Consider the following 57,671-nt stretch of genomic DNA (forward strand, 5'->3'; position numbering starts at 1 on the left):
TCAGTGGCGGGCCGTCGCGCTGCGCTGGCGCAGCTCCGTGAGGACGGTGTCGATCAGCGGCGAGTGGTAGACGTCGGCGACGAGGGCGAGGTGCTCGTACTCGGCGGCGAGGCGGCCGTCGCCGGTGCCGTGGGTGACGACGACGGTGTCGGCGGCGTGCGGGGGGACGTGGCCCACCGCGCGGTTCTCCAGGCCGCGGCGGAGCGCGGCGGCCTCGGCGACGGCCGCGCGCTGGCGGTCGTCCGGCACCACGGCGCGGGCGCGTTCCCCGGCGATGTCGAGGGTGTCGGACTCGACGTGGCGGCGCAGGGAGCGCTGGACGTCGCGGATCTCGGCCATCCGGCGGTTGGCCCGCCACTCCAGGTCGGCGAAGGGCCACCGCCCCGGCCAGGTCCCGCGCTCCATGGTGACCTCCGGGCTCTGCTCGGTGACCTGCCGCCACAGCGGGGTGAGGCGGCGCAGTCGGCGCCAGGCCGACGCGCGCGGGCCGGCGGCCGGCAGGGCGAAACCGGCGAGGACGAGGAGCGCCGCGACCGAGGCGCTGAGCGGGGCCACGCCGTTGGAGAGCCAGGGCGCGGGGCGGCCGGCCCAGGAGAGGACGAAGCCGAGGAGTTTGGCGGCGCAGTAGACCAGGCCGAGGTGGCATCCGGCGGACATCACCCGCAGGCCGCGGGCGAGCCAGGAGACGCCGAGGGTGGCGGCGTAGCACAGGCAGAGCGCGCCGAGGGCCGCCAGGCTGGCGCCGAAGATGGCCAGGTAGAGGCCGAGGAAGACCATGACGCCGGGGGCGCCGGTGTAGGCGGTGCTGAAGTCGCGGGGGTGCTCGACGGCGTCGGGGCGGCCGACGGCGAAGCCGGTGACGGCGACCGCCCAGAGCACCGCGACGGCGGCGATCGTGGCGCGGGCCCGGGTGCGGGCGCGGCGGCGGGCCGCGTCGCCCTCGCCCGCCGCCCAGCGGGCCAGCATCACCTGGGCGCCGACGGCGAAGACCATGACGGCGGAGTAGAGGAAGACCATCGCGAGGTTGGCGACGCCCAGCAGGTGGTCGAAGGCGCGGTAGAGGCTGGGGGCGGAGAAGAGGAAGACGGTGGCGACACTGCCGGTCATCACGCAGGCCAGGCCCAGGTCGGCGTTGGCGCGGTCGCGGAGCCAGGCGGTGGTCTTGTAGCCGACGATGGTCCAGGCGACGGCGGCGAAGCAGAGGTAGAGGACGTCGAAGACATCAGGCACGGGGCTCACCGCCGCCGTCGCGGGCGGATCCGGTGACGTCGGAGCCCGTGGTGTCTTCGGCCGGGCCGTGGTCCTCGCTCCCGGGGTCCGCGGTGTCCGGGGCGGGTGTGTCCGGGCTGCGCAGGTGCTGGAGGGCCGGGCCGAGGGCGGCGGCGAGTTCGGCGGCGCGGCCGTCCGGTGGGGGCGGCGGGTCCTGGGTGGGCGGGGCGAGGCGTTCCATCAGGAGGGTGCCCAGGACCTCCGTCTCGCGTTCGGCGGGGTTGTCGTAGCCGTGGTGGCGGGCGAGGCCCGGGGTCAGGCCCATCCGGCGCAGCGCGGTCGTGGCGTCGACGGAGGGGGTCCACAGGCGCAGTGCGTCCTCGGTGAGCGCGGGGTCGCGGTCGTGGCCGAGGAGGAGGTGGCCCAGTTCGTGGAGGACGATGTGGGCCTGGTGCCAGGGCGAGGTGCGGCTCTCGTAGAAGACCCAGTAGGCGTCGTCGGTGGCCGCCGTCATGCCGGAGGCGGCGCCGTCGAGGCTCATCGGCACCAGGTGGACGGGGGCTCCCACGCGTGTGCCGACGAGGTCGCACAGGCCCCGCAGATCGACCGTGGCGGGCAGCGCCAGCTCCTTGACGAGCCGCTTGCACCGCCTGCGTATCCGCCCCACTCGCATGGTCATCCCGTCGTCGTGCGTGCGCCGCCAGGTGGCGAAGAGCCGGTCCGGCCCGTCGGCCCGGGGCAGGTCAACCGTCATCGGTGGCACCGCCTCTGCCCGGCAGGTCCATCTGGCGGCGGAACTGGTCGATGATGGTGGTCAGGCTCTCCTGGACGTCGGGCGGCAGGCCCACCGAGCGCAGGGCGATGGCGCGGACCCGCTGGTCGCGCATGGCGGCGAGGAAGCGGACCTCCTCCTCCACCCGCTCGGCCTGCGGCTGCGACAGATCGCCCAGGAGATATCCGGCCGGGACGCCGAAGAACTTCGCCAGCGCGCGCAGAACTTCGGGAGAAGGGTTGCTCCGGCGGCCGTTGCGCAGCATGGAGAGGTACTGCTCGGTCAGGCGCACCCCGCCGTACTGCTCCGGATCGCCGCTGATCTCCTCGGCGACATGGGCGTTGGTGTACGGCGCGCCGGGCGGATGCATATGGGTGAAGAGGCGGCCCAGGCGGTCGGCGAGGGTGTCGGTGTCCTGCCGCGCCGCATCGCCGCGCGCCGCCGTGCCACGTCCGGCGCCGCTCCGCGCGCCCTTCTCCGCCATGCCTCCGGCTTTCCCCTTGCCCGGTTCTCCGGTGTGCTCCCTGTCGTCCTTCGCAGCCATCCCCCAGCCCTTTCCCCCGTGTGCGGCCGTTGCCGTCGCCGGCCCGTGCGCAGCCCTGTCCACGGACCCAACGGTGAGTTAAGTCGACCGTCGGGAATCCCGGGCACATCCTGTCACGGTCCGATCACCCGATGCCAGGGGTCGCCGGGAACGGAAGGCGGAAATGCCCGTAGCCCGCGGAGGATTGCTCCGTGCGGCCGCCGGTCGGTAGGGTCCCTTCGCACGGCCCGGTCGTTCCTTAACGGGGAGTTGAGCCGCTGCTTCGCCGGGGCCATCGGGCCCCGCCTCCGCCGTACCGCGGACGGCGTGTGGGACGCCGCCGCGGCCCGGGTGGCTACCCCCGTCCGGGGGCATCCAGAAGGGGGTGCCCGCCGAACCGCGGGGGCGGTTTGATGGCGGGAAGTCGCCACGGCAGCTCTGCCGTCCGGCGTCGGCCGGCGCCCCTTCGTGAGTACCGCCCGGCCCTCCCCGCTTACGGCCCGGACCTTCCCCCCGGGTCGTCACCCCCCGCCTGACGGAGAGGACCTGCCCCCATGCCCCCTGCCCTCGTACGTCCCGCCCGGCCCGCGCCCGTCGAACGTGCCACCGCCCCGGTCCCCGCCGCACGCCGCGCCGGAGGTGCCGCGTGTCCCGCATGACCCTGAACGTGTACCGGATCGACCCCACGACGTCCGCCCGGACCGAAGTCCGTTACGTGGACGTGCCGTTGGGGGCGACGCCGCCGCACCCCGCGATCAGCGCCGCGTTCCCGCCGTGCCGGTGCGCACGCTGCCCCCGTCACCAGGAGCCCCGGCCGGGCTCCGGGCGGCGCGGCACCGCGCATCCCTGACCCCCCGACCGCCTCGCGGCAACCCTCACGGCCGCGTCCCGGGACGTCCTCCCCCGCCCGGGCCGCGCCGCTGCCGCGAGGCCCACTCCACCGGCCGCCACCCTGAAGGCGGCCGGCACCGGAGGGGCGGGCCCGGGAGTTCCCCCGACTCCGCCCTGCGGGCCCGCCCCTCCACCCCCTTCACCGAGAGCACCGGACGCCCCGCCGTCCGGTGCTCGTCGTCGTTCCGGGAGCCGTACGGACATCACCTCATCAGCCGTCCGTTAACAGCGAGTTGATGGTTCGTTACGCCGAAACTGATCTACGCCCCGGACGCTGTTCCGCGTGCAACCACTACGGCAGAGCAGCCCAGGACAGGACACCGTCCACGGTGTTCTGCGGCGACGTGCCCGGAGCCATCCGGGCCACCCGTTCCTCTCCTTCCTGGACGAGTCCGGTGCGGTCACGACGATCAGCTACGGCGAGATGGACCGCCGCGCCGAGCGGATGGCCGACCTTCTGGTCAGCCGGGGCATCGGCCCAGGAAGCCGCTTCCACGTCCATCTGACCAACCGCCCCGAGTTCTTCGACGCCTGGTTCGGCGCGGCGAAGGCGGGCGCCGTCATGGTCCCCACCAACCCCCTCTCCACCGCCGGCGAACTCTCCTACGTCCTCTCCCACGCCGAGTGCCGGCTCAGCCTGACCCAGCCCGAACTGCTCACCACCGCACAGGTCGCCGCCATCGACTCGCCCTGCTGCGAGCAGCTGCTGGTGACCGGCGCGGAGTCGCTGGACCGGGCGCTGGCCACGGCGCCGGCCCGGCCCGCGCACGTGGTGAACGATCCGTCCGCGCCGCTCGGCGTGCTCTACACCTCCGGCACCACCAGCCGCCCCAAGGGCGTCGTCGTCCCGCACGCGGCGTATCTGCACTCCGGCGAGGTCGTCGCCCGGCAGCTGCGGCTGCGGCAGGAGGACCGGCAGCTGATCGTGCTGCCGCTGTTCCACGGCAACGCGCAGTACTACTCCTCGATGTCCGCGCTGGTCACCGGCGCGTCGATCGCGCTGACCCCGCGGTTCAGCGCCTCACGCTGGTCCGAGCAGGCGGTGCGGCTGGGGGCGACGGTGGCGAGTCTGTTCGCCGCGCCGATCCGGATGATCCTGGCGCAGCAGCCGTCCGCGCACGACACCGCGCACCGGCTGCGGGCGGTGCTGTTCGCGCAGAACGTCACCGAGACCCAACTCACCGGGTTCGAGGAGCGGTTCGGGGCGCCGCTGCTCCAGCTGTACGGCATGACCGAAACCGTGGCGCCGCCGCTGATGAACCCGCTGCACGGGCGGCGCCGCAACCAGAGCATGGGCCGCCCGGTGCCCGGCGCCCGGCTGCGGGTGGTCGACGAACGGCTGCGGGACGTCGTCCGCGGCCAGAGCGGCGAACTGCTGGTCGGCGGCGTGCCGGGGCGCACGCTGATGGCCGGTTATCTGCGCGATCCGCAGGCGACGGCCAAGGCGCTGGGCGGCGGCTGGCTGCGGACCGGGGACCACGTCCGGGTGGACGCCGACGGGTTCGTGCACTTCGTGGACCGCGGCAAGGACGTCATCAAGCGGGCGGGCGAGAACGTGTCGTCGAGCGAGATCGAGCGGGTCGTCAACGCGCACCCCGCGGTCTTCGAGTCGGCGGCGGTCGGGGTCCCGGATCCGATCCGGGACGAGACGGTGAAGGTCTTCGTCGTCCTCAACGGTCAACACCCCTTCACTGAAGGTGAGTTGATCGAGTGGTGTGCGGCAAGGCTGGCGCCGTTCAAGGTTCCGGGGTGTGTGGAGGTCGTCGAAGGACTGCCGCGCACCCCGGTAGGCAAGATCCGCAAGCATCTGCTTCGCGGTCGCTGACCCGGTGCGAGCGCTGACGACGCCCGCACCGGTGGATATCCATCCATCACCCTGAGGAGTATCCATGGAATTCAAGCGCGCCGTCGGTACGCGCCGCACCACCCGCTACTACCAGGCATGGCGCCCGGTGGAGAAGGAGAAGGTCCAGAAGATCCTGCACGCCGCGCGGCTCCAGTCGCACCACGGCAATGCGCAGGAGGTCCGTAAGGCCGTCGTCATCACCAAGGGCGAGACCCCGGACGCGGTGCGCGACGGTCTGATCGACGCGGTCTACAACCAGCCGCAGGCCCACCAGGCGCCGGTCGCCATCGTGTGGTGCACCGACATGGCCGGGTGGGAGCCGCTGCGTCCCGCGCTGCTCAAGCTGATCGAGTCGGGCTCCCTGACCTCCAGCTACGGCTGGTCCGAGGAGTTCGTCGACAGCGTCGTGATGAAGACGCCGGACTTCAACGTGCTCGCCGGTGACGTCGAGTTCGCGAAGTGGCTCAGCGCCTTCGAGTGCGGTCTCGGTGTCGGCTCGGCGCTGCTCGCCGCGACGGACGAGGGCCTGGGCACCGGTCTGGTCACCGGCCGCCGGGAGCAGATCCGTGAGCTGCTGAAGATGCCCGACAGCGTCATCCCGACCCAGATCCAGCTGGTCGGCTACTCCGCCGAGAGCACCGAGGCCGGCGGCCAGCGCCCGCGCCCCGACTTCGAGGACCTGTACTTCGACGGCACCTGGGGCACCAGCTACGGCAGCGACGAGTCGGTCGTCGCCGAGCTGTCCGACGCCGGGATGATCCAGGCGCCCGCGCCGCTGCCGCACCGCAAGGCGGAGCTGCGTGCCCTGGCGGGGATGTTCGGTCTCCCCGAGTGAGAGCCGAGCTGATGTCGGAGGCTGCGGTGGTGCCCGGTTCCCGGGCGCCGTCGCGGCCTTCGGCCCACCCCGACGGCTCCGCGGGAGTCCGCCGCCTGGCCCAGGCCCGCATCCCGACCGCCCACGGCGAGCTGCGCTGCGTGGCGTACGCGGCGGCGGACGGTGTGGAGCATCTGGCGTTCGTGGCGGGCGAGGTGTCCGGGGCGGCCGATGCGCTGGTGCGGCTGCACAGCGAGTGCGCCACCGGTGACCTCATGGGGTCGCTGCGGTGCGACTGCGGTGCGCAGCTCGACGAGGCGCTGCGGCGGGTCGCGACCGAGGGCACCGGCGCGGTGGTCTATCTCCGCGGCCACGAGGGCCGCGGTATCGGCATCGCCGCCAAGCTCCGCGCCTACCAGCTCCAGGACACCGGTCTGGACACGGTGGACGCCAATGTGGCCCTGGGGCTGCCGGTCGACGGCCGGGACTACGGCGCGGGCGCGGCGATCCTCCGCGACCTGGGCATCACCGGCGTACGGCTGCTGACCAACAACCCCGACAAGGTCACCGCGCTCGCCCGGCACGGCGTGCGGGTGGCCGACCGGGTGCCGCTGCTCGCCCCGGCGCACGGGGAGAGCCTGCGCTATCTGCGCACCAAGCGGTCCCGGATGGGGCACCTCCTCGACGGCCTCGACTCCCCCGCCGGGCCCGCCCGTTCCCCCCGGCCCCGAACCACCACGACGGCGCCCGCGGCGGCGCCTGCTGAGGAAAGCCCATGACCGACACTGCCTTTCACGATCTGATCACCGTCCAGCGGTACGCGGCACACCTGTCGGACCTCGACGCGAAGGAGCGCGACGCCCGACTCGGCACCGTCGCCGAGTTCGCCGAGTTCGTCGGGCGGACGCCGGACGAGATGATCGCGGAGATCTTCAACGAGGAGACCCGCAAGTACCGCAAGCGCGGCTTCTACAGCGACCGGGTCAAGGAGTTCTCCGCGGCGCTCGACGGACCGCGCAACCGCCAGCTGTTCCGCGGCAACGTCATCCGGTCGTTCTTCATCGCCAACGGCCGCCGGATCCCCCCGGAGCAGCCGGACTGGATCTGAGCACCGGTGCGGGCCTGGTGCCAGGCCCGCACCGTCCGTCCACGGCGCCGGCCCACCTGAAGGGAGCAGAGCCTTGCTGCCCATCCCACGGCATCCCCTCGACGACCTGCTCGGCATCCGCTACGAGGAGGTGTCCCCGGGGCGGGTGCTCGCCTCGCTCACCCTGTCCCCGCGCATACACGGCGCGACGGGCACGGTGCACGGCGGCGTGCTGGCGGCGCTGACGGAGAGCGCGACAGCGGCGGGCGGGAGCCTCAACGCCGGGGAGGGCGAGGCGGCGGTCTGTGCGGACACCCAGATGCACCACGTCCGCCCGGCGGTCGACGGCACGCTGCACCTCTGTGCGGTCCCCGTCCATCGCGGCTTCACCCAGCAGCTGTGGTCCGCGGAGGTCTTCGACGACCGCAACCGGCTGGTGAGCCGCGCGACGGTGCAGTTGCTGCATGTGGCGCGGGAGCGGGCGGTCGCACCGGCGGCGGGGCGGTGACGACGCGGTCGTGCGTCTCGGCACACCCCGGCGATCCCTCTCGACGCCCGCGTGGCCGAGGCCACCGCCGGGATCACCGGCGCACCGACCGCCCCAACGGCCCGCCCTTGAACCGCAGTTGGTGAGGTTCACGGTGCGCCCCTCCAACTGGGGGTGCCTCCCACACACGCCCTTCGGCATCCTCGTCCACGATGGCCGACGACCAAGGAGAACGACGGTGATCAGTCGGCTGCGGCCGCATCGGTACGGGTGGATGCCGCCGGACACGAGCGGCCTGGAGTCCCTGACCGGCCGGGAGCGGGAGGTCCTCCTCCTGGTGACCCAGGGCCTGTCCAACGCGGAGATCGCCGAACATCTGGTGGTGTCCGCCGCGACCGTCAAGACCCACGTCGGACGGATGCTCGCCAAACTCCAGCTGCGCGACCGCGTCCAGGCGGTGATCTTCGCGTACGAGTGCGGTCTCGTGCAGGCGGAGGGCGACCGCACCGGCTGAGCCGCCGGGGGGGGGGGGGGGGGGGGGGGGGGGGGGGGGGGGGGGGGGGGGCCTCCCTCCCCCCCCCCCTCCCCCCCCCCATTTTTCACCAACCCCCCCCCCCTCCAACCTTCCTTCCCCCCAAGCCCCACCCCCCCCCCCCCCCCCTCCCCCCCCCTCCCCCCCCGCCCCCCCCCCCCCCACCCCCCCCCCCCCCCCCCCCCCCCCCCCCCGGCTCCCCCCGTACGGGCTCGGCCCGCCAGCTGCATGTCCCGGGCCGCGCGCCGGACCGCAGGATCATCCGCTGCAACTCCCGCAGCTCCCACGAGGGTTCGAGGCCCAGCTCCGAGCAGATCGTGTCGAGGAACCGGTGTCATACCGCAGGGCCCGTACGGAACATTCCGTACGGGCCCTGCGCGTGCGTGTGGCGTGCGGTGCCGCGGGGTCAGCGGTGGCCGGCCAGCTCCAGCAGCCGGGAGAGGAGTCCCTCCTCGCGCAGCCGCTGGAGAGGCAGTTCGCCCAGTATCTCCAGCACCTGCTCGTCGTTGAGCCCGGCCGCCAGGTCGACGGGGGCGTCGGCCTCCGCATCGGCAGCGGGCGCGGCCGCCGTGGCGTCCGGCCGCTGTGCGGGCACGGCCTCCGGGAGCGGGCCCGGGGCGACCGGCGGCAGCGGGCGGCGGACGGGGCCGGGCGCGAGGGCGTCGGCGATGTCCTCGGGGCGGAAGCCGGGGCGGGTCGCGAGGTGGACGCTCATCCGGGCGGCGCGGGCCCGCAGCGTCGCCGCGGTCTCCGCCGGGGAGGTGGCGGGCCCGTCATCGGCCCGCCGGCCACCGGCGGCGCCCGGCCGCACCCCGTGCACGCCCGCAGCCGGCGCGGGGCGATCGGCCCAGTCGGACAGCACCAGATGGCAGGTCCCGCCGTCGCCGTCCGCGCCGACGCCCGCCAGCACCGGCTCGCTCCCCCGGCGCGACAGCGGCTCCACGGCGCAGCCCGCCCCTTCCGGGGCGCCGGTCCACGCCGGTGCCTCATCGGTCACCCGGGCCGCGGCGCGCAGGCACAGCACCGTCTTCACGAGCGCGGCGGCGGCACCCTCGGGCCGCGCGGCGGCGTCGGCGGGCAGCGGCTCCCGCACCGGGCGGCCACCCGAACCGGCGGGGACCGCGGTGCGCACCGGGCCCGCGGGGGCGGCCAGTTCGACGAAGCGGACCGCGGCGGCGTCGACCCGGGCGTGGGCTCGGGCCCGGCGCGCCGCCTCCTCCTGGGCGGCGCCCGGCCCGGCGGTGGCGCCGCCGTCGTGGCTGACGGCGCCGCCGCGTATCAGGCAGTGCACGGTGTCGCCGTCGGCCAGCGCCCGGCGCAGCGTCTTGAGGACGAGGAGCCCGCCGTCGGCCTCCTCCGCCGCGGCGCCGGCGGACGCCCGGACGGTGACCCCGCCGGCCAGCGCCTCGTCGCATTCGCCGCCGCGCAGCGCCAGACAGGCGAGGTGGACGGCGGTCAGGGCCGAGGAGCGTGCGGTGTCGACGACCAGGCTCGGGCCGCGCAGGCCCAGGGTGGCGGAGAGCCGGCTCGCGAGGGTGGTGCGGTCGGTGCCGGACGTGCCGTGCCCGGCGGGACGCGGGCACTCGGACGCGCCGAGGAAGACGCCGGTGCCGCTGCCCGCCAGGCCCTCGGGGAGGATCCCGGCGCTCTCCAGGGCCTCCCGGGCGAGGTCGGCGGAGAGCTGCTGCCGCGGGTCGGGGGCGGCGAGGTCCCCGGCGGGCACCCCCAGCGACTCCGGCCCGAACCAGCGGGCCGCGCCGCCGGGCCCGAACCGCCTGCCGCCGGATGCGCCGGACGCCTCCGGGCCGTCGTGGAGCAGCCGCCAGAAGCTGTCGGGGCCGTCCACCCCGGGGAACCGGCAGGACAGTCCGACGACCGCTACGGCGTCGGCCTCCTCCGGCGCGGTCCGCCCCTCGCCCGTGTCCGCCTCGGAAGCGATACCCATCTCATTCCTCTCGCCCGCCGCGCGCCCGCGGCCGGATGTCGGGCAGCCGGAGCGGCCGCACCGCCCCGTTCCGCTTGTACCGCCCGCCGCTGTGTCCGTGTTCCGGGACGGCCTGCGCCCCGCTCGCCCAACTCGGTGGTCAAGGCCGCCGTCGGCCCGGTTCGGTTGCCTCCCGCACCAGGTGGGAGGGGTTCCACGCCGAAGGCGTCGCACCATCGCTCCCGGTCGCCCCAGGGCCCCTGAAGCGGCGGACAAGGTCCGTGCCCCGGTCGCCGGGCGACATTCCGATTCCGGCCCGGCGGAGACCGCCGTCGCCCGGGCCCGGCCGCCCGCTCACCGCGCGGCCCCGGTCGTCCCCCTCCATTCTCCAGCCCCCGAACCCCCTGCGCAGCGCACCCCAACCCCTAGCGACCCCTATAAATTTCAGGTGAACACGGGGTGTCCCCCGAAGAGGTGTCATGGTCCGGGGACGCGGACGGATCGGCGTCCCCGCCCGGATATCCGCCGTCCCCGGCGCCACGTCGGCGTCAGGGACGGCCCGGCGACCGGGCGGGTGCCGGAGGTCAGCCGGTGCACCGCACGGCGACGGCGGACGCCGCGTGGTGGGCGCCGTCGAAGCCGGCGCCGAAGTCGGTGCCCTGGGTGTGGAGTGTGACGGAGAGGTGCCCGTCGGTGATCTGGAAGGTGCCGCCGGGCGCCCAGCCGCCGCGCTTCCTGGTCTGGTCGACGGTGAAGTCGCCGAGCGCCTTGCCCGTCCCGGCCGCGGAGGCGAACACCGAGTAGCGGGTGGGGTGTCCGCCGACGTGCCGCACGTCGTCGTCCTGGGGGACGTAGGCCCGGACCTGGCAGCTGCCGGACTTCACCGGCCCGGTGGCGAAGGTCCACAGGGTGTAGTTGCCGTCGTCACCCTTGTCGCCCGCCATCGGCACGGAGACGAAGGAGCCGTCGCAACCGTCCTTGGCCCAGCCGCCCTTGTGCGTCGTCCAGCCCGCGTCGCCGTCGGCGTAGGTGCCGTGCTCCTTGTAGCCGGTGGACTTGCCGGTGCAGCCGGGCCCGGCCGTCGCGGTGTAGGTGGCGGCGTCACCCGCCGGGGCGCCGCCCTGCCCGCCGTCGCCGGAGCCGCCGGATGCGCCGCCGTCCTGCGGTGCGTGCTGCCCCTGCGGCTGGTCGGCCCCGGGGACGACCCCGGCGGCGCGGTTCTGCCCGTCGTACTCGGACGCGGCGGCCGGCGGCTGCTTGTCGTGCCCGCCACCGGCCGTCAGCTTCGAGATGAGGAACGGCGAGCAGAGCAGCAGGACACCGGCGATGCCGGCGGCGGCGACCATGGGCTTGGAGACCCGGCCGCCGCTCGCCACCAGCGTGCCCGGGTCCGCGTCGGAGGCCGTCGCGCCGGTGGCCGCGGCGGCCGAAGTGGCCTGGCCCGCCGTCCGTTTCGCGGTGTCCGCCGCGGCGTCCGTCCCGCCCGCTGCCGCGGTGCGCCCGGTGGCTTCGGGCACCCGGCGTGCCGCGGGTGCGGGCGCGGGCGCGGTGTCCGCGGAGAGGACGGGCACGGTCGCGCCGTCCGTGCGGGGCGGCCTGGTGGTCCCCCGGCCCGGCGGCGCGGCGGGCGCGTCGCCTGCGGCCGCTTCGACGGCCGCCGCCTCGACGTCCGCCGACGGGGCGTCGCCCCTCTTACGGGACTCTTCCGGCTCCATGGGCGCCATCGTCTCCTTCTTCTGGTGTCGTTCGGGTGGGTGTACGGGAGGCGTTACGGGGCGGCGGCAGCAGCGGGTGCCAGGTCCGGTCGGCTTCCGGCTGCTGCGACTGCTCCCCGGTGGCCAAGTGGGTACGGAGTTCCTTCAGGGCGTCGTGAGCCCGGGTCAGCTCGCCCTTCGCCGGCCCGGCGGGCCGCGCGGCCGAGGGGGCCGGTATCGGCGACCGTCACCGCGTCTCCCCCTCACCGTCCGCCGGGAAGGGGTTCTGCGACAGGTCCAGGTCGGGGCCGTCGAAGGGGTAGGTGTTGAGGAAGTCCAGGAGGCTCTGGTCCGGGCTGTGCATGTCCTGGTCCTCGGACGGGCCCGGCAACTGCGGCTCGGTTCCGTCCGCTTCCTGCATCTCCACATCGACCGGGTCCGCATCCGGACCGGAGGTGTTCGGCTCCGTCCCGGCCAGTTCCGTGTGGTGCGCACCGCTCACGAGCGGGTTCGGTCCGAACGGGTCCGCCGCCGGGCCGTTCTCCACCGCGTCCCAGAGAGCCTGGTCCTGGAAGAGATCGTCCCAGTCATCGCTCCCGGACGGCTCCGGCCCCCGCTCGGTTTCCATGACCAGGTCCGTGTTCGAGGACGGGTCCTGTTCCGGGTTTTCCGCAACGACCGGAGCGAAGTCGAGGTCCAGGCCGTCGAAGAGGTTCAGGTCGAACAGCTCGTCGCCGCCGGTCGCCGGGGGCGGCTCCTCCTGCCCTGGGCTCCGATCCAACCGCCACCAGGACCGTTGCACGTAAGCGTAGAAGCTGTCGACGGTGAAGCACCAGAAATGCGGCCGTCCGTCGCTGGAGGCACGCCCCGTGCTCCGTCGTGCCGCGAACAAGCCCGTGAACCCCTCGTCCGTCAGCGGTCGGCGGAGCGTGGCCAGCGGATGCTCAGCGATCTCGGGCCTTCGGAGGTAGTTGCGCCACTCCTGAAACGCCTTGGCCATGGCGGTCCGGTTGTGGGGGGTCGACGGTTGCTCGTGCACCCAGTCGTGGACAGCGGTGGCGAGTGGGAGGTCCCCCTCCTTGATCAGGTCCGTCAGAAGCAGCCGCACCGAGAGAGGCCAGTTCTGGTGGGCGGGCCCACCTGGAGGAACGAGGTACTGCTCGGCGATCGCCGGTCCGTGCCACGCCGCATCGGTACGCAGCCGGGCCAACGCAGCGCCGATCGCCCGGCTGTACCCGGCCCGATGTTCCGGCCGGAGATGGTTCGCCGTCCGGCCGTTCCACAGATCCCGCCGGAGCTTCTCGCCGATGCCGATGCACAGAAGGCTCTGGTCCGCCGCCCTGCCGCCGGAGGCGGCCACGACCACGGAGTCGGGATCGTGGACGTAGCTTTCGAGACGGGAGAGCCACTCGATCCACTCCGCACGGGGAGCGCGTTCGTCCGGCAGCCCGTACGGATGAGGCGCGGGCTCCTGGAATTGCGGGATCGCGCGCACAAGCCGCTCCATCCGGGCCAGCAGCCTGTCACGGACCTCAGCGCTTCCGCCTTCGCGGAACACCTTGGCGTCCTCGTTCGCCAGCAGCCGCCAGCCCTCGTCGAGCTGCGCGAAGGAGACCGCGCCCTCAATCCGTCCCGCCCAGGCGAGGAACGCCTCCACCGTGTCCGTGCCACGCACCCCGGTCGGTGCGCCGTTCCCGCTGCCGTGCTCATGCGGGTCCTGCACCTCTTGGATCTGTTGAGGCTCATGCAGCCCCTCGGGCTCGTACCGCTCCTCCTCGTGCTGCTCCTGGAGGGTGGACGCGCCGGTCCCCGTGGGCTCGGGTACCTGCGAGAGGCCGGAATCGTCGGAGGTGTCCGAGAGGACGGAGCTGTCGCTCCACGTCTCGTACGGGTCGGGATCCGGTGCCTCGTGCAGCGGTCGGTTCTCGTGAGGTGCGGGTGACGTGCCGGCCGGGTGGCCGGTGAGAGTGGCCGACCAACCCAGCTCCGTCACCAGGAAGTGGAAGACCTGCTGCGCCCAGATGGTGCGCTGCTTGATGCGCCGCTCGATCTGCTCTGCGGTGAGCCTCGGGGTCTTCTGTCCGAGCACGTCGCGCAGGTACTGCTCAAAGCCGCGGTCTTCGGACGGATCGGCCACCGGGCCGGGCCTCCTGGCCGTGAGGTGGTCGAGCCAGGCGACCATCCCGGTGCCGGCCAGCTCCAGGACTGCCGGCGTCAGGTTCGGCTGGTTCATGTAGGCGGTGATCGCCGCCGCCATCTGCGGTTCGGTCTCCCGCCGGGCGTCCACGGCGCGGTACACCCGCTCCGACCAGTGCGTCGGCGGCACATCCGGGATGTCCGGCAAGGGCTCGCGGAACAGCTGCGGCGCATCCGTGATGTCGGACCGTCCTGCCGGGAGTTCGGAAGGCGGGGGCGTGTCCTCCAGGATCATGGGATCGTCCGGATTGCTGCCGCTCCCCCGGTACCCGACGAACGCCCCGGCGCCATCGCCTCCTCCGGGCCCGCCGGCTTCGGCCGGTCCCTGCTCCGCCAGGTCCATCGGGGCATCACTCCACGGGGAGTCCCCGCCCGCCTCGGGGGTGTACGGAGTGACGTCCGCCGGCGGCGAGGGCTCGGTGGGCACCTGCGGCTGCACCGAGGGATCTTCCGTCACCAGTTCATGCCCGCCCGGGCCACGGAACGACGAGGGCTCCGACGGCCCCGGCACAGCAGGCTCCTCCGCCGGCAGAGCCCGGCCACCGGGACCACGAAGCGTCGAAGACCCCAACGGAGCGGGGAACAGCCAGGAGTTGTCGTGCAGGAATCGGGCGAAGCCTTGTGCGCTGATGAGCCTCTTCCGGTATACGGAGGAGTTGACCGGTTCGCCGAGGTCCCAGGAGAACCGGTTGCGGTACCGCAGCGCGAAGTCCCGGAAGCCGGGATCGTCCTCGGGCAGCGGCATCTCGCGCCACGAGCGGTCGCCGACGTAGGCCAGCCATCCCAAGACGCTCGTCAGCCCCCTGGTGGTCTCGGCGTCGCGCAGAGCGGCGGTGCCGAACGCGGTCATCGCCCTCGCCATCTCCGGATCGGTCCGATGGCGTTCCCGGATCTGCTGCCGGAACAGCTCGGGCAGGGTCGACCGGCCGGGCGCCGGGAGCGGTGGCCCTCCGTCGGCGAGCAGAGCGCTCGCTTCCGCGGAGGTTTCCTCGATCAATTGCTGCAGAAGGAGGGCCGGTGGACGTTCCACCACCACACCCCGCTCCACCGCCACACTCCGGTCCCCCACGACCCTCACGGACTCGAACGGGAGGCCCTGGCCGCCGGACCACCGCCACTCCTCCGGCAGCGAGGCGTAGAAGGACCGGATGACGGACAGAGCCGTCCTGGCCTGGCTGACGGAGAGAGTCTCGTTCTCCAGCTTCGTCTGCAGATGCCGGGCGTAATCGGCCACCGTGACGGGCGACGGGTTCAGCAGGCTCTGGTGACGGCGCCGCGCGAACCGCCACCATTTTTCGATCAGCTCGGCGTAAGCGTTGCGCGTGGAGGAATTCCGATACCCGCTGAGCCATGTCTGTACAGGCTGCGCCAGCGCGCTGTCCGGCGCAGGGGCCGTCTCCAGCGACCGCACCAGGCGCTGGACGTTGGGCTCCACGGTGTCCTGCCCTGACGAGGAACCGGCGCCCGCACCGGACCGCCCGCCGTTGCCCGAGCCGGATGCCGCGTACGGGTCCGTCTGGTGGGGTTGGCTCTGTTGGCCGTGCCGGCCGCGGGCCGGGGGCGTGCCGCCCACCACCTTCCCGCCGCGCTCCGTCTCGGTACCGATCCAGGACCTGGCCCCCGCCTGCTGGTCCTGCGGCAGGCGGCGCACGGAGGCGGCGCGTTCCCGGTCGGAGACGCGGCGGGCGGTCTCCCGTGCGGCCTGCGGTCCGTGCCGGAACAGGGCGTCCGCGACCTCCTGTTGCGCCTGGGCGGTGGCGGCGCGGCGCAGCTGCGCCTCGGCATCGGTACCGATCACCATCGGCCAGCGGAGGTAGCCGGACGCCAGCCGGATGCGCGCCGCGGGGACGTCCTCCGTCAGCAGCGACTCGACGAGTTCCGCCGGATCCAGCTCCGCCGGGCCCCTGCGGGATTCCCGGACCATCTCCACCAGGCCCTGCGGGACCATCCGCAGCTCCTCGGCGAGGGCCAGCAGCAGCCCGGTGTGGGACTCCGGCAGTTCCAGGGCGGCGCCGAGCTGCCGCAGGGCGTCGGCGTCGTACCACGGCGAGCGCTCCGTCGTCAGCCGCACCTCGCGCCACTCCCGGACCGCGTCGACGGCCAGGTGGCCCGCGTGGGAGAAGTACCGCCACAGGCCCCGGCGCTCACTGCCCGACGCGGCTCCGTAGTCGCCGACACCGCCCAGTGAGCCGATCCCGGAGAAGCGCGCCAGGTGATCGCCCAGGGGCGCCAGGTCCCCGAGGCGGAGGTGGTGGGTGTCGAGGACCGTGAGGAGTTCGCGCAGATACCGGGTCTCGCCGGGACGACCCAGGTAGAGGGCGTCCGGGACGACGCCCAGGCCCTCCCACTCCGCTTCGAGTACGTGCTCCAGCCAGGTGCGGGAGGCTCCGCCCTCGGACAGGTGGTCCAGCAGGGAGGTGCGCAGCCCGCGCAGCAGGTGGTACTCGTCGGCGCCGAGACCGAGGAGCTGGGCGAGGTCGTACAGCACCGGCGCCAGGGACGCGGGAACGTGCAGCGCCCGGACCAGAGCGTCGACCTCCTGCTCGGGGAGGCGGCCGTGCGCGCGGACGAAGTCGGCCACCCAGTCGCGCTCGTCGGCCGCGTCGATCCCCCGCGCGTAGGTCTCGGTGTCCTCGGGCGTGAAGCCCTGGTCCCGGAGGGCCTGGATCCGCGCCTCGGCGGCGGCGCGCCGCTGGGTCTCCTGGAGCTGCGCCTCGACGCGTGCCTCCGCCGCCCGGTGCGGCAGCTGGGCGAGGTAGACCTGCGGGGCCTGCCCCAGCCGCTGGTTGAGCCAGGTGAGGAGCGACTGGAAGGCTCCGGCGCTCCCGGGGGCGACCCGAATCAGCTGCTGGACAACGGCGCCTTCGGTCAGTTCCACCTGGCCGCCGGTGTTGTCCAGTGCGCCCAGGACGTCATCGATGCTCTCGGAGGCGCGCAGCTGCGCGAAGGTCTGGCCATAGGGCAGACCGAGCCGTCGCCATTCCGCGGAGGCGGCCAGGAGGGTCAGGACGTGCGTCGGGGCCAGCCAGGCACCGTCCCAGGTCCGGTCGGACAGGTCGCCGTGGCCGATCAGCGCCGGGTCGGCGAGGAGCCGGTAGAGCCAGGCGCGGTCCTGTGGCGGCACGTTCAGGACGTCGGCGACATCCCCGAGGACCAGCTCCACGTGGTCCCGCTCCCGCAGCCCGAACACCCGCCGGAAGTGCTCGGCCGCCGCCGTCGCGTCGGAGACGGCGCCCGGCTGGAGCGACCAGTGGAGGTGCTGCTGCACCGGTGAGGCGGCCGCCAGGCGGCTCAGCTCGGCGGCGACCTGCCGGACCTGCCGGTTGTGCCGGATCTGCCGGTCGTTGAGCGGCCGGAAGACCTCCCGCAGCGTCGTGTGGTCGGCGAGCAGCGGCAGGACGTCCAACCGGACCGGGAACCGCTTGAGCACGCGGTAGAGGTCCCGGACCGTGATACCCAGCCGGTCGGCGTGCGTCGCCAGCGCATGGTGGGCCGGCACCTCGCCGGTGGTCCGGGCGAGGCGCACCAGGTTCGCCATCCGCCGTACGCCCAGGCGCCGTTGGAGGTCGTCGAGGCGGGCGATCTCCTCGGTGGTGAAGCCGTGCAGCAGGGCGGCGTGGCGCTCCCAGGCCGCCCGGACGCGGGATTCGTCCACGTACGGGGGTGCCTCGTCTTCGCTGTCCACGGAGGTGTAGGGGGGCGCCTGCTCGTCGGGGCGGGGCGTCGGGGACGGGCCGGGCGTGGTGGCTTCCGGCTGGTGGGTGGTGACTTCCGGCTGGTCGGTGCCGGTCGGCTGCGGGGCGGGCCGGGCCGTAGCCGTCCGTGTCGCCAGCCACGCGGTGGTCGCCTCGTCCGCGCCCTCCGGCGTCATACCGCTCAGGGCGGCCTCGCGCAGCAGCCTGGTCCGCAGGTCGGCGAGGGCTTCGGTGTCGGCACGCAGGTGCGGGCGGTCCCGCAGCGCACGGTGGATCGCGTCGAAGTAGACGGTGGTGACCGGCCCGCGGTGCATCAATGCGTGGAGCGAGGTGCCGAGCCCGCTCAGGAACCGGTTGATCCGCAGATAGCGGACGGCACCGAGCAGGCTCTCCCCCGCCGCGGGACCCGCGCCGCCTGTTGCCTGCCCGGCCATCGACGGGCTGTGCTCCACCAGGCGGGCCAGCGCCACGAAGTCGGGCTCCCCGCGCAGCCCGAGGCGGTCGAACTGGCTGGTCATCAGGCGGACCCACCAGTCCGGCGGCGTCCAGCCGGCGGTGCCGTGCCCGCTGTCCCCGCGGGTGGCGGAGTGCAGCTGCCACATCTCCTGGGCGAAGAGGTGGTGCAGGTCCAGGGCGTTCACGCCCAGCGCGCGGGCGGCCCCGTACACGGTGGAGCGCATGTCCCGGTCGGGGATGAGGTGCTCGGCGAGCGCCTTGGCCGCGTCCTCAGGTGCGGCGCGGTGGGCCAGCCACTCCGTCACGGTCCGCCCGATCACGTCGGCGTCCGCATTCCGCAGCGCGTCCAGCGGCATCCCGGCGCCCTCCGTGTGGCGCCGGAAGTCCAGCAGGTCGGCCAGGGTGAGCCGGACGCCGCGATCGGCGAACCAGCCGAGGTCGGCTGGGCGGAAGCCCAGTGCGTCGAGCCGTGCGCGCAGCCGGGACTCGCCGAGGTCGGCGCGGTCGTTCGGCTCGGCGTCGCCCAGCCACGTCAACTCATCGGTGAGTACCGCGAGATGGGCCGGGGTGACGCCGAGGGAGAGGGCGAGCGTGGTGATGTCCGTGGGGCGCACGCCCCAGTCGAGGACGAGGTGGAGTTCGGCCGGCGGCAGGCTCGCGTTATCGGCGGCGCGGCGGACGAGCACGGCGATGCGGTCCTCGTCCGGTGTGCCGCGCAGGGCGCGGTCCAGCACCTGGGCCGCGTCGATCCGGGACGGCAGCGCGGCGTGCTCCGCCAGGCCCCGGCGCCATCCGGCCAGCAGCGTGGTGAACCGGCCGCGTTCGGACGGCAGCGGGTCCGCGGTGACCCGGACGGTCCGCACGGACTCCACGAAGCGGTGGAGCGGCGCATACCGCTCCCCGCTCACCCGGCCCGCGAGGTCGCGGAGCCAGGCCACGTCCCGCAGGGAGGTCAGGCCGTGATCGTTCAGATGGGCGGTGAGGGCCGCTGCGGTACCCGCCGCGCCCCGGGCGTCCAGCAGGCCGGAGACGGAGTCCGCGTCGAAGAAGGACAGCTCCCGCACGTACTCGCCATGGCCCGCCGCACGCAGCAGACTCGACAACTCCACGGTCCGCAGGGCCGCCTGAGTGGCCGCCCTGGCGTCCAGCCCGTGGACGCTGTCGCTCTCGGAGTACGAACCGACCTCGTCGTCCGGGGCGTCGCCCGGGTCGCCGTGCGAACTGGCCCCGTCAGCCGAGGCGTCGCCCGAGTCGCTGTGCGAGCTGACCTCGTCAGCCGAGCCGTCGCCCGAGTCGCCGGGCGGACTGGCCCCGCCAGCCGGGTCATCGCCCGGGTCCCCGGCGTCGTGCGGAGATGCTTCCTCATCGTGAGGGGTCGGGTCCGTCTGCGGGTCGAGGGGGGTGAGCGGTGCGGGCACGGGCTCGGTGGGAGCCGGTGCTGATGCGCGGGCCTGGCGGACGAGACGGTCGGCGAGGGTGACCGCGGCCCGCAGGCTGTCGGACAGCAGGGTGTTCGCGATCGCGTCCCGCGCGGCGTCGTTCAGTTCGTCACGGACCTGGGGGCGGTACTCGTCCAGCAGCCACACCGCCAGATCGCGTCGTCGGGCGACGCCTTCCGGCCCGGCGAGGTCCCGAAGCAGCTCGGCCGGTTCCCGCTGCCACTGCTCGGCGATCCGCCGGAGGTTTTCCGGCACCCCTTGGATCTGCTCGGCGAGTGCCAGCACCCCTGCCCGGGACAGCCGAGGGGCCGCGGGGCCTCCCCCGGTGCCGGTGCCGTACGCCACCGCCAGCAGGCGGTTCACGTCGAACCACGTCGCGCCGTGCCGCTCCTGCAACGCGTCGTACCGCGGCCGCTCCAGGCCCAGTTGTGCGGCCCGCCAGTCAAGGGCCAGGTCGTCGGGGAGCCGGCTCCACACGGACTGCTGGAGAGGGCGCGCGAGATAGCGGTACGGCATGGCCGCGACCCCGCTGCCTGGCCGGCCGGCCAGGTACGCGCCCAGTGCCGGGAGTTCGGCCAGGCTCGCGCCGGCCGTGTGCAGGCCCCGCAGGAGCTGCCGGATGGCGGCGAACTGCTGCTGGTACCTGCGGCTCCACGCCTCCTGTTCCTCCGGGTCGTCGGACTGCTCGTCCGCCCGCCGCAGGACGTCGACGTCCACCCCGTGCTCCGCGAACGCCGGCAGCAGCGTGTCCGCGATCCAGTCCAGGACATCCACGTCACGCCCGCGCGCCTCCAGATAGGCGTCGCGGAGCGGCAGCAGCAGCGAGTGGTCCGCCTGCTGGATGCCGAAGCTGACGGCCGTCCGCAGCAGTCCGATGGCGGCCGTCGGCGGGAGCGCCACCGTCCTGGCGAGGGCGTGCAGCTCGTCGAGCGGGAGGTCCCCCACCATCGCGATGACGTCCAGCAGGGTCCGCAGCTCGTGGATCCCGGCGCGGTGGCCGCCGGCCCCGCCGTCGAGCTGGCGGAGATGGTGCACGAGCTCCGGGACGCCCGCCCCCAGCTCCGTCAGGTATGCGTAGGTCTCCGCCGTCACCCTCAGCTGGTCCTGGACCCACAGGGCGATGCCCTGTGCCACGTCCTGCTCGTCCGGCTGTGGCGGCGGCGTCCCGCCCTCGGTGTCCGGCGTCAGCCGGTGGCGGACCGGCTGCCCGGACGTCAATTCCTGCTCCTGCGCCATCATGTGCAGGTAGCCGGCGGCCTCCTCCACGTCCAAGTCGGCCAGGTTCGCCAGGCTGCTGCCGCCGGTGAGGGTGTCGGGTTCGGCCCGGGCGGCCCAGCGGAGCAGGCTCAGCACGTCGGCGGGGAGAATCCGGCCCTCCCGGCGGGAGGTCGCGCAGAGCCGGCGCTCGTCCAGCGAGCCGACGGCCTCGGCGAGGCGGTAGAACACGGCGCGGGTGCGCGGGTTCACCGCGCCGACGAGGACGATCGCGTCCCCGAGGTGGTGGTCGATGCCCGCCGGACCGAGCTGGAAGCTGCTCATGAAGTGCGCCCACGCCAGCGTCTCCGCGATCTCGTCCCCGTAGGCGATGTTCTCCCGGAGGCCCTGGATGATTCCCTCGGGTGTCGCCGGGACCTCGTGATGCTGCTGGAGGATCGCGCCTCCGCGCCCGTACTCGGACAGCAGGTCGTCGAAGCGTTCGCGGGCCGCGTCGAAGTCAGGGAGGTGCGCCACGGAATCGGCCGTGTCGCCGCGCAGCGTCTCGACGGCGCTGCGGTCCCACCGGTTTCCGCCACGCTCGTGGGAGGAGGCCCAGATCAGGGCCGTGAGCGTCTGGGACGGTGCGTGCCACCGGCCCTCCCAGCGCTCCGCCACGCGGAGGGGGCCTGCAAGGGCAGGGTCGGCCAGGAAGTGGTAGAGCCAGGCGCGGTCCCCGGCCGAGTGGGCCCCGGCCGGCGCGACGGCCTGTTCCAGGAGGCGGTGCATACGCGGGTCGTCGGGGAGGGCGAACCGTGCCAGGAATGCGGCCCGGGCCCCGGGCTCGTAAGCGCCCGCCCGCTCCGGGTCGCCCCATCCGGACCACATCGACCAGTGGTCCGAGGGGTCGGGCGCGTCGGCGCCCCGGTCCACGTACACCGGCGGCGTTTCCGCGTCGCCGGGCTCCCGGGAGCGCCGCGTGTCCGGGGGGAGGGTGTCGTAGTCCGGGGCGGGCGTGGTGTCCGTGGGCCGGTAGTCGGCGGCCCACTGCCGCACACGGTGGGTGAGCGGCTGGGCGAGGAGCCGGTGGTGGGGGCGCCGCAGGCCGGTGCCCGGGCCCGCCGGGGGGATCTCGGCGCCGGCCATCAGGAAGAGGTGCTGGGCGAGGTCGGCGAGGGCCTGGGGCGAGCTGCGCAGTTCCGGGTGCTGGTGGAGGCCGGCGAAGACCGACTCCGCGATGCGGGCCCAGGAGGCGGAGTCCCGCAGCGTCGCGAGCGAGAGCTGCCGGGGCCACCAGCTGTCGCCGCCCAGCGCCTCATGGTCCGTGGGCCGGAAGGACCGGAGGAAGATCTCCGCCGCGCGGTACGCGGCCGTTCCCGGGTGCCACCGGGAGTCGTCGAAGGTGTCGTCGGCCCCGGGGTCGTACGGCGGCGGTGGCTGTTCCTCGCCGGTGTTGGCGTGGCGGGTGGTGAACAGTCCCTGCCGGCGGTTGACGAAGTGGAGGAACGCGGCGCGGTCGGCGGGGCCGCCGAGCAGGGTGCCGCTCAGCCTGGCCCGGAGCACGCCGAGCGTCGCCTGCGTCGTCCGCCAGCCCTCGATCGTCCCGGCGGCCCGCCGCTGGTGGTGCAGCGCCTCCAGGTCCGGGCGGAACAGCTGCACGAGTTCCACGGCGTCGATGCCGAGTGCCGTCGCGACCTGCGCCACGGTGTCGGCCAGGCCGTTGGTGACCGGCCCGTCGTGGGCCAGGACGGTCTCCGCCAGCCGCACCTGCTGCTGATGCCGCCGGGCCGCCCGGGGGTCGGGACCGGACGGGAGCCGCTGCCCGGCCTGCGCGGCCTCGACGGCCTCGGCCCGCCGCCACTCCTCGATGCGCCGCCGGACCTCGTCGTCGCCCGCCGTGCGCAGGGCCGCGACGGACGTCCCGGACTGCTCCAGGTGGTGGCGGAACGCAGCGAGTCCGGTCAGCGACAGGCCGTCCCGCCACCCCGCGAACCACGCGAGGTCCCGGGGCTCGAAACCGACCAGCGCCAGGCGGGTGGCCAGCGTGAACGCGGGTACCGTGACCCGTTCGGCGGGCCGCAGGTCACCGGCCCAGGACAGCAGACCGGAGGCGGGCAGCAGCAGCTCCGGAGCGATGTCGAGCCGCCGCGCCACCCCCTCCAGCTGCCGCACCGTCAGGCCGAGGGTGAAGGACAGCATCTCGATGTCACCGGGCAGCCGGCCGTGCTGCGTCGCATACCGCAGGACGTTCTCGACACCGGGCACGTCGAGCCGGTGCTCATGCGCCAGGCGCAGCAGAGCGTGCACGTCCACCGTGTCCGGCAGGTCGTCCCAGTCGTCGATCCGCTCGGCCACCGCGGGCGACAGGCCGGACTCCTCGACGAAGTCCCAGAAGGCTTCCTGGGCCGGGGGCCCGCCGACGGCGGTGACCTGCCCGGGCACGGGCGGTGTGCTCCCGCCTCCGGAGACCGCCGAGCCGGGGCGGCTCAGCTCTCCCGGACCGCCCTCCTCCTCGTCCTCCTCCGGAATCGTGGGCAGAGGTCGGCGCCCACCCCCCGGCGGCGTGCCCCCGCCGGGGAGGTTCGGCTCGGAGGCGCCGTCGCTGAGGAAGGCGGGCGACTGCCGGTCGTCGCCGCCGAGCGCGCGCCAGGTGTCGAGTGCCGACTGCTGGGTGGCGGGCCCGTCCGTGTGGAAGTGCCGCATCCCTCCGGTGACGTTGGTGAGGTGGTCGGCGAAGCTCTGTACGGAGCCGGGCGCCGGTTCGGAACCGGGCGGGAGGGGCGTCCAGCTGAGCTGTTCCGTCCGGGCCACCCGGAGCAGCGCCCGCCGCTGCTCCGGGGAGAGCGCGCCGAGGGCCGCGAACTCGCGGCGGACGGTGTCGACGAAGCCGTGATGGGCCCGGGCGGAGCCGAACCGGGGCGGCGGGGCGGAGCCGCCGTCCAGGGCGCGCAACTGGTCCGGGAAGAGGTGCACGAGATCGCGCGGGTCCGCTTCGAGGTCGCGTGCGGCGCGGTAGAGGTCCTTGGCGTCGGACATGCCGAGGCCGCGGGCCAGTTCGGGGAGGTCGGACGGGATCCGGCCGATGCTGCGGCTGAGGGCGATCAGATGGCGGATGTCGCGGACGCCCAGCTCGGTGGCGAGCGCGTCGAGCCGCTCCAGATCGGCCCAGTCGTGCTCCAGCAGGCGCCGGACCTCGCCGGGTGTCGTCTCCAGGCGGGCGGCCCAGTCCTGGGTCTCCCAGGCGGTCAGTGCCCGGGGCCGGGGGACGCCGGTCTCGGTGCCGTAGGCGGGCAGGGGGTCCCGCAGGGCGCTGTTGCGGTGGTCGACGAGGAGTTCGTCGAGACGGCTGGGGTGCATCTCCCGCAGATGTACGGCGAGGCGCGAGGGCGGGATGCGGTCCGTGACGGCGACGTACCGCAGGAAGGCGCGCATCGTCCCGTGCTGAATGCGGGGGTCGCTGCTGGGGAGCGCGGGGTCGGTGTCGGGCCACGGCATCGACTCGCGGGCGGCGAGCGCGATCAGCCAGGCGGCGTCGGAACGCCCCTTGCCCGCCACGAGCGCGCCGTAGCGACGCATGTGCCGCTGGATCCCGGCGATGAACCCGCCGGGTGTGCGGAGCTCGTTCCCGGAGTTCACCGCGCGCAGCGAGTGCGGGAAGAGCTGCACCAGGTGCCGGGGGTCGATACCGGTGTCGCGGGCGATGCGGTACAGGTCCTTGACGACGGGCAGCTCCAGCGCACGGGCTAGCTGGGGGATGTCCGACGGGATGCGGCCGAGGGTTTCGGCGAGGTCCGCGAGGTGCGCCATGTTCCGCACGCCCAGCTCACGGGCGAGCGGGGCCAGCAGCTCCGGGCGGAACCAGGAGTACGCGGTGAGCTGCCGGAAGCGCTCCCGGGACAGCCCGACGGCCCGGGCCGACCGGCGGATCTCCTCGTCGGAGTGGACCCGCGGCGGCTCGTAGGGCGGCAGCTCCGGACGCTCCGTCGGGGGCAGCGGCAGGCCGCCGGACGTGGCGGGCTCGACGTCCTCCCGCGCGAGCACCGACTTGTACGAGGGGGGCTCGTCCGTCGGCTCGTCGGTCGGCTCGTCGGTCGGCTCGGTCGGCTCTTCGGTCAGCTCCTGGGTCGGCTGCTCGGTCGGCTGCTGCGTGGACGGTCCCGCCGGGGGCAGCTCCTCGTCCCGGTCCGCCAGGAGGTGCGGCGAGGTGGGGTCCTCGGACGCGGCGAGCGACGCGTTCCAGGCGGGGACCTGTTCGTCGATCAGCTCCTTCAGCTCGGTGAGCTGCCCGCGCAGGGCGGACGGTGAGGTGCCCAGGGACGTGAGGTCCTCGGGGACGGCGGCGAGCCGCGCATCGAGGGCGTCGAGCTGCTCGCGGGCCCACACCGCGAGGTCGCGGCTGCGGCGCAGGGCGTCGTGGCCGGGCTCCGACAGGGTGTCCGCGGTGCCCACCGCGCCGCTGCCGGCGCTCTCCGCGAGGCCGGGGTGGCTCAGTTGGGCGGCCAGCTGCATCCGCAGGTCCGACCAGTGGGCGACGATGTCGTGCCAGGTCTTCGGGGCGTGGTCCGGCGTCAGCGCGGCCAGCAGCCCGGACAGCTCGGTGAACCTCTCGTGGTTCGCGCCGAATTCCGGGTGGGCGGCCGCCGCTCCGGCGGCCGGGGTGAGCGGCTTCGGGACCTGGGGCTGAGGGGGGACGGCCTGCTCGGTGCCGGACTGCCGGTGGGGGTCCGTCCGCCGCGGGGTGAAGATACGGAACTCGCCGCGCTCGCCGCCCTTCTCGTAGGCGAGGGCGAAGCAGTACTCCTCGCCGGGGAGCACCGTGACGCGCGTGGTGGGCGCGATGGTGTCCATGCCCGTCGCGTCGGCGATCTCCTGGGCCGCGAGACGGCCCGAGGGGCCGACGGTCCCGGCGTCGCAGGAGAGCACCAGCAGCTGCGCCCGCGGCCCGTGCTCCTGCTGCATCCTGCGGAGGCTGTCGCGGCGCACCAGCCCCTGCCCGGCCTGCTCACCGCGGAGGGCGTGCGAGGTGTCGGTACCGGACATCAGGGTGACGCGGCCGGCGCCCCCGTGGAAGAGGCCCACGTACAGCGGGCGGGCGGGGTCCCACACGACCGGGGAGAGGCCGTCCGCGGGCACCTTGCCGCTCTTGCCGTCGGCGCTCAGCTCGTAGTGGGCGAACTTGGTCTTCGACAGATCGATCAGGGTGTGCAGGGAGCCGCCCGCCGCCAGCGCCTGCGGGCTCAGGAACGCGCGGCCGATCTTCCGGCCGGTGCGGGCGTCCCGGATCTCCTGGTGCTGGACGTCCTTGAGCTGGATCTGCCCGGCCCGGTGCTGGTCCGTCTCGATCGTGGGCAGCGACAGTTCCTCGTCGTGGAACCCCTCCCCGGTGTCCTGCTCCTCCTCGTCGTCCGGCCGGGAGACCGGGTCCTGGTCCCGGTCCGTGAGGTCCTGGGCCGGGGGCTCCTGGGCGGGCGGCTCCGGCGGGTCGGACTTCTGTACGGGGGCCTCCCGGACGGAGCGTGCCCGGCCGGAGAGGGCCGAGAAGATCTCGTCCTCCTCCAGGCGGGAGACCGGCGGCGGATCGTGCTGGACGACGGTGGCCGGGGTGGACGGGGTGACCGGGTTGACCGGCGCGGGCCGCGGCGGGGTGGCCGGGGCGCCGCCGGTGTCACCGTCGAAGTGGTTGCGGCCGTTGTAGCGGAAGACGACGGTCGGGCCGCCGGGCGGGCCGAGCCGGGCCTCGTCCATGCCGGAACGGGGACGGTGGACGTGGACGCCGACGCCGAACGCCTCGGCCAGCAGCGGCAGCAGCAGCTCGCCGTAGTGCGTCCTCGCGTAGTCGTTCGGCCAGTTCGCCGCGGTCTCCCGCAGGCCGTTGAACTCCGTGGTGGTCCAGCCCGGAGCGTGCTCCCAGACATACGCGGCGAACGACTGCAGCGCGTTGAAGGAGAGCGCGTCAAGGGCCCTGCCCAGGTCCTCCTGCCCACCCGGCTCCGTCGACGGCGTCCGGTCGGCACGCCACGCGTCGAACAGGCGGCGCAGTTCGTCGCGGTCGCCGGCGCGTTCGTGCAGTTCCTTGAGGCGTTCTTCCCGGGTCGGGATCTCACCGGGCGTCGTCCGGTGCACCCGGACCAGCGGTCGCGACGCGAAGGACTGCGGCAGCTCGGTCACGTCATGGCCGAGGAACGCCATGACGTGCTGGTGGGCGAGGTCCACCGCGGTGTCGAAAAGCTCGCGCTCGGGGGTGCCGCTCGCGCGCCGCGCGGCGGCGCGCACCGCCTCGACGTCGCCGAGCAGCCGGTACACCTCGGGGTGCCGGGAGAGATCGAGCTGATCCCGGACGTGGCCGGGCGCGCCCACCAGCAGCGCGGAGATCTGGCACCAGCCGTTCCGGGGAACGGACAGCTGCTCGCCGAGGACGGGCGGGGGCGGGGTGGCCGGCTGCACCGGCGTGGGGGGCGTCGCCGACTCGGAGACGTGCGTGGTGGCGGTGTCGGACACCAGCGGGTTCTGCGGGTTCTGCTCCACCGGCGTCAGGGGCCGGTCGGAGGACGGGGAATTCGGGGAATTCGGTGGCGGGGTCGCGGACTTCGGGGGAACAGGGGAATGCGGCGGGGAGACCGGCGTCGAGGGGCCGGGCACCCGCTGCGCTCCGCCCCGGCGCGGGATGAGGGCCTTGACGGTGTCCTCCTCCAGCACCACGGTGACCGCCGGGACGCCGTACTGCCGCTTCCCGTCGGGGCCACCGGGGTGGAAGACCTCGACCCCCACCTCGGGGCGGACGACATGGACCTCGACGCCGTGGACGAACGCGAAGAGCTGCGGTGCCAGGAAGAAGTCGTCGAACTCGTTGTCGTCGGGGGCACCGCGGCGCAGCTCGCTGTCGGCCGGGCGCTTCAGCTGGAGGGCGAGGAGCTTGACGCGGGCGGCGTGCGGGAGGGCGACGTTGCCGTGCACCGTGCCGTCCTGCAGGAACTCCTTCTCGTGCGGCGGGCTCAGCCGGATGCCGCCCTCGGGGAGCCGCTTCTCGGAGGTGCTCAGCAAGATCCCGGCCGCTTCGAGTTCTTCCTTGGTGAAGCGGTCACGGCCCGGGTCGATCTGGAGCCAGGTGTTGCCGGTGGAGCCCGGGGCGCCGAGCCAGGAGCCGTGATTCTCGCCGTCCCGGAGCAGCCGGTCGGCCAGGGCCTGGCGGACGGCCCGCGCGATCTCCTGCGGGGTGCCGGCGTACGGCGCCGCGGTCAGCGGGACGCCGGTCGCCGCCAGCGCGCTCAGTGCGCCGTTCAGCGCGAGGAACAGGCCCTCGCCCCGGGTGCGTTCCGGGTTCTCGGTGTCGTGCGGATCGAGGACGTCGAAGACGGTCCCGTCGTCGAGGACGTAGGTGGTGGGGTGGTCGTCCTTGTCCTTCGTCTCCCCGGCGGTGAACTGTACGGGGGTGTCGAGCGCCGCCAGTTCCTCGGCGGCGAGGCGTTCGTCCTCGGCGAGGTTCTTGACGAGCGGCGGTGCGGGGAACGACGAGGGCGCCAGGCGCCGGGCGAACTCCAGGGCCTGCTGCTCCTGCCGGGCGGTGCGCTCCAGCCGTTCGATGGCCGCCAGCTGCTCCTTCACCCGGTCTTCCGCCGCCCGGGCCCGCGGACTTCCCGCGGCCTTCTCCAGCGCGGCGCGGGCGGCTTCCAGCCGGGCCCGGAGTTCCACGAGGTGGCCGTCGAGGTCGGTGAGGCGGACCAGGCCGCCCTTGCGCAGCTGCTCGGCGTGGTCGGTCAGCAGCGCGATGTTCTCGCGTGCCCGGGCGACGGCCGCCTGGTTCCCGGGCAGTTCGGTGGCGGTCAGCTCCCGGATCCCGGCCAGTTCGGCGTCGGTCGCCTTCCGGATCCTGGCCAGTTCGGCGTCGATCGCCTCCCGGATGCGCCGGGCGGCGGTCAGCACCTGCTCACGGGCCTGGTGGAGGTAGGCGATGTCGCCGTTCCGCAGCGCGTCCTGGCGGCGCGTGAACTCCTCGTCGACCGTCACCGGCGGGTCGTGCGGTGCGGTCTTCTCACGCAGCACCAGGTCCAGCGCCTCCGCCTTGAGCTTCTCGCGGAGTTCGGCGTGGGCGGGCGGCACCGCGCCGCCGGTCCAGATACCGCCCAGGGACTCGGCCTGCGCCACCAGCTCATGGACGGCGGGGTCCGTGAACAGACCGCCGACGGGCGGATCGAACGGCGTGACCGTGGTGTCGTCCACGACGACCACCACCCGCCGGCGGTCGGTCTTCTCCTCCTTGTCGTAGCTGTACGCCTCGGGCTTGCCCTCGGCTTTCGGGTTCCCGGCGTTGCGCTCGTGCCACTCCCGCAGCGCGTCCGCGCTGACCCGGGCCTTGTGGAGTTCGGTGCGCAGCCGGTCCAACTCGTCGCGGAGACCGGCGCGTTCGCTCTCGTGCGCGGCGAGGCGGCGCAGCGCCGAGCGGTAGGCACGGGCCGTGGCGTCGCCGGAGTGCGGCGTGGTGGACGTGCCGCCGGCGTGGTGCTTCCCGCGCTCGCGGAGCGCCTCGTACAGCTCCTCGTAGCGCTTCTCGATCCGGGTCTCGGCCTCCTTGTACTCCTGCTCCGTCTCGACCAGCTTCTCCCGCAGGTCCTTGACGTGGTCGTACGCCGTGCCGACGGCTTCGGGGAAGGTCGTGTCGTCGAGGAGTCCGGCTTCGCGCAGCACCCACTCGGGCACCAGCGCCAGCACCCCGTCGTCGGCGGAGAAGGTGGTGCGGGCGGAGCCCTCCAGGGTTTCGATGTGGTCGCGCAGCAGCGCGGCTTCCTCGTCGGCGCCGGACGTGAGCAGCTTCTGCTTCAGGCGGTCCACGGTGTGCTGGAGAGTGGCCGATGCCGGCAGGTAGGGCGCCAGGGCGGCCTTGAAGGCGGCGGCACCGGACTTGAGGCCGTGCTGGACGACGGTGGCGCCGACGAGGAAGTCGAGCGGGACCTCCACGAGGAAGCGGCGCTCGGCCTTGGGGGCCACCACGGAGTTCACGGAGTTGGCGAAGGCGCTCTGCGAGGTGGCGACGTCGCTGCCCTGGAAGGCGGGCGGGGTGGCGCGGTGGGAGAGGTTGCCCGCGTCGTTCACGGTGTACGAGGGGGCGGCGCCGGCGCTGAAGCTGGAGGCGGCGGTGTACCCCTCGGCGTGCTGGAACGTCTGGGTGATCCGCTGGTCCTTACCGAGCGTCGCCTCGTCGAGGACGCCGAGGATGCGCGGCCGGTCGCTCTTCGCCCGGGCGTGGACGGTGACGGTGGCGCGCGAGGAGCCGAACCACGAACTGTCCTCGACGGCGGGCTGCTGCCATCCCGCGCGGAACGCCTCGGAGATCATCTCGCGCAGCGCCCGGGAGGTGTTCTGCAGGTTGAGCTGGCGCGCCGCGCCGCTGCCGGGCCTGGTGAGGCTGCCACCGCCGACGGCGCGGCGCGGCGCGGGCGGGGTCCCCGGCTTCTTCCCGGGGGCGGTCAAGGTGGTGGTCTTCCCGGCGGCCGCGTCGACCGCGGCGGTGACGTGGCGGAGCAGTTCCTGGGCGCCGTGGGCGTCGAGGAGGACGGTGTGCTCGTGTGCCAGGACGTCGGTCAGGGCCGTGTTCCGCTGCCGCCAGTCCTCGGGCGAGACCGGCTCGTTGAGCGGCTGCGGCGGCGTCGGCTGCGGCGTGGGCTGCTGCGTCACCTGCCCGGTCTGCGGGGTGGGCTGCTGGTCCGTCCGCTGCTGGTCCGTCTCCTTCGGTGCCGTCCCCTTCGGCTGGATGGCGGCGGGCTTCAGCAGCGTCTCCGGGTGCCCCTGGATCAGCGTGCCGGCGTCCTCGGACACCTGGACGACCTTGCCGGACCCGTCGATGTGGGTCAGCTCGATGCGGTAGCCGACGAGGTAGTCGACGTAGGGGCCGGCGAAGGACAGCGTCGTGGTCTTGCTGACCGCATCGGTGCGCGTCACCGACCGTGTGGTGGTGGCGGTGACGTTCGCGCTGATCGGGAGGCCGACGCCCACGGCGCCGGGCTGCCGCTTGCCCTCGGCGGTGTTGGGGTGGGTGGCCGGGGTCTGTGTGCTGGTCAGCCCCAGGCTGACCGCCTCGGACCGGGAGAGCGCCTGCGAGCTGGTGTAGGAGACCGCGCGGTCCTCGTCGACCGAGACGTGGTAGAGGGTCGTCAGATACTGCGGGGTGCCCTCCTGGATCAGCCGCAGCCAGACGCCGCCGGAGAGCGGGATGCCCTCGCGGACCAGCTGGTAGTGGAGGCCGCCGTTGAGGGCGTCGGGGGTCAGCAGCGTGTTCAGCTCGGTGCGCAGCGCGGCACGGCGGCCCATGCCGTCCGCCGGGAGCACCGACTTCGCCTTGCCCTCCAGGGCCTTCACGAACGACTCGACCACGGGCCCGGTGTCCAGCGCACCGCGTACGGAGACGAACGCGGGCAGCTGCTGCGGCGCCTCCCACAGGGAGCTGTGCGGCAGCTTGCCCAGACCGTTGGCGACCCAGCCCAGGGTGTGGGCGTCGTCCAGGGTGAAGACGGACGTGTGGTCACCGGCGACCGTGACGGCGCCGGAGAGATCGGACCGGCGCCCGCCGATCCGCAGGGGCTTCAGCTGCGCGTTGACGGCCCAGGTGATCGCCTCGTAGCCGACCAGCGCCATCCGGCCGGTACGCGCCTCGGTGAAAGTGACGCCGACGGAGAGGGAGTGCGAGGTGGAGCGGGTGTTGCTGTGGTTGTAGAGCGTCCACACCAGGCCCCAGCTCTGCGACTCCTGGGTCGCCCCCGGCTCGCCGGCGTGGAAGGCGGTACCGCCGGTCAGCTGGCCCTGGACGTTGAGGGTGCGGGCCACCGAGGTGCCGGTGCCGACGCTCAGGGCGCTCGGGATCGCGTGACTGGCGGAGAGGTGGGTGTCGACGATGTCGCGGACCACCGGGCCCCGGGGGTGGGCGTGGAGTTGCAGCCGCGTCTCGAAGCGGAACGCACGGCCACGATGGTGCAGCATGTCGAGGGTGCGGCCGCCGTGCACCGCGGAGTCGAACTGCGCCTCCAGCTGCTCGACGAAGGCCATCAGGTCGCCGTACTCCTGCGAAGCCCGGTAGGCGAGCCGGTCGTTGAGGTGCGTCGAGACGGCGCTGAGCACCTCCTTGGTGAGCGCGGCGAGGTACGGGCCGTGGCCGTTGCGGACATGGGCGTGGAAGGCGTTGACGTGTGAGCGGGACGGACGCGCGTGGCCGACCAGGGCCTTGGCCTCCGGGGCGGGCCACTTGGTGACGCCGTCCTTCGGGGTGTGCAGGGTGTTGCGGGCGCTCTCCAGCGCGGTGGGCCGGTGCGTGGCGACGGTGGTGATCTCCTGCGGGGGCGTGACGGGCGGCGGGGTGGGCTGCGTCAGCGGGCTCGGTGCGCGGTACGGCCGGCGCAGGTTGTGCGGCATCAGCGAGTCCGGCTGGAAGATCAGGACGCGGACCTTGCCGATGAGCTTGCCGTCGTTGTCACGGCCCAGTTCGACCTGGTGCGGGGCGATGTCGAACAGCCCGTCGGCCAGGGTCCGCAGCAGTTTCCGCGTCGTCCCGTGGTGCTCGGCGTCGAGCTTCAGCACGCCGACGGCCTCGTAGGCGTGGGAGCCCTTGCCGGTGCTGAGGGAGTACTCCGTGCCGGTCTCCAGTCCGGTTTCGGACTTGCGGCTGGTGCTGCCGCCGTAGGTGGCGGAGAAGCCGCCCATCGCGAGGTTCGTGAGGGCGACCGGCTTGATCCCGGCGTCGGCGCTGGCGCCGATGTGCCAGCTGGTCTGCGCCTCGGTGGACTGGCCGAGGTTGCGGGCGCCGGAGGTGCTGCCGGAGGTGGTGACGTCCCGCCACAGCCCCGCGTAGGAGAGTTCGTCGAGGGTGAGGGTCATCGCCACGGAGACGCCTTCGTGGCGGAAGAGACCGGAGCGGCGGAGCACCACCATCGGCCCGGACGTCTCGACGGTCAGGTCGTCGAGGGGCTGGAGCGCGCGCCGGATGAGCTTGGCGCCCTGGGTCTCGACGCTCGTCGCGCCGTGGTGGCGGAGGAACGACTGGTCGTTGGCGAGGGCGCGGCGCTGGCGGGAGTTGGGCTTCGGGTACGCGGTCGGGCCGGTGGTCATGCCCAGGCGCCTGGCGAAGGCGCGCACGGTGTGCTTGACGACGAACCCCGGGTGGAGCTTCCTGTTGCCCGGTCCGGGCTCCGCCGGAAGCATCTGCCGGACGTGCCGCTTGTCGCTGTTGACCAGCGCCCTGCGGGCGGCTTCCCGCAGCTGGCGGGCGAGCGGACGCGGGTCGCTGGGCGTCGTCGCGGTGACCGGCAGCTCCGCATGCGGCGAGAGCTGGGTCTCCGGATCGGTGAAGGTGGCGGACGTCGGGCTCGGCGGCTGCGAGCCCTCTTCCGTGACGAAGGTCAGGCGCGGCCGGGTCGGCGTGGTCGGGGAGACGGGCGGGGTGCCGGGGACGCCGGGCGTGCCGGGGGTGTTCGGTGTGTCGACGGCCACGGAGCCGGGGCGCTGCTTGCGCGGGGGCTTCGGGGTGGCCGACGGGGAGCCGTTCGCGGGCACGGACACGGTCCGCCGCATCGCATGGCTCTTCCCGTACAGGGCTCCGCCACCGGTGTGGCGGCGGCTTCCGAAGGTCAGTACCGACGCGGCGCGCTGCGACAGCGGCCGCGGCGCCGGGCGCTGCGGGGGCCGGGACTCGACGGTGGGGGCGTTGATCCGGATGTAGTGGTACGAGCTGAGCAGCAGCTTGAGGTGGTCGGCCAGTTCCTCCGGCTGCTGCGGCGGGACGAAATCCGGTACGTGCAGGGCGTTGGGGCTGTTCTTGCCGGTCAGGCCGGGCAGGGCCAGCGGGTCGCGCTGTTTGATCACCCGGTTGGGGTCCAGGTCCGCCCATTCGCGGGCGGAGTCCATGGGGGTGCGCAGGACGGTGTGGGCCTCGAAGCTCTGCTGGAGCGGCGGGTGGTTCCCGGTCTTCAGCTCCTGCGGGGTGTCCAGTTGGCTCAGCTCGTAGCCGGGCCGGAACCTGACATTGATCTTCAGCTGGTACGCGTAGAGCCCCTGGGCCGACTTGTCGGAGAGGCCGATCTGGACCTGCCCCTTGCCGGAGGAGGTCATCGTGCTGCTGCTTCCGGCGCCGATCTGGCCGGTCAGACCGGCCTGGAACCGGGCGGGGCCGTTGTACGCCGGGCCGCCGGAGAGGTTGACGGTGAGGCTGTTGTTGATCGTGTTGCTGTGGTCGTCGCCGACCGCGGTGTTCTTCTGGACCTTGGTCTCGCTCTCCTCCGCCGCGATCGTCTTGACGAGGGTGGCGTCCACGGAGCGGACGATGTCGACGCTGTAGGTGAACACCCCGATGGTGTGCTGCCTGGTGTCGACGACCTTGATCTGCTGGATGTCGCCGCGGATGGCGGCCACCAGATTCTCGTGCAGGGTGAAGGTGGAGAACCGGTGCAGGATCTCCTCCAACCCCGGCATCTCGGGCCTCAGCTGGCCGTGCACGGTGGCGACCTGGACCGCCCAGTCCAGCAACTCCTGGGAGACGACGAGGTGGTCGGCGGAGACCAGGTCGGGGAAGACGCCCTGCGGCAGGGTCAGGGACGTGGGCAGTCCGGTCGGGGCGACCGGGGGCTTCGCCGTCAGGGAGTCCGGGACGCGCCAGGAGAATCCGCTGTCGACGGCGACGTGGACGGGGGCGGAGCCGGTCGGCCGCCGCACACCGCGCTCGTCCAGGGTGTACGTCCGGCCCTCGTACAGCACATGGTTGACGTAGGTGTGCGACGGGCCGTCCGAGCCCACGGTGCGGGTGTCGGTCGAGGTGACCGAGTGGACGGTGGTGTGCGTCGCCTGGTTGATGTTGCCGGTGGCGGCGACGGTGATCATGCCGGTGGCGACGCTGGGCATCATCACACCGGTGTTGAGTCCGATGGCGTGGCTGGACGCCTGGACGTGTGAGGTGGCGTCCTTCTGGTTGCTGCGCTGCCCGCCCTTCACCTTGACGGTGACGGCGTCCTCGTAGCGGGAGTACGTACCGTGGTTGAGGGCGCTGAGGGCGAACAGGCCCCGCCCGCCGGTGGCGGTCTCGTACAGGATGAACGCGCCGTTGCCCAGGGAGGTCGGCAGCTCTCCGGTGCCGACCTCCGGGTGGGGCAGCAGGGTGTGCGGGCGGTGGACCAGCAGGTCGAGGAGGTCCTCCCGCAGCTTCGCGCGGGCGTGCCCGGCGACGTCCGTGACGCTGTTGGCGAGCTTGGCGGCGACCTTCCCGGCCTCCCGCAGCTCGATCGCGGTGCCGCCGACCAGCGAGGCGTGCTCCTCCAGGCCGGTGCCGTCCTCGAAGGTGGTCCTGGAGCCCTTCTTGTAGATCTTCTTGACGTCGGTGGGCGTCAGGTCGAAGAAGACCGGGCGGTCGTTGTCGCGGTGGTGGATGTCGAGGATCAGCTCCTCGACGGGTGTCTCGGACAGCTTGCCGTCCTCGTCACGGGAGGCGAACACGGCCTCGCGCTGGAGGGCGTGCAGCAGCTCCTTGTGGTGCTTGATCTGCTGCGCCTGCCACTCGGCTGCCCCGGCGGCGCTGACGGGGTGGCGCAGCAGCTCCTGCTCCAGGAGGTACTTCTGGAGCTCCTGCTCCGACGAGACGTGCGCCAGCCACTCCTTCAGCTCGTCGGCGGTCAGCGCGTCGGGACGCTTCTCCTTGGCCTTGGCCTCGGTCGTGGTCGTGGTCACGGCACCGTCCGTGGTGCCGGAGGGCGGTGTGGTGGTCTGCTGCTCGCCGGAGGCGGCCGGGTACCACTTGCCGCCGAGCGGCTCCGGAACCGGGCGGCCCTGCTCCCGGTAGAGCCGGGCACGCTCGGCCTCCAGCGCCAGGATCTTCCGCTGGATACGCCGGATCCGGTCACGGTCGTCGTCCGCCGTGTTCTGCTGGGGCGTGACCGGGGTGGCCGGCGGCACGGGCGGGGTCTGCCCGAGCTGCCGGTTCGGGTCCTGGTTCTCCTGGCTCTCGTTCTCCTGGTTCTCGGTGGGCCGGGGCTCCTGGTGGGCGCTGTTCGTCGGCGCCTGCTGAACGACGTGCTGGTCCCGCACCTCGCGCTGCAGCGGCTGCTCCGTCGGCGGCTTCGGGGAGGCGAGGGGCTGCTGCACGGCGGCGGAGCCGGGCATGGGGTCCGGGAACCGGTCCACGTCCCCCTCCATCCACTTCCGCTGCTGGACCGGAGCGGCCTTGGGCGCGTTCGAGGTGCTCCGGCCGGGCGGGTCCTGGCGGTTGAGCATCCGCAGCCGGCGGTCCAGCTCCTTCTCGACGTCATCCCCGTGCGCAGGCGTGTCCGTGCCGGGGGTCTTCCCGTCCGAACCGGCGGGCGCGTTCCGCTTCAGCTCCGCCAGCAGACGCTCCATCTCCGCCTCGGCGCTCTCCTCCTGAATGGGAGGCGTGTCGGTGCCCGGCGTCTCCTCCTCCGCATCGGTGGACGCGTTCCGCCGGAGCGCCTCGAACCGGCTGAGCAGCGTGTCGCCCCAGGCGGCGTCGGTGTGCGAGGTGCTGGACGTCAGATCGTCGGTGCTGGAGGTCGGGGCGTCGTCGGTGGCGGACTTCGGCGGGGTGGTGGCGTCGGTGGGGCCGTTCTCCAGGAGGTGCGGGGCGGTGTCGGAGCGGCGGACGAGGGCGGCGTCGGCCTCCGGTGCGGGGTCGGTGGTGCCGAAGCGGTTGCGGTGCTCACTCTCGTGCTGGAGCCAGCGCGCCGCGTCGAGGTCGTCCGGCCCCCAGGTCTTCTGGAAGGTGGTGAACCAGTCCTCGCGGGTGCAGGAGCCGATCCGGGTCAGGTCCTCCTGGGCGATGTCCCGGCCACCGGCCGCACCGTGGAAGCCGTCGGCCCAGGAGTCCAGGCCGCCGGTGGCGCTGATCTCGAAGTGCAGTCGGCTCAGCAGCTCGTCGCTGAGGCTCTGGCGGCCGTCCGCCCAGGTGGCGAACGCCTGCTGGAGAGTGGACTCCTCGTCCGGCCGCGGGGTGGTGGCGGTCGGCTCCTCGCCGCCGTCCGTGACGGAGCCGTTCCGCTGCCGCGGGAGGGTGCCGGCCGCCGGGTCCTGCTGCGCGGCGGTGGCCGGGGTCTGCTCGGTGGTCTCCTGCTGGGTGGCGTCCTGCCCGGGAGCTGTCGCCGGGTCCTGCTGCGGCCGGCCGGTCCCTTCCTCCGGGGTCACGTGGCCCGCGGTCTCCTCGGGCGGTGCGGAGCCACCGGCCCGGGTGGTGGCGGAGCCCTCGTCCACCGGGCGGCCGAAGACCGTGTCCAGGGTGAAGACCGCGTCGAACTGGGCCGTCACCCGCTCGACGTGCTCGGTGACGAACCGCTCCCGGGCGTCCTGGGCGAGATGCGCCGCCTCGTCGGAGGCGAGCGTCTCGGCCTCCGCGCGGGCCACCCGCTCCACCTCGGCCCGCGCCCTCGCGAGCGCGATCCGCTGCCGCACGAACGACGGCTTCGTGTACTCCGCCAGGAGAAGGTGCGGGTACGCGGCGTCGCGGAGCTCGCCGGCCGCCCAGGCGTCCAGCTTCTGGTGCAGTTCGTCACCGAGCTTGCGCGCGGCGGTGCGCTGCGCCTCGAGGGAAGCGCTTCCGGTGCCGTGCAGCGCGAACTTCTCCCGCAGCGCCGCCCGGACGTCCTCGGGCAGCGCGTCCAGCGCCTCACCCCAGGAGTTCGCCGCCTCCATGACCGCCGCGACGACCTCCTTCGCCGCGGTCTCCTTGGCGATCTGCAGCTCCAACTGGAGGTACAGCTGCTCCTCGTGGGGCGCCCGGAGCTGCTCCCACCTCTTCTCCGACGGGCCGGACCCGGTACGCGACCCGTTGCCCGCGGCGCCGTAGTGGTGGAGGCGGTCCCGGCCGTACTGGTCCAGCCACCGGCGGCGCAGCCGCTCGCGGCCGCCGTCGGAGAGCTGTGAGACGTTCGCCGGGGCCATGGCGCCGTCGGACTCGGTCACCTGCGCCGCGGGGCGCAGCGCGGCATGCTGCGCCGCACCGTCGAAGAACTTCTCCGCGGCGCTGTGGTGCACCACGTCCTGCACCGCGTCGCCGAACGCCTTGTACAGCTCCGGCAGCGCACCGGCCAGGGCCTTGCCCACGGCGCCTGCCTGCGCTCCCAGGTGCTGCTGGAGCGTCGCGGCGCTGAACGCGCCCTCGCTCAGCGCGTCCAGCGTGGCGATCAGCCGCTGCGGATCGGTAGGGAGCGCGCCGTCGCCGATCAGCTGCTCCACGACGGCGGCGGCATGCTGCTCGAACGCGTACGTCGCCTCGTTCAGGGCGGTTCGCCCCCGGGTGTGCGGCGCCGGGGTGGCCTCGTCCGTCTCCGTTCCGGAGCCCTTCGGGGGAACGGTGGCCGGATCGATCTCGTCGAGCAGCGCCCGGGTCTCGGGCGGGAGACCGCCGTGCCAGTTCTCGAAGGCGGCCTCGGCCCACCGGGAGAGGTGTTCCAGGGCGTGTTCCCGCACCCAGGCGCGGTCGAGGTGGGCGCGAAGCCCGTCGGCGGTGGCGAGTGTCTCGTCGCCGCCCGCCTGGAAGTGCTGGGCGGCGCGCTCCCGTTCCCGGTCGTGGAGGCGCGTCAGGACGCGGGAGCGCAGCTCCTCGTCGGCGGCGCGGAGCGGGGCGCCGCCCAGCCGGTCGGTGGCCCACCGGTCGAAGACGTCGTCGAAGAACTTCATCCGCAGGGCGTCCTGATGGGCCTGGGACAGTTCGGCGTCGTACCAGCCGGCCATCCGCTGCTGCTCGGCCTGCCACCGCGCGGCGCGCGCCGCGGCGTCCTCGTGGGTGGACCACTGCGGCGCCTGGGAGAAGTGCTGCTGCGCCTCGGTGCTCGCGGTGAACTCCGTCAGCAGATCGGCGTGGAGCTGTGCGAGGAACTCCTCCTGCTCCTCCCGGAACGCGGCCTCGGCCGCCCGCTGCTTCTCCTCCGGCGCCGGCTCGACGGTCGACTGCTGCTCATCGGTCGGCGAACCGGCGCCCGGGGCGGGGTCCCCGGTCTGCTGCTCCCCGTCGGTGGGGGCGTGCTGCGGCGGTTCCTGCCGCTGGTCGGCCTTCCTCCGCAGCAGCTGTTCCTGGAGCCACTCCTGCCGCTCCCGCTCGGTCAGCGGACGGAGTTCGCCGGTGTCGTGCAGGTGCGGGGCAGACGTCTGGGCGCCGTCGACGGTGGCCTCGTGGCGGGCGTTGCGGACCCGGATCATGCGGTCCACCAGCTCGGTCACCGACTCCTCGGGGAGCGGGGCACCGCCGCCCTCCCCCGGTGTGTGCGGGGTCGCCGTGGGTGAGCCGCCGCCCTCGGTGACTACGGAATGCGGCGTACCGGGGCCGGCCGTGGGGTCCGGGAACCCGGCGGTTTCGGTGTTGTCGGTGCTCGCCGTCGGGTGCTGCGTGGGCGGGGCGGGCGGCGTGTCGCCGGACGCGGTGACGGGGTGGGAGGTCGAGGTGGTGGACGGGTGCTCGACCGGGGTCTCGGTCGGGGCGGACTTCTCGTGGCTGGTGGTGACGGTCTTCCGTGGGGACGGCGGCGGTACGACGGTGGTGCTCGGCCCGCCGGTCGTACGGTTGCTGCCCGGCGGCGTCTCGTTCTGGGGGACGTGGGTGCGCTGCGGAGACGATGCGGTGCTGCCGCCCTGCCCGGCGCCCGGTGTGCCGGAACCGGGCACCTGGGACTGCCCGTCGGTCGCCACCGGGGTCACGGGCGCCACCGGGGTGTCCCCCGCACCGGTCGAGGGGTCGGTGTGGTGGTCGCTCTTCGGGTCGGAGAGGGAGTGCGTGTCCTCGTCGGTGACGGAGGAGGTCTCCACCTGGTGCGCGGCGGACGTGCCCGCCGTCGGATCGGTCGCACCGTCGGAGCTGCTGATCGACGCACCGTCCGCCCCGCTGTCGTGGACGGCGGGGGAAGCGGAGTTCTGGTCCGTGGTGCTGACGGTGGGAACGCTCGGCGCGGTCGCGGGCGGGTCGGTCACCATCGGTCCGACGGCGTTCGACGCCGACGGGCCGAAGACCTGGTCCTTGAAGCTCTTGAGGCCGCTGCCCACCGCCCCCATCGCCGGATGGATGACGTGCTTCTGCACCGGAGGCATCGCGTACTCGCCCAGGCCACGGCCGGCCGCGCCCATGACCGCGCCGCCGAGGAACGCACCGCCCGTCGTCTCGAACGTGCCGTTGTAGACGTAGTTGACGACCGCGTCGGACAGGGCGTTGTTGGCGCCGTCCGTGAGCGTGCCCGCGGCGGTCCCGGCCAGGCGGTAGCGGAGGTTGCCTTCGAGGTGGTCGCGGAGCGCGGCGTTCATCGCGTCGGGCACCTCGTGCGTGAACACCTTCACGCCGTCCGCGCCGAGCTGCTTCTCGTACCCCTTCAAGGTGGTGGCCAGGGCGTCCTTGGCGGCGCTCTGCTCCGCGTCCCGTCCCCAGTTCTTGACGACCTCGCGTCCCCAGGTGCGGCCCAGGTCCCGCGCCTCGCTCTCGGTCAGCCCCTTGGCGCCGCCGCCGAACGTCTTGCCGCCGCCCAGGTGCTTGGCGAACAGGTCGCCGGACTTCTCGGTGAAGGCATGGGCGATGGTGCCCTTGCCGCCCTCCAGGCCCTTGCCGAAGCCCTTGGACAGCTGTGCCTGGGTGTTGCTGATGAGTGTGCCGAAGTCCTTGCCGAACGCCTGGCTCTCGGCCTTGCCGAGCGCGTTCCCGAGGCCGCCCGCACCGGCCTCGGCCGCGCTCTTGCCGGCGGCGGTCTCGAAGGCGTTGCCCAGCTCCTTGCCGAGCGCGCCCGACACACCGGTGCCGATCTTGTTGCCGAGCCACTTGCCGATACCCACGCCGACCAGGTCGAACGGCGCGGCGATGGCGCCGCCGATCGCCCCGGCCACCGCGGCCTGCGTCAGCAGCTTCTGGTCGAAGCCGTCGCGGTGGCCCTGCTTGATCTGGAGGCCCTGAACGGCGGCGTCCACGGCGGCGCCCACCCCGGCGCCGAGGGCCGCCTGCGTCGCGATGGACCGCAGCAGCGCCATGATCAGGTTGCGGATGAACTCACGGACCAGCGTGTACTCGAAGCTCAGGCCGAGCATCACCTCGGGGCCGAAGAAGAAGCTCAGGAACGCCATCGCGGCCTGCATCGCGATCAGGGCGATGGCCTGACCGATGATCGACCACTTCGTGTGTTCCACATCGGTGGCGGTGTCGCGGGCGTTCTTCGCCAGCTGCTCGCACTGCTTCGCCGAGGCGTCCAGGATCGACTGGTCACCGTTGCAGAGGTAGTCCACCCAGTCCGCGAACTTCTGGGCGCTCTCCCCGCTGAAGTTCAGGTTGACGCCCCGGGCGATGTCGACGAAGTACTCCTCCGCCTTCCGCAGGTCGCCCGCGGTCCGCAGATACGCGGCGTCCGCCTCCCGCAGCAGATCCTCGTTGGCCTGCGGCCATTTCATGCCCAGCGTGTTGAGGAGGTTGATGACTTCCTGGGAGGGCATGAGGGCCACGGCCGACCCCTTTCTGGAACCACGGGCGGCGGGCCCGCATGACGGAGTGCACGGCGAGTGCGGGTGGACACGGAGAACGGTGGGACGGGACGGAGGAGGCCGGGGCGGCGGGGACGCCCGCGCGCCCGCCCCGGCTCTCCGGTGCGGGCGGGGCGCGTGGGCGCCGGCGCTAATGCTCTGCTGCGCCCTTCTCCTCGCCCTGGGTGTCCATGGCCTTCCACGCCTGGACCAGCTCTTCGCTGTCCTGCTTGGCCGCGTCGAAGATCTTCATCATGTTGTCCCCGGCCTGACCGGTGGCGTCCGTGAGGTCGGACATCAGCTTGACCACCGTCTCCAGGGCGTGCGTACCGGGCCCGGCGTTGCCCATGTACTGCTCGTGGACCTCGTCGTCCCGCCCGGCGCCTTCCTTGTTCAGACGGTTGATCTCCGCCACGTCCGCGTTGAGCGCCTTGACCGTCTCGGCGAGGTGCGGGTACTCGCCGAACAGCCGCTTCAGATCGTCGGTGGTCCTGATCTCCTCAGCCATCGGTCTCGTCCTCGTCGTCGCCGCGCCGGGCGGCTCCGGCCGCGCCCTGCTGCGGCCACATCTTCCGGGCGTCCTGCAGGGCCTTGAGCTGTTCCGTACCGCCGAGCATGGACTCGCGGATCTCGTCGCCGAACCCGGTGAACGGCGCGACGGCGCTGTGCACCTTGGAGTGCACCTCGGCGCGGGCCTGCTCCAGCAACTGCACCAGCGTCCGGCCCAGTTCGGCGGGGGCCATGGTGCGGTACTGCTCACCGTGGAACTTGATCTCGCGGACGTCCGAGCGGGTGCCCATCACCACGGTGACCGCCCGGTTCTTGGAGGTGACCTTGACGGTCTCCTGCGCCAGCCGCTCCTGCGTCTCCCGCAGCCGGTCGCGGTGCTCGGCCAGCCGTCCCATCATCTGGTCGACCTGGTCCTGGAATCCGGGGCTCATCGCCTGCCCTTCCGTTCGTCTGCCACTGTCCGTGCGGTCATCGGCCGATCACGCCCGGTGTGGCGCCGCCGTCCGTGCCCCACACCTCTTCCTCTTCGTCGACCCAGGTCGCCCGCTCCCGGTCACCGCCCTGGCCGCCGCCGCCCGCACCGGCCCCGCCGCCACCCATCGGGGGGACCATCGGGGTGCCGGACGAGGTGGACCGCCCCATCGAGGTGGCTTCCTGGAGCGCGCCGCCCCGGCCACCGCGGCCGCCCTGGGGAAGCTCCTCGGGCGGCGGGGGCGGCAGCGAACCGCCGTTCTTGAACGCCTTCGGGCTCATGCCCGTGCGCGGGGGCTGCACCTCGCCGGGCGACACCCCGCGACCCCCGCCGCCCTCGCCGCCTCCGCCACCGCCGGGGCCGCTCATGGTGCTCAGGCCGCGCGGGATCACCGGCGGATGGGCGCCGCCGCCGGTCGCGCCGCCGCCCTTGCCCCCGGGCAGCTGGACGTTCTCGGGCATCTTCCGCTCCCGCCACACCGAACCGTCGTGGGGCGGCTCCCCCGCGGAGTGGAGCTTCGTGCCGCGCGGCACGGTGAGTTGGTTGCCGTTGCGGTCGGTGGCGAGCGTGCCGTCGGGGCGGGTGACGGTGCCGTCGGCGTTGATCTTCGAGCCCCGGGGGACGTCGACGGCGTGCCCGTTCCTGTCGGTGAGCGCCTTGCCGTCCGGCCCGACCAGCTTCGCGGAGCCGCCACCGGAGCCGTACGGGGAGGTCTTCAGGCCGGACCTGCCGCTGCTGGTGCCGGTCATCGGCGGCTGGATCTTCGGCGGCGGGGGCGGGATCGCACCCGGCGGGAGGTGCCCGGTCTGCTCGCCGCCGTCGCCCGTGTGTCCGCCCGTGGCGCCGCCGTCGGTGCCGTCGCCGGTGCCGTCGCCGGTGCCGCCCGTGCCGCCGCCGAGCTGCTGCGCGAACTGCTTGACGTCCGGCGGCGTCTTCCCGCCCTCGGGGCCGTCCTCGCCCGAGCCGCCGGGCGGCTGTGTGCCGTCGCCCGTGCCGCGCTCGTCCACCGAGGAGTCCGTACCGCCGGCCCCGTCCGGGCCGGTCCCGGAGCCGTCCGGGCCACCGGCGCCCTCGGGGCCGGTCCCGGTACCGTACCCGTTGTTCTTCAGGTACTGCTGCATCTCGGGCGGCAGTTGCTTACGGTCGGTGCCCGTGCCGAACGGGTTGGTGCCGCCCGCACCGCCGCCGGGCATCCTGAGCCGGAGCGGGGTGATCTGCTGCGGAATCGCGGTGCTGGTCGAGCCGACGGTCGAGGTCAGCACCTGCATGTGCCGGCCGGCGGGCTGGTCGAGCCGGGTGTTGACGTTCGCCAGCCACAGCGCCTTCGCCCGCGACTGGACCCGGTCCCAGAACTCCTGCGTGCTCGGGTCCCCGTACGAGGAGGTGACCTTGGGCTCCGGGTTGCTGCCGTCGCCCACGGTCTGGTAGCCGAAACTCACGGTGGCGCCCTGCATCGCCTCCTGCAACGCGTCGTGCACCGCGTTGACCGGCCAGGCCATCCGGTCGGCCCGCCAGTCCCGGTGGGCGGCGAGCAGCGCGGTGAGCGTGTCGTGCATCTGGGTACGGGTGCGGTCCAGCTCCGCGGCGATGTCGCGCGGGGTGGTCATCTCGACGCGCAGCCGGTCGAGTTCGTCGGCCATGCCGTGCAGCACCGTCCGGAAGACGCCCGCCGCGCTGCCCTGCCAGTTGGAGTCGTCCTCACCGACCTCACGGGCCCAGGCGTCGAGGATGCCGCGGGCCCCTTCGAGGCGGCGCTCCAGACCGCGCAGGGTGAGTCCGGCGGTGTCGAAACTTCCCAGGCTGGCGACGTCGTTGCCCTTGAGGGAACCGGCGATCGGGCCGAGGATCGCCTCGGGCTGCTGGACGAAGTTGTGGAACGGGCCGGAATCCAGCCCGCCCCAGTCCATGGTGGCGCCGAGGAAGTACTCCAGGTCGCTGGAGCCCACCGAGAAGCGGAAGGACCACCACACGTCCTGGCCGTGCGCCATGTCCCCACCGCCGGCGAGCGAGGTGCCGGTGGTGAACCCCGACAGCCAGCTCGGGGTGCCATCGGTCCCGATCGCCGAACTGTCCGTCACGTTCTGCCCGCTGCCGGCGAAGGCTTTCATCGCCTCTCCCCAGTTCACGCGCGCATCCGTCCCTTCGGCCCGTACCGGTTCACCTGGTGGTCCCTCTCCGGCCGGTCCCCGGCGCCGGACGGGCCGCTGGGGGCCGCCCGGGGCGGGGCCGGTGTGTCATCGCTCGTTGCTCGCCGGACATGGTCCGATGCTTCGGGAGTTCTGCTACGCGGTCCCCGTGGAATTCCCCTGCGACGGCGGGGTCTTGCCCCCGAAACCGTTCAGAATGTCCTGGAGGTCCTGCATCATCTGCGACGCGGAGAGCTCGGTGTCCGCCTCCGCCTTGTCGAGAACCTGATGCACCGACAGCAAATCCTTCGACAGGTCGGTCATGGACTGCGCGAACCTGTCCAATTCCTGTTTCAGGCCCTTGCAGAACGCCGCATACCGCTGCTGAAGTTCCTGGCCTGCGGGGAAATCCTTGCTGCCGGCGAGGAGTTTCGGATAGCCGCCCGGGCCGGCGGCGCCACCGCCGAATCCCTCGATGTTGCGGTAGTCGTCGTTGTCCCGCAGACCCATGATGAAGTCTTGGATCCGTTGCTGGGCGAAGCTTTCGAGATATCCCTCGGTGATCTTCACCCGGCCGGTGCCGGAACCGTGCTCCTCATCCGCCATGGACCTGGTTCCCGCCGCGCAGGTCGGCCTGCATCATGGTCTCTTTCATCTGAGCCAGGACGTGCACACCCTGCGCATGGGAACTGTTCAGCGCATGGATCTGACTGTCCAGATTCCGCTGCACCTCGTTCCAGGCGTCGCCCGTGGTACCGCGCATACCCGTGAGCAACGGCGCCAGGTCCTGCTTCATGGTGTTCAGCGCCTCGACCATGCTCCGGTTGGCCGTGTTCAGATCTTCGATGTCGTTTTCCAGCTCTTTGGTTTCCATCCGGAATGACATATCGCTCCTCGCGAGGCAGGGAAGGGATGAGAGGGAAGGTCGCCCCGGTCGCGGTGTCGCGGTCGGGGCGGTGGTGCCCGGTGGCGCCGTGGGCGGCGGCGTCAGGACGAGGAACCGCCCAGCACGCCCTGGATCCCGTCGAGGTCACCACCGCTGTTCCAGCCGCCGGCGAGGTCGTGCGCGTCCGTGTCGCCCGTGTTGAGCGTCTGATTGGCGGCGTCGAGATTGTCGTGCAGGGTGTTCACCTTCTGCGACACCTGGTTGTACGTCTCGATCCATTCCTGCATCTTCGTCTGGAACTGCCGGCTGGCACCGGAGTCGAAGTTCCGGCCGACGGACTGGACGGTGGTCTCCACCGTGTGCCCGGCGGTGCGCATCTTGTCCATCTGTTCGTTCAGCAGCGAAAGCGCCTGCCGAATGTCCTCATCCTTCTTCTCAATGCCACCGGCACTCATGGGTCGTCCTCTCCGGGAAATGCTGGGGGTTGGGGCGTACATCGACGACGCCGGAAACGACGCCGCCGCGCGGGCCGGACACACGCAGACGAAAGGCGGGCGGAACCCTTCGTCGGGAATTCACGTTCTCCGGGCGCGCCGCTTCCGGGCTCTTCGGCCCGGTGTCGCTGTCAGGGAATCGCCGACGCCACCGGCACAGGCACCTGCGCGACGGCAGGAGGTACGCCGGTAATTCGGCTGCCACGACGCCGAGTTCACGAGGGAATCAGCTTCGGGAAACAACATCGAATCCAGGGTAACGACGGCGGTACGGGGTGTAGTCATACCAAAGGCTGATGTTCGGAAATCCCTTTTCCCGGTCCCCTCGTCACGGCTCATGAACCGGCGCCGGAGGGTGCGCACCCGGTGGCCGAGGACGCGGCGGCGGGCACGATGCCGCCCTTGGCGATCCGCGTCGGATCGAGCCGCGGCCCGGTCGGCAGCAATTTCACCAACTGCCCCGGGACAGTGGCCGGTTGGACCTTGTCGTAGCCGAGTTGTGCGGTGGCCCCGGCGCTCAGCGGGTAGGCCGCCCCGGCGTCGGTCACGAGGTAGTCGGCGGCCCCGGCGCCCGCCGAGGAGAGCGACCGCACGAGCACACCGCTGCCCGGCCGGACCCAGACCCGGTCGGACGGCAGGCAGGCCGCCTGGATGCCGGGCTGGGCGTTGGGCGCCCCCGCCGGAACGTCCTTGCTGTCGAGGACGACGACGCCGGTCGTGGGGCCCTTGGCGCCGCTGCCCGGGGTGACCTTGGTGCAGACACTCTGTGCGGCGTCCGCGGTGACCAGCCGCGGCGCCGTCGCCGGGAGACCTTCGGCGAGGGAGGCCCCCGGGCCGGAGGACGCCTGATGGGCCGACAGATCGGCCGGGCCGATGGCGCGCGGCTGGACGGGGGCGCCGTCGTACGCGTCCTTCTGGGTACGGGGGTCACCGCGCAGCAGATCGAACAGGAGCGGGGTGAGCGGGACGAGGCCCTGGTTCTGCAGGACGTAGCGCTGGCCGTCGGAGCCGGTGAACAGCTGGCCGACGCGGGTGGGGGCACCGGCCAGTTCGGGCCCCTCGGTGCCGCGGTCCGGGACCGGCGGCGAGGCGACGTCGATGCCCGCGGCCAGGGTGTTCAGGAACTCGTCCTTGACCGGCAGGGGGGAGACGCCGGACCAGCCGACGGCGGAGTGGGCGCCGTGCTCGGTGTCGACGCGGTGCCGGGTGCCGTGCCACAGCAGCTGCACACCGCCGGAGGGCGAGGTCACCAACGTGCCGGTGTGGTCGTCGAGGGCGTCGCCGACCTCGGTGCTGCCGACGGCGAGGCTCAGCACCTCACGCTTCTTGCCGTAGGCGTTGGTGAGGCGTCCGGCGCAGGCCAGCCAGGCGCCGGTGTCCAGCGCGTCGGGCGCCGGCACCGAGTCGGGGGCGCCGACGATGCCGACGGGCGCGCCGTGCGGGGTGCCGCCGAGGGAGGCCGCGCTGACGTGCCGCACGGTCAGCCGGTCACCGGCGACGAGCTTCGCCGACGCCTCGTTGAGCACCGGGTGCAGGGCGTTGTCGGCGTAGAGGTAGCGGGTGGTGGAGTCGTCGACGAGGACGAGGGTGCCCAGTGTGCGCCAGGAGGTGGCGCCGCCCGGGGAGATGACGCCGTAGAGCGCCACGCCGATGCCGACGAGCACCGCGACGACGGTGCCGCCGATCAGACCGCGTTTGGTGCGGGCGCTGGGGGCGTCGGCGGCGTCCGGCTCGACGCGGAGCATCCCCGCCGACAGTCGGCTCATCACGAACAGGTGGGCCTGTACCTGGTCCCGCCTGGATTGCATGTCATTCCCCTTCCCGGGCCGTGCGGCCGGTGGCGGTGCGGCGGGCCGGATCAGCCGTTGACGGCGCGCAGTTGCTGGTAGATGCCGGCGACGAGGATCGCCAGCGGGACGAGGGCGACGGCGGTCGTGCTGTGCAGCAGGTCGCCGACGCGGCCCCAGTACGGCACGAGGCGGCGGCCGAGCACCGTCCAGGCGGCGACGGCGGCGACCGCGGCCGCGGCGAGCAGCACCGCGATCAGCACCAGGCGGGCGGGGAGCCCCAGCCCCGCCGCGCCCGCCGTGGCGGCGAGGGCGAGTCCGTAGGCGCCGGGCAGCACCATCGACAGGCGCTGCCAGAGGCTGCCGAAGTGGCGTGAGTGGAGCAGCAGGAGCAGGCTCAGCACGCAGGCGCACACCAGGGGCGGCCAGCCGTCGGCGGCGGGGGCGGTGAGCAGTGCGGTGAGGCAGCCGGCGGCGACCAGGCCCAGGGCGGCGTAGAGGCCGGTCAGGTAGGTGTCGGCGAGGACGGCGCGGGAGTTGACGTGCTCGGCGGGGTGCGGGTCGATGCCTTCCTGGAGCTGGTCGGCGTTGGCCGGCAGCACCGGCAGCCGCAGTCCGGAGAGGCGGAAGCCGAGGCCGGGGACGAGGCCGCCGCAGATGAGGACCAGCAGGACGACGACGCCCGCGGCGTGGGCGAGGGGCAGTCCGGCGACGACGGCGCCGCCGCCCACGGCGACGAAGAGGGCGGCGGTCAGCGCGCCGAGGAAGAGCGGGGCGCAGGCGGCGACCGCGGCGAGGGCGAGCACCGAGGCACCGGCGCCGGCGGCGCCCGCCGCCAACAGCCGGGCACCGAGCAGGACTTCGGGATCCCCGCCGGTGGGCACCAGAGCTCCGGCGAGCGCCATGGCGGGCACCGCCATGATGCCGAGGACCGCGCCGCCCGAGGCGTCGCCGACGGCGCGGGACGCGGCACCGGCGCAGCCGATCAGCAGGAGGGCGAGTGCGGCGCCGAGCACGGCGCGCAGCCCGGCGGGGCCGGGCAGGGCGAGGACGGTGAGGGCGGCGGCGAGGCCGGTGGCCGTCAGGCCGAGGAGGAGGCGGCGGGTGAGCTCGGGCCGCCAGGAGTCGGGGCGTCCCCGCAGTGCGTCGCCGACCCCGTCCACGAGGTCGTCGTAGGCGACCTCGGGCAGCGTCTCGTTGCGGGGGCGGAGGTAGAGCGTCTCGCCGTCGCGCAACTCCAGGGTGCGGGGGGTGCCTTCGTCGTCGAGCGGGGGGCGGCCGAGGCGCTGGATCGCCCAGCCGCCCTGCTCCAGGCCCGCTTCGTGCAGGTCGTCGCCCGCGTAGTCGACGAGGACCGGCAGCAGGTCGGCGACGGGGACGTCGACGGGCACGCCGATGTCGAAGGCCCGGTCGGGGGCTCGGACGGTGAGTCGGCACAGGCCGACGGTGGTATCGCTCACGGCGGCTCGCTCTCTTCGGCCCGGAAATTCCTCCGGGTCGACGCGGATTGAGGAGAACACTATCGTGACTGCTTATCAGTAATGCGATCACAGAGGGTACTCCCGAAAGCGGAAGATGCATCCGGAGCCATCCGGTCACCGCTTCTCGATCTCCCTTTCCCCAACCGCCATTTGCTCCCTCGCATGTGCGAAGTGTCCTCGCTTCCGCGCCCGGTGATCCCTACCGGCCGCCGGGCAGCGCGGGATACGGCCCCCTCCCGAAGGAAGGTCCGTCTTGAGCACCGTCACATTCCGCCGCCCCCCACGAAGGCCGGGGCCCCAACTCCCGCAGGGTGAGCTGAGCCTCCAGGAACCGCCGACCCTGCCCGAGCCGCAGAGCGCCGTCTCCGGCATGCTCATGTACCTGCCCATGGCACTCAGCTCGATGGGCATGGTGCTGGTCTTCCTCAAGCCGGGCGGTGGCGGCGGGGCACTGACCTACGTCGCGATCGGCATGATGGCGCTCTCCGCCGTCGGGATGCTGGTCACGCAGTTCCTGCGCACCTCGCAGGACCGCAAGCGCAAGCTGCGCGGCGAGCGCCGGGACTACCTGCGCTACCTCTCCACCACCCGCCGCCGGGTCCGCAAGGTGATCACCCAGCAGCGGCAGGCACTGGCCTGGCAGCACCCCGAACCGCCCGCCCTGTGGTCGCTGGCCCGCACCAGCCGGCTGTGGGAGCGCCGGCTGACCCACGAGGACTTCGCCGAGGTCCGGATCGCCCGCGGCTCCCAGGCGCTGGCGCTCACCCTCTCGCCGCTGTCGACCAAGCCCGTCGAAGACCTCGAACCGCTCTGCGCGCACGCCCTGCGCCGCTTCATCCGGGCGTACGGCACGGTCGCCGAACAGCCGGTCGCCGTGCGGCTGCGGACCTACGCGCAGATCGTGCTCCACGGCGACGAGGCGGTCTCCCGCAGCGCGGTGCGGGCGCTCCTGGCGCAGCTGGCGGTGTTGCACGCGCCCCGGGAGCTGGACATCGTGATCGTCGCGGACGGCGAGGCGCGCACGGAGTGGGAGTGGGCGAAGTGGCTGCCGCATGTGCACCACCCGGCCGAGACGGACGGCGCGGGCGCGGCCCGGCTGGTCATCGACACCGTCTCGGAGCTGGAGTCGCTGCTCGGTGAGGAGTTCGCGCAGCGGCCGAAGTTCGAGGCCGAGCGGGAGCCGAGCCGCGACGAGCCGTACACCGTGATCGTGCTGGACACCGCGAACGTGCCGCAGGGTGCGCGGGTGGCGGGCGCGGGCTACGCCAACACCGTGGTGCTGGACGTGCGCGGGGTGCTGGACCGGCGGCACGCGCGGCAGGTGCTGCGGCTGCGGACCGGCGACGGCACGCTCCACATGCTCGGCACCGACCGCAACGGCAAGGAGACCGAGACCGCGATCGGCCGCCCCGAGCAGCTGGGCACAGCCGCCGCGCGGGCGCTGGCCGCCACCGTCGCGTCGTACCGGCCCGGGGTGCGCGCCCGGAGCGACCAGCCGCTCCAGGAGGACATGGACCTGGCGGGCCTGCTGGGCATCGCCGATCTCCGGACGGCGGCGCTGGACCGGCTGCGGCAGCGCCCCGGCGGTGCGCGGCTGCGGGTGCCGATCGGGCTGTCGGCGGACGGCGGGCCGGTCGAGCTGGACATCAAGGAGTCCGCGCAGGGCGGTATGGGCCCGCACGGCATGCTGATCGGGGCGACCGGCTCCGGCAAGTCGGAGCTGCTGCGCACCCTGGTGCTCTCGCTGGCGCTGACCCACTCGTCGGAGACGCTCAACTTCATCCTCGTCGACTTCAAGGGCGGCGCGACCTTCCTCGGCCTGGACGAGCTGCCGCACACCTCCGCCGTGATCACCAACCTCGCCGACGAGACCGCGCTGGTCGAGCGGATGAAGGACGCGCTGCACGGCGAGCTGATCCGCCGCCAGGAGCTGCTGCGGAAGGCCGGCAACCACTCCTCCGCGCTGGAGTACGAGCGGGCCCGGGAGGGCGGCGCGGACCTCGCGCCGCTGCCGACGCTGTTCGTGGTGGTCGACGAGTTCAGCGAACTGCTCGCCGCCCACCGCGACTTCATGGAGCTGTTCGTGATGATCGGCCGCCTCGGCCGCAGCCTCGGCGTCCATCTGCTGCTCGCCTCGCAGCGCCTGGACGAGGGCCGGATGCACCAGCTGGAGTCGCATCTGTCGTACCGCGTGGGGCTGCGGACGTTCTCCGCGATGGAGAGCCGCGGGGTGCTCGGCGTGCCCGACGCGTACAACCTGCCGTCCCAGCCGGGCAGCGGTCTGCTCAAGAACGACGTGGGGACGTTGACCCGCTTCAAGGCGGCCTACGTGTCCGGGTCCTACCGCCCGGTCCGGCGGGCCGCGCAGCAGGCGGTCGTGGCGGGCCAGGTGGTGCCGTTCAGCACCGCGTGGGTGCCGCAGCGGCAGTTGCCGCAGGCCGCCGAGGAACTGCCGGAGGAGACCGACGAGTCGGCGCCGAGCCTGCTCTCCGTCGCCGTGGAGCGGCTGCGGGAGCCGGACGCCGCCCCCGCGCACCGGGTGTGGCTGCCGCCGCTGGACCTCGCGCCGACGCTGGACGGGCTGCTGCCGCCGCTGACCGAGACCGCCGGGCGGGGCCTGGCACCGGCCGGGGCGGCGGACGGCCCCCGGCTGACCGTGCCCGTCGGGGTCGTCGACCGCCCCTTCGACCAGCGGCGCGACCCGCTGACGGCCGATCTGTCGGGCGCCGGCGGCCATGTCGCGATCGCGGGCGGGCCGCAGAGCGGCAAGAGCAACCTGGTCCGCACCCTGATCAGCGCGCTGGCGCTCACCCACACCCCGCGCGAGGTGCAGTTCTACTGCCTGGACTTCGGCGGCGGTTCGCTGTCCGGGCTCGCCGGGCTGCCGCACGTCGGCGGCGTCACCGGACGCCTCGATCCGGAGCGGGTGGTCCGTACGGTGGCCGAGGTCACCGCGGTCATCGCGGAGCGCGAGCGGCGGTTCGCGGAGCTGGGCATCGAGTCGATGGACGACTTCCGGCGCCGCCGCGCCGCCGGTGAGCCGGCCGACGAGCGGTACGGCGACGTGTTCCTGGTCGTGGACGGCTGGAGCACGGTGCGGCAGGACTTCATGGATCTGGTGCCGGCTTTCAACCTCATCTCGTCGCGGGGGCTGAGCTTCGGCGTCCACCTGGTCATCGCGTCGTCGCGGTGGTCGGAGATCGGCAGCGCCCTCCGCGACCAGCTCGGCACCCGCTTCGAGCTGCGGATGGGCGACCCCGTCGACTCGGTGATCAACATGCGGGCGGCGGACACCGTCCCGAAGATCCCCGGGCGCGGTCTGACCGGTGAGCGGCTGCACTTCCTCACCGCGCTGCCGCGGCTGGACGGCGACCCGCGGATCGCCTCGCTCGCCGACGGCGTGACGGCCATGGTGAACCGGGTCGAGGCCGCCTGGGACGGACCGCCGGCGCCCCCGGTGCGGATGCTGCCGCTGGAGCTGGACGCGGCGACGCTCCCGGCGCCCGACGGCGATCTGCGGGTGCCGCTGGGCCTGGAGGACCAGCGGCTGGAGCCGCTGTGGCACGACTTCGAGGCCCATCCGCACCTCATCGTCATCGGCGACGCGGAGACCGGCAAGACCAATCTGCTCTCGCTGATCTGCCGCGCGGTGACCCGGCGGTACGGCCCCGATGAGGGCCGGATCATGCTGGTGGACTTCCGGCGGTCGCTGGCGCCCGCGGTCCCCGAGGAGTCGCGGCTCGGGTACGCCGTCTCCACCGACAAGCTGCGGAAGATGATCGAGAGCGTGGCGCGGGCGATGCAGGACCGGGTGCCCGGCCCCGAGATCACCCCGGAGCGTCTGGGCCGCCGCGACTGGTGGACCGGGCCGCAGCTCTTCCTAGTGGTCGACGACTTCGAGATGGTCGGAGGCGGCGGGGTGGCCGGCCCGAGCCCGTTCGCGCCGCTGATGGAGTTCCTGCCGCAGGGCAACGAGCTGGGCCTGCACCTCGTCGTGGCGCGCAGCGCCAACGGCGCCTCCCGCGGTATGGGCGACCCGCTGCTGCGGAAGCTGCTGGAGGCCAACACCCCGGCGCTGATGCTGTCCTGCCCGCCGTCGGAGGGGATGTTCCTGCCCGGCGTGAAGCCGCGCGCCATGGCCACCGGACGCGGGCTCTACACCACCCGCCGCGGCACGACCCAGGTGCAGACCGGGATGCTCCGGGCCCCCGGCACCTCCTGAGCGACGGTCCCGGCGCCCGCCACGGCCCCGCGCGGATCCCTTCCCGGCATCCGCGCGGGGCTTTGCTCCTGCACATTCAATTGATCATCCCGCGCCCTTGCCGCACAGCCTTCCGCCTTTTCTCCGACCGCCTCGATATTCCTCCGGAACGCATCCCGATAACGCCACCCCCAGGTGGAGGGTTTACTGCTCCGATATCGACGGAGGGCGGGGAAAGAGCGGGCGCGAAGCGGCGAGAAAAGAGCACGCGGACCCCGGAATTCACGCCTTTCTGCACAGCACGGTCACATTCGCCGGGCCGGCATTCACACCCCGGCGCCCGCATCGCGCCGGCCCGGTGCGGTCGGCCCCTCCCCCACCGGCGGGGAACAGCGAAGCGCCCGGGGCGATTCCGCCCCGGGCGCTCCTCCCGCACTCCGTGCTCAGGCTCCGGAAGCCGCCGCGCCGGTACCTGCCGGGCCCTCGCCGGGCCCGGCGCCGCCCGCGGGGCCGACGGTGAACCGGCCGGGGCGCCAGCCGCGGCGCCTGCCACGCGGCACGACGACGGCGACGAGGCCCACCAGGGCCAGCAGGGCGGCCGACGCCCCGGCGATGACCCAGGCGCGGTGCGCGGCGGCGCGGGACGGCGCGGCGGGCAGCCGCAGCGCCATGGCGTCGTCACCGCCCGCGCCGTGCCGCGCGGCGCTCAGGTTGGCGCTGACCGCCGGTCCCGGGTCCACCGTCCCCGCACCGGCCAGCGCGCCCGCACCCTGGTCGTAGGAGGTCCGCTGCAACCGCGAGCGGACCTGCTCGGCCGTCAGATCGGGCCGGTAGGAGCGGACCAGCGCCGCCGTGCCGGCCACGAACGCGGAGGCGTAGTCGGCGCCGCTGCCCACGAAGTGGCCCTCCCCGCGCGGTCCGATGCTCAGCACGTTGTCGCCGGGGGCGGCGAGCGCCGGTGCGGTGCGCGGCGGCATCTGCTGGTCGGGGAGGCCGTCGGGCGGGGCGAGGGCGGCCACGGCCACCACGCCGGGCAGCTGCGCCGGGTACGCGGCGGGCGCCGGCGCGTCCCGGTCCTGCCGCTGGTCGCCGTAGGCCGGGGCGACGATCAGCACGTCCTTGGCGCGGGCCGCCTGCACCGCCGCCGTCAGCTTCGCACTGCCGGACGCCAGCGCCACCGGCACGTCGATCACCTTCGCGCCGCCCTTCACCGCCGCGTCGATGCCGGAGGCGAGGTGGTCGGGGGTGAGGGTGCCGTCCTGCGACGAGGCGCGGACGGCCAGGACATGGGTGCTGGGCGCGACGCCCGCGAAGCCGACGTCGGCCGGTTTCGCCGCCGCGATCAGCCCGGCGACGAAGGTGCCGTGGCCGACGCAGTCCGTTCCCGCCGAGCCGCCCGCGACGACGTCCGGGCCCGCCTCGACCCGCCCGGCGAGGGCGGGCGCGGACGCGTCCACGCCGGTGTCCACCACGGCGACGGTGGTGCCGTCGCCCTCGGTGAGGTCCCAGGCCAGCTCGGGCCGGAGGAGTTCCTGCTGCCAGGGCGGTGCCGGGGTCTTCTTCGTGGACGGCTTGGTGCAGCCCTTGCCGTCCAGCACCCGGGGGATCTGCGGCAGCGAGAGCCCCCCGTCCCCCGCATCCGCGGCCGCCGGCGGGGCGCCCGCGGCCAGCAGCCCGAGAGCGGCGACGGCCGCCAGGACCCGCCGCGCACCGGGCGGCCGGGTCCCGGCACGGCCAGGGACGGTGAACGGGGCGGCGTTCTCAGGGCAGTTGTCCACCGGCGGCGTTTCCCCACTTCCGTTGAAACCCGATCCCCCGCCCTCCCGGGAGACCGGGAGGGCGGCACCGGGCGGACACCCCCGCGCCCGGCCCGGTGCACGGCGGCAGGAGCCGCCACGTCCTCCCATTCACCCAGCCCGGCGGAGCGCCCACCACCTACAAGTGGGGGGTATGGAAAGGGAATTGGGCCAGGAGCACCAGGGATGTCGGTCCCTTCCCCTCACAGATTCGCGCTGGCCAGATCCTCCGGCAGCAGCCTGCGGAGTTCGTCGAGGCCCGCGTCCGGCATCCGGCTCAGGCGGCTCGCCTGGCGGGTGACCATCGCCTCCATCACCTTGCGGGCGTAGCGGGCGTTGCCGAAGTCCTCGCCGCGTTCGACCTCGTCGAAGTGGCGGCGCAGGCCCTCCACCGTTGCGGGGACGCATTCGTAGCCGTCCCGCGCGCAGGTGCCGAGGACGATGGCGAGGAGTTCGTCGGTGGTGTAGTCCTCGAAGTGGACGGTGCGGGAGAAACGGGAGGCCAGGCCCGGGTTGGAGGCGAGGAAGCGCGCCATCTCACCGGAGTATCCGGCGGCCACCACCGCGACGTCGCCACGGTGGTCCTCCATCAGCTTGACGAGGGTGTCCACCGCCTCCTGACCGAAGTCGTTGGCGGCGCCGCCGGACGGGGTGAGGGTGTACGCCTCGTCGATGAAGAGGACGCCGCCGCGCGCCCGGGCGAAGACGTCGCGGGTCAGCTGGGCGGTGTGGCCGACGTACCGGCCGACGAGGTCGGCGCGGGCCACCTCCACGAGCTGACCGCGCGGCAGCACCCCGAGGGAGCCGAGGAGTTCGCCGTAGAGCCGGGCGACGGTGGTCTTTCCGGTGCCGGGCGGCCCGGCGAAGATCAGGTGGTGGCCGACGGAGGTGGCGGGCAGCCCGGCCGCCTGCCGCCTGCGGGCCGTGCCGAGGAGGTTGACCAGGTCCTCGACCTCGTTCTTGACCGCCTCCAGGCCGGTCATGGCGCGCAGCCGTCCCAGCACCTCGTCCAGCGCCTCGTTGTCCTGCTGGACGGTGCCCGCGCCGACCGCGGCGGCTGCCTGCTCGCCGACGTCGGAGGGGACGAAGGTGGTCAGGTCGGCCTGGGACACCTCGGCCATCTCCGCCAGCCGGAACGCCTGCCGGTCCACCATCTCCTCGAACACCTTGCGGGCGGCGCGGGCGTTGCCGAACGACTCGTCCTTGTGCATCCGCCCGAAGTGCACCGCGAGCGCCTTCTCACTCTCCTCGGCGAGGGTGAAGCGGTGCGCCTCGCACTGCTTGCGGACGATGGTGACCAGCTCGGGGACGGTGTAGTTCTCGAACTCGATGGTGCGGCTGAACCGCGAGGCGAGGCCCGGGTTGGAGTCGAGGAAGGTGCTCATCTGCGAGGTGTAGCCGGCGGCGATGACGACTACGTCGTCGCGGTGGTCCTCCATCAGCTTGACGAGGGTGTCGACGGCCTCCTGACCGAAGTTGGCGCCGCTGCCCTCCTGGGCGGTGAGGGTGTACGCCTCGTCGATGAAGAGGACGCCGCCCAGGGCCTTCTCGAAGACCTCGGTGGTCTTCAGCGTCGTACCGCCGACGATCTTGGCGACCAGGTCGGCGCGGGAGACCTCCACCAGGTGGCCGGAGCGCAGCACGCCGAGCGCGGCGAGGATCGAGCCGTAGAGCCGGGCGACGGTGGTCTTGCCGGTGCCGGGCGGGCCCGCGAAGACCACATGGCGGGAGTGGTGGGGCACCGGCAGCCCGGCCTCGCGGCGGCGGCGGGCCAGCCGGTTGAGGTTGACGAGCATGGTGACCTGCTCCTTGACGCCCTGGAGGCCGACGAGTGCGTCGAGCTTGGCCAGCGGCCCCTGGGTGTCGGCGCCGCCGCCCGGGCCCGCGGCGGCCGCGGCCTTGCCCCAGATGTCCGGGTCGGCGTTGTCTCCGCTGGTCAGGTCCTCGACGCTGGTCTCGCCGTCGGGCGCGGTCTGGCGGACGCCCGCGCCGCCGTTGCCGGTGGCGGTGCAGCCGGTCACCCGGACCCGCTTGTCGGTCTCGGCGCGGACGCCGTCGCCGGTGTTGTCGGTGAGCCGGCAGCCGTTGAGCGCACCGCGGGCCTTCGGGCCGATGCGTACGCCGTTGGCCTTGGCGCCGTGCACCCAGGTGCGGACGGCGGTCAGTTCGGCCTCCTCCTCCAGCGCGACGCCGTCGTCCCCGGCGGCGTCGATCTCACAGTCGAGGAGGGTGACGGCGGCGCGCGCCCCGACGAGGACCCCGGTGCGGGCGGCGCCGCGCACCGTCGTGGCCTGGAGGGTGGGCCGGGCGCCCGCGGCGAGGGCGACGCCGCACCGGCCGGCGCCGGTCAGCTCGCCGTCCTCGATCTGGGCGCGGCCGGTGGACCGGACCTCCAGGGCGTGGCCCTCGGGGTCGGTGACGCTCACCCGGCGCAGCACCGGTGCGGCCTCGCCGTCGATGAGGACGGCGGTGCCCTTCGCGGCGGTGATCTCGGCGCGGTCCACACGGGCCGCGCCGTCCCCGCCGAGCGACAGGCTCTCCCCCGCGCAGCCGCGGAGCGTGAGGCCGGTCAGAACCGGTGCGGCGGACTCCTCGGCGACCACGCCGGAGCCCGCCGCGTCCTCGATGGTGCAGTCGGTGAAGGTGCCGCGGGCGTGCCCGGTGACGACGATGCCGTGGCCGTCGCTGCGCTCGACCCGCAGACC

The 57,671-nt window shown here is 73.5% G+C and carries 21 protein-coding genes and 2 pseudogenes (1 of these 23 only partly in view); 7 read left to right on the forward strand and 16 right to left on the reverse strand.

Annotation, left to right across the window (positions count from 1 at the left end):
• Genes ACZ4U4_RS27730 through ACZ4U4_RS27740 form a run of 3 tightly spaced genes read right to left on the reverse strand, consistent with a single transcriptional unit; the run spans position 1 to position 2,525 of the window.
• Positions 1-1,230, reverse strand: coding sequence for an MAB_1171c family putative transporter (locus ACZ4U4_RS27730; protein WP_467879658.1), 1,230 nt, complete (start codon positions 1,228-1,230; stop codon positions 1-3).
• Entirely contained in the window at positions 1,223-1,963 is a 741-nt protein-coding gene (locus ACZ4U4_RS27735; RefSeq protein WP_467879660.1) for a hypothetical protein, read from the reverse strand. Before ACZ4U4_RS27735 ends, ACZ4U4_RS27730 begins: the two co-directional genes overlap by 8 nt.
• A complete protein-coding gene (locus tag ACZ4U4_RS27740) occupies positions 1,953-2,525 on the reverse strand; it encodes a helix-turn-helix domain-containing protein (protein WP_467879663.1) in 573 nt (190 codons plus the stop codon). The genes ACZ4U4_RS27735 and ACZ4U4_RS27740 overlap by 11 nt, the downstream gene beginning before the upstream one ends.
• A gap of 1,153 nt (positions 2,526-3,678) precedes the next feature.
• Between ACZ4U4_RS27740 and ACZ4U4_RS27745 the strand changes: the two genes are divergently transcribed.
• The 6 genes and pseudogenes from ACZ4U4_RS27745 to ACZ4U4_RS27770 all read left to right on the forward strand — a co-directional run.
• Positions 3,679-5,220, forward strand: coding sequence for an AMP-binding protein (locus tag ACZ4U4_RS27745; RefSeq protein ID WP_467879665.1), 1,542 nt, complete (start codon positions 3,679-3,681; stop codon positions 5,218-5,220).
• Positions 5,221-5,284: 64 nt separating this feature from the next.
• A complete protein-coding gene (locus ACZ4U4_RS27750) occupies positions 5,285-6,076 on the forward strand; it encodes a nitroreductase family protein (protein WP_467879671.1) in 792 nt (263 codons plus the stop codon).
• Between the two features lie 86 nt (positions 6,077-6,162).
• Positions 6,163-6,834, forward strand: a pseudogene (gene ribA / locus ACZ4U4_RS27755) (GTP cyclohydrolase II); the annotation flags it as partial.
• Complete coding sequence (locus ACZ4U4_RS27760; protein WP_467879674.1) at positions 6,831-7,163, forward strand: hypothetical protein; 333 nt, start codon at positions 6,831-6,833, stop codon at positions 7,161-7,163. The pseudogene ribA and the gene ACZ4U4_RS27760, both read left to right, overlap by 4 nt.
• 73 nt (positions 7,164-7,236) lie before the next feature.
• A complete protein-coding gene (locus ACZ4U4_RS27765; RefSeq protein WP_467879677.1) occupies positions 7,237-7,650 on the forward strand; it encodes a PaaI family thioesterase in 414 nt (137 codons plus the stop codon).
• Positions 7,651-7,924: 274 nt separating this feature from the next.
• Positions 7,925-8,143 (forward strand): annotated as a pseudogene (locus tag ACZ4U4_RS27770) (response regulator transcription factor); the annotation flags it as partial.
• A gap of 424 nt (positions 8,144-8,567) precedes the next feature.
• Here ACZ4U4_RS27770 and ACZ4U4_RS27775 read toward each other — a convergent pair.
• From ACZ4U4_RS27775 to eccD, 11 genes are all read right to left on the reverse strand, one after another.
• Positions 8,568-10,106 (reverse strand): beta-ketoacyl [acyl carrier protein] synthase domain-containing protein, encoded by a 1,539-nt coding sequence (locus ACZ4U4_RS27775; RefSeq protein ID WP_467879679.1) that lies wholly within the window; start codon positions 10,104-10,106, stop codon positions 8,568-8,570.
• Positions 10,107-10,669: 563 nt separating this feature from the next.
• Positions 10,670-11,800, reverse strand: a complete 1,131-nt coding sequence (locus tag ACZ4U4_RS27780) for a hypothetical protein (protein WP_467879682.1) — start codon at positions 11,798-11,800, stop codon at positions 10,670-10,672.
• Between the two features lie 226 nt (positions 11,801-12,026).
• Positions 12,027-41,186 carry a WXG100-like domain-containing protein gene (locus ACZ4U4_RS27785; protein WP_467879752.1) on the reverse strand — a complete coding sequence of 9,720 codons (29,160 nt, stop codon included), beginning with the start codon at positions 41,184-41,186 and terminating at the stop codon, positions 12,027-12,029.
• Positions 41,187-41,364: 178 nt separating this feature from the next.
• Positions 41,365-41,721, reverse strand: coding sequence for a hypothetical protein (locus ACZ4U4_RS27790; protein ID WP_467879684.1), 357 nt, complete (start codon positions 41,719-41,721; stop codon positions 41,365-41,367).
• Positions 41,714-42,154 (reverse strand): YbaB/EbfC family nucleoid-associated protein, encoded by a 441-nt coding sequence (locus ACZ4U4_RS27795; protein WP_467879687.1) that lies wholly within the window; start codon positions 42,152-42,154, stop codon positions 41,714-41,716. The genes ACZ4U4_RS27790 and ACZ4U4_RS27795 overlap by 8 nt, the downstream gene beginning before the upstream one ends.
• Before the next feature lie 37 nt (positions 42,155-42,191).
• Complete coding sequence (locus tag ACZ4U4_RS27800; RefSeq protein WP_467879689.1) at positions 42,192-44,321, reverse strand: hypothetical protein; 2,130 nt, start codon at positions 44,319-44,321, stop codon at positions 42,192-42,194.
• Positions 44,322-44,477: 156 nt separating this feature from the next.
• Positions 44,478-44,927, reverse strand: a complete 450-nt coding sequence (locus ACZ4U4_RS27805) for a hypothetical protein (RefSeq protein WP_467879692.1) — start codon at positions 44,925-44,927, stop codon at positions 44,478-44,480.
• Positions 44,917-45,195 carry a hypothetical protein gene (locus ACZ4U4_RS27810; protein ID WP_467879694.1) on the reverse strand — a complete coding sequence of 93 codons (279 nt, stop codon included), beginning with the start codon at positions 45,193-45,195 and terminating at the stop codon, positions 44,917-44,919. Before ACZ4U4_RS27810 ends, ACZ4U4_RS27805 begins: the two co-directional genes overlap by 11 nt.
• Positions 45,196-45,308: 113 nt before the next feature.
• Complete coding sequence (locus ACZ4U4_RS27815) at positions 45,309-45,662, reverse strand: WXG100 family type VII secretion target (RefSeq protein ID WP_467879697.1); 354 nt, start codon at positions 45,660-45,662, stop codon at positions 45,309-45,311.
• A gap of 374 nt (positions 45,663-46,036) precedes the next feature.
• Positions 46,037-47,509, reverse strand: a complete 1,473-nt coding sequence (eccB, locus tag ACZ4U4_RS27820) for a type VII secretion protein EccB (RefSeq protein WP_467879700.1) — start codon at positions 47,507-47,509, stop codon at positions 46,037-46,039.
• A 50-nt stretch (positions 47,510-47,559) separates the two neighbouring features.
• Positions 47,560-48,948 carry a type VII secretion integral membrane protein EccD gene (gene eccD / locus ACZ4U4_RS27825; RefSeq protein ID WP_467879702.1) on the reverse strand — a complete coding sequence of 463 codons (1,389 nt, stop codon included), beginning with the start codon at positions 48,946-48,948 and terminating at the stop codon, positions 47,560-47,562.
• A gap of 274 nt (positions 48,949-49,222) precedes the next feature.
• Between eccD and eccCa the strand changes: the two genes are divergently transcribed.
• Positions 49,223-53,191 (forward strand): type VII secretion protein EccCa, encoded by a 3,969-nt coding sequence (eccCa, locus tag ACZ4U4_RS27830; RefSeq protein WP_467879705.1) that lies wholly within the window; start codon positions 49,223-49,225, stop codon positions 53,189-53,191.
• 422 nt (positions 53,192-53,613) lie between these two features.
• Here eccCa and ACZ4U4_RS27835 read toward each other — a convergent pair whose 3' ends face one another.
• Together ACZ4U4_RS27835 and ACZ4U4_RS27840 are read right to left on the reverse strand one after the other, a co-directional pair.
• Positions 53,614-54,948, reverse strand: coding sequence for a S8 family serine peptidase (locus tag ACZ4U4_RS27835; protein ID WP_467879708.1), 1,335 nt, complete (start codon positions 54,946-54,948; stop codon positions 53,614-53,616).
• Positions 54,949-55,169: 221 nt separating this feature from the next.
• Positions 55,170-57,671, reverse strand: partial view of a right-handed parallel beta-helix repeat-containing protein gene (locus tag ACZ4U4_RS27840; RefSeq protein ID WP_467879710.1) — the 3' portion only. The gene runs 792 nt beyond the window's last position; 2,502 of the gene's 3,294 nt are visible here — the last part of the coding sequence; the start codon falls outside the window, past its right edge; the stop codon is at positions 55,170-55,172.

It is taken from the genome of Streptomyces sp. NPDC029159 (genome assembly GCF_055564055.1).

Bases quoted from the DNA above. Each gene is read 5' to 3' on its own strand.
- ACZ4U4_RS27735 (WP_467879660.1), bottom strand. From the start codon at position 1,963: ATGACGGTTGACCTGCCCCGGGCCGACGGGCCGGACCGGCTCTTCGCC.
- ACZ4U4_RS27740 (WP_467879663.1), bottom strand. From the start codon at position 2,525: ATGGCTGCGAAGGACGACAGGGAGCACACCGGAGAACCGGGCAAGGGG.
- ACZ4U4_RS27750 (WP_467879671.1), top strand. From the start codon at position 5,285: ATGGAATTCAAGCGCGCCGTCGGTACGCGCCGCACCACCCGCTACTAC.
- ACZ4U4_RS27760 (WP_467879674.1), top strand. From the start codon at position 6,831: ATGACCGACACTGCCTTTCACGATCTGATCACCGTCCAGCGGTACGCG.
- ACZ4U4_RS27775 (WP_467879679.1), bottom strand. From the start codon at position 10,106: ATGGGTATCGCTTCCGAGGCGGACACGGGCGAGGGGCGGACCGCGCCG.
- ACZ4U4_RS27780 (WP_467879682.1), bottom strand. From the start codon at position 11,800: ATGGAGCCGGAAGAGTCCCGTAAGAGGGGCGACGCCCCGTCGGCGGAC.
- ACZ4U4_RS27785 (WP_467879752.1), bottom strand. From the start codon at position 41,186: ATGCCCTCCCAGGAAGTCATCAACCTCCTCAACACGCTGGGCATGAAA.
- ACZ4U4_RS27790 (WP_467879684.1), bottom strand. From the start codon at position 41,721: ATGGCTGAGGAGATCAGGACCACCGACGATCTGAAGCGGCTGTTCGGC.
- ACZ4U4_RS27795 (WP_467879687.1), bottom strand. From the start codon at position 42,154: ATGAGCCCCGGATTCCAGGACCAGGTCGACCAGATGATGGGACGGCTG.
- ACZ4U4_RS27805 (WP_467879692.1), bottom strand. From the start codon at position 44,927: ATGGCGGATGAGGAGCACGGTTCCGGCACCGGCCGGGTGAAGATCACC.
- ACZ4U4_RS27810 (WP_467879694.1), bottom strand. From the start codon at position 45,195: ATGGAAACCAAAGAGCTGGAAAACGACATCGAAGATCTGAACACGGCC.
- ACZ4U4_RS27815 (WP_467879697.1), bottom strand. From the start codon at position 45,662: ATGAGTGCCGGTGGCATTGAGAAGAAGGATGAGGACATTCGGCAGGCG.
- eccB (WP_467879700.1), bottom strand. From the start codon at position 47,509: ATGCAATCCAGGCGGGACCAGGTACAGGCCCACCTGTTCGTGATGAGC.